52 protein-coding genes (2 of these 52 running past the window's edge) are annotated in these 55,419 nt (G+C 64.6%); 18 read left to right on the top strand and 34 right to left on the bottom strand.

The annotated features are described in order from the left end of the window. Both AC2FNJ_RS05285 and AC2FNJ_RS05280 read right to left on the bottom strand, forming a co-directional pair. Positions 1 to 737, bottom strand: partial view of an ABC transporter substrate-binding protein gene (locus AC2FNJ_RS05285; protein WP_496763023.1) — the 5' portion only. It extends 472 nt beyond the left edge of the window; 737 of the gene's 1,209 nt are visible here — the first part of the coding sequence; it begins with the start codon at positions 735 to 737; its stop codon lies off the left edge, out of view. Positions 738 to 810: 73 nt separating this feature from the next. Then, positions 811 to 1,857 carry an ABC transporter ATP-binding protein gene (locus tag AC2FNJ_RS05280; protein ID WP_496763021.1) on the bottom strand — a complete coding sequence of 349 codons (1,047 nt, stop codon included), beginning with the start codon at positions 1,855 to 1,857 and terminating at the stop codon, positions 811 to 813. A gap of 159 nt (positions 1,858 to 2,016) precedes the next feature. Here AC2FNJ_RS05280 and AC2FNJ_RS05275 point away from each other — a divergent pair, with 159 nt between their 5' ends. The 3 genes from AC2FNJ_RS05275 to AC2FNJ_RS05265 all read left to right on the top strand — a co-directional run bounded on the left by AC2FNJ_RS05275 (position 2,017) and on the right by AC2FNJ_RS05265 (position 6,464). Continuing rightward, positions 2,017 to 3,027, top strand: a complete 1,011-nt coding sequence (locus AC2FNJ_RS05275; RefSeq protein ID WP_496763019.1) for a nuclear transport factor 2 family protein — start codon at positions 2,017 to 2,019, stop codon at positions 3,025 to 3,027. Then, on the top strand, positions 3,024 to 3,902 hold the full coding sequence (locus AC2FNJ_RS05270) for an amidohydrolase family protein (protein WP_496763017.1): 879 nt from the start codon (positions 3,024 to 3,026) through the stop codon (positions 3,900 to 3,902). Before AC2FNJ_RS05275 ends, AC2FNJ_RS05270 begins: the two co-directional genes overlap by 4 nt. Before the next feature lie 63 nt (positions 3,903 to 3,965). Beyond that, on the top strand, positions 3,966 to 6,464 hold the full coding sequence (locus AC2FNJ_RS05265; protein WP_496763016.1) for a KAP family P-loop NTPase fold protein: 2,499 nt from the start codon (positions 3,966 to 3,968) through the stop codon (positions 6,462 to 6,464). 28 nt (positions 6,465 to 6,492) lie between these two features. Here the strand turns inward: AC2FNJ_RS05265 and AC2FNJ_RS05260 are convergent, their stop codons facing one another. Beyond that, entirely contained in the window at positions 6,493 to 8,010 is a 1,518-nt protein-coding gene (locus AC2FNJ_RS05260; protein ID WP_496763013.1) for a malonate--CoA ligase, read from the bottom strand. Positions 8,011 to 8,412: 402 nt separating this feature from the next. On the opposite strand from AC2FNJ_RS05260, the gene AC2FNJ_RS05255 reads away from it, so the two are divergent. Continuing rightward, entirely contained in the window at positions 8,413 to 8,934 is a 522-nt protein-coding gene (locus AC2FNJ_RS05255) for a VPLPA-CTERM sorting domain-containing protein (protein ID WP_496763012.1), read from the top strand. Positions 8,935 to 9,114: 180 nt separating this feature from the next. Here AC2FNJ_RS05255 and AC2FNJ_RS05250 read toward each other — a convergent pair whose 3' ends face one another. The 6 genes from AC2FNJ_RS05250 to AC2FNJ_RS05225 all read right to left on the bottom strand — a co-directional run bounded on the left by AC2FNJ_RS05250 (position 9,115) and on the right by AC2FNJ_RS05225 (position 16,791). Then, positions 9,115 to 10,929: a BCCT family transporter gene (locus AC2FNJ_RS05250; RefSeq protein ID WP_496763011.1), complete on the bottom strand. Its 1,815-nt coding sequence runs from the start codon at positions 10,927 to 10,929 to the stop codon at positions 9,115 to 9,117. A gap of 78 nt (positions 10,930 to 11,007) precedes the next feature. Next, complete coding sequence (locus tag AC2FNJ_RS05245; protein WP_496763010.1) at positions 11,008 to 12,024, bottom strand: Ldh family oxidoreductase; 1,017 nt, start codon at positions 12,022 to 12,024, stop codon at positions 11,008 to 11,010. Positions 12,025 to 12,036: 12 nt separating this feature from the next. Next, entirely contained in the window at positions 12,037 to 12,666 is a 630-nt protein-coding gene (locus tag AC2FNJ_RS05240; RefSeq protein WP_496763009.1) for a DUF3726 domain-containing protein, read from the bottom strand. Next, positions 12,663 to 14,348, bottom strand: coding sequence for a hypothetical protein (locus tag AC2FNJ_RS05235; protein ID WP_496763008.1), 1,686 nt, complete (start codon positions 14,346 to 14,348; stop codon positions 12,663 to 12,665). The genes AC2FNJ_RS05240 and AC2FNJ_RS05235 overlap by 4 nt, the downstream gene beginning before the upstream one ends. Continuing rightward, the gene (locus AC2FNJ_RS05230; RefSeq protein ID WP_496763057.1) at positions 14,345 to 15,322 is read right to left on the bottom strand and encodes a membrane dipeptidase; all 978 of its coding nucleotides are present in this window, start codon (positions 15,320 to 15,322) and stop codon (positions 14,345 to 14,347) included. Before AC2FNJ_RS05230 ends, AC2FNJ_RS05235 begins: the two co-directional genes overlap by 4 nt. Further along, positions 15,322 to 16,791 (bottom strand): aldehyde dehydrogenase family protein, encoded by a 1,470-nt coding sequence (locus AC2FNJ_RS05225; protein WP_496763006.1) that lies wholly within the window; start codon positions 16,789 to 16,791, stop codon positions 15,322 to 15,324. Before AC2FNJ_RS05225 ends, AC2FNJ_RS05230 begins: the two co-directional genes overlap by 1 nt. Before the next feature lie 80 nt (positions 16,792 to 16,871). On the opposite strand from AC2FNJ_RS05225, the gene AC2FNJ_RS05220 reads away from it, so the two are divergent. Next, positions 16,872 to 17,744 (top strand): LysR family transcriptional regulator, encoded by an 873-nt coding sequence (locus AC2FNJ_RS05220; protein WP_496763005.1) that lies wholly within the window; start codon positions 16,872 to 16,874, stop codon positions 17,742 to 17,744. An 18-nt stretch (positions 17,745 to 17,762) separates the two neighbouring features. Here AC2FNJ_RS05220 and AC2FNJ_RS05215 read toward each other — a convergent pair whose 3' ends face one another. From AC2FNJ_RS05215 to AC2FNJ_RS05205, 3 genes are all read right to left on the bottom strand, one after another. After that, a complete protein-coding gene (locus AC2FNJ_RS05215) occupies positions 17,763 to 20,285 on the bottom strand; it encodes a hypothetical protein (RefSeq protein ID WP_496763004.1) in 2,523 nt (840 codons plus the stop codon). Positions 20,286 to 20,583: 298 nt separating this feature from the next. After that, positions 20,584 to 22,317 carry a dihydroxy-acid dehydratase gene (ilvD, locus tag AC2FNJ_RS05210; protein WP_496763003.1) on the bottom strand — a complete coding sequence of 578 codons (1,734 nt, stop codon included), beginning with the start codon at positions 22,315 to 22,317 and terminating at the stop codon, positions 20,584 to 20,586. Positions 22,318 to 22,443: 126 nt separating this feature from the next. Next, positions 22,444 to 22,917, bottom strand: a complete 474-nt coding sequence (locus AC2FNJ_RS05205) for a MarR family winged helix-turn-helix transcriptional regulator (RefSeq protein WP_496763002.1) — start codon at positions 22,915 to 22,917, stop codon at positions 22,444 to 22,446. Positions 22,918 to 23,151: 234 nt separating this feature from the next. Here AC2FNJ_RS05205 and AC2FNJ_RS05200 point away from each other — a divergent pair, with 234 nt between their 5' ends. Further along, the gene (locus tag AC2FNJ_RS05200; RefSeq protein WP_496763000.1) at positions 23,152 to 23,958 is read left to right on the top strand and encodes a sigma-70 family RNA polymerase sigma factor; all 807 of its coding nucleotides are present in this window, start codon (positions 23,152 to 23,154) and stop codon (positions 23,956 to 23,958) included. A 208-nt stretch (positions 23,959 to 24,166) separates the two neighbouring features. Here the strand turns inward: AC2FNJ_RS05200 and AC2FNJ_RS05195 are convergent, their stop codons facing one another. Both AC2FNJ_RS05195 and AC2FNJ_RS05190 read right to left on the bottom strand, forming a co-directional pair. Continuing rightward, on the bottom strand, positions 24,167 to 24,568 hold the full coding sequence (locus AC2FNJ_RS05195; protein WP_496762999.1) for a type II toxin-antitoxin system VapC family toxin: 402 nt from the start codon (positions 24,566 to 24,568) through the stop codon (positions 24,167 to 24,169). Beyond that, a complete protein-coding gene (locus tag AC2FNJ_RS05190) occupies positions 24,569 to 24,811 on the bottom strand; it encodes a type II toxin-antitoxin system Phd/YefM family antitoxin (RefSeq protein WP_496762998.1) in 243 nt (80 codons plus the stop codon). Positions 24,812 to 24,870: 59 nt separating this feature from the next. Between AC2FNJ_RS05190 and AC2FNJ_RS05185 the strand changes: the two genes are divergently transcribed. After that, on the top strand, positions 24,871 to 25,923 hold the full coding sequence (locus tag AC2FNJ_RS05185; RefSeq protein WP_496762996.1) for a tyrosine-type recombinase/integrase: 1,053 nt from the start codon (positions 24,871 to 24,873) through the stop codon (positions 25,921 to 25,923). 61 nt (positions 25,924 to 25,984) lie between these two features. On the opposite strand, the gene AC2FNJ_RS05180 is transcribed toward AC2FNJ_RS05185, so the two are convergent. Next, the gene (locus tag AC2FNJ_RS05180) at positions 25,985 to 27,073 is read right to left on the bottom strand and encodes a ParB/RepB/Spo0J family partition protein (protein ID WP_496762994.1); all 1,089 of its coding nucleotides are present in this window, start codon (positions 27,071 to 27,073) and stop codon (positions 25,985 to 25,987) included. After that, the gene (locus AC2FNJ_RS05175) at positions 27,070 to 28,377 is read right to left on the bottom strand and encodes an AAA family ATPase (RefSeq protein WP_496762993.1); all 1,308 of its coding nucleotides are present in this window, start codon (positions 28,375 to 28,377) and stop codon (positions 27,070 to 27,072) included. Before AC2FNJ_RS05175 ends, AC2FNJ_RS05180 begins: the two co-directional genes overlap by 4 nt. Positions 28,378 to 28,845: 468 nt before the next feature. Here AC2FNJ_RS05175 and AC2FNJ_RS05170 point away from each other — a divergent pair, with 468 nt between their 5' ends. Then, positions 28,846 to 29,532 carry a DnaA N-terminal domain-containing protein gene (locus AC2FNJ_RS05170; protein ID WP_496762991.1) on the top strand — a complete coding sequence of 229 codons (687 nt, stop codon included), beginning with the start codon at positions 28,846 to 28,848 and terminating at the stop codon, positions 29,530 to 29,532. A gap of 175 nt (positions 29,533 to 29,707) precedes the next feature. Here AC2FNJ_RS05170 and AC2FNJ_RS05165 read toward each other — a convergent pair whose 3' ends face one another. Beyond that, entirely contained in the window at positions 29,708 to 30,574 is an 867-nt protein-coding gene (locus AC2FNJ_RS05165) for a MurR/RpiR family transcriptional regulator (protein WP_496762990.1), read from the bottom strand. A 183-nt stretch (positions 30,575 to 30,757) separates the two neighbouring features. Here AC2FNJ_RS05165 and AC2FNJ_RS05160 point away from each other — a divergent pair, with 183 nt between their 5' ends. Genes AC2FNJ_RS05160 through AC2FNJ_RS05145 form a run of 4 tightly spaced genes read left to right on the top strand, consistent with a single transcriptional unit; the run spans position 30,758 to position 34,568 of the window. After that, positions 30,758 to 31,276, top strand: a complete 519-nt coding sequence (locus tag AC2FNJ_RS05160) for a TRAP transporter small permease subunit (protein WP_496762989.1) — start codon at positions 30,758 to 30,760, stop codon at positions 31,274 to 31,276. Further along, entirely contained in the window at positions 31,276 to 32,781 is a 1,506-nt protein-coding gene (locus AC2FNJ_RS05155) for a TRAP transporter large permease (protein ID WP_496762987.1), read from the top strand. The genes AC2FNJ_RS05160 and AC2FNJ_RS05155 overlap by 1 nt, the downstream gene beginning before the upstream one ends. Then, entirely contained in the window at positions 32,771 to 33,505 is a 735-nt protein-coding gene (locus tag AC2FNJ_RS05150) for a DUF4336 domain-containing protein (protein ID WP_496762986.1), read from the top strand. The genes AC2FNJ_RS05155 and AC2FNJ_RS05150 overlap by 11 nt, the downstream gene beginning before the upstream one ends. Before the next feature lie 31 nt (positions 33,506 to 33,536). After that, entirely contained in the window at positions 33,537 to 34,568 is a 1,032-nt protein-coding gene (locus AC2FNJ_RS05145) for a TRAP transporter substrate-binding protein (RefSeq protein WP_496762984.1), read from the top strand. A 45-nt stretch (positions 34,569 to 34,613) separates the two neighbouring features. Here the strand turns inward: AC2FNJ_RS05145 and AC2FNJ_RS05140 are convergent, their stop codons facing one another. From AC2FNJ_RS05140 to ugpB, 6 genes are all read right to left on the bottom strand, one after another. Next, entirely contained in the window at positions 34,614 to 35,498 is an 885-nt protein-coding gene (locus AC2FNJ_RS05140) for an HAD-IIA family hydrolase (RefSeq protein WP_496762982.1), read from the bottom strand. Positions 35,499 to 35,500: 2 nt separating this feature from the next. Continuing rightward, positions 35,501 to 36,472, bottom strand: a complete 972-nt coding sequence (locus AC2FNJ_RS05135) for a glycerophosphodiester phosphodiesterase family protein (RefSeq protein WP_496762980.1) — start codon at positions 36,470 to 36,472, stop codon at positions 35,501 to 35,503. Beyond that, a complete protein-coding gene (locus AC2FNJ_RS05130; RefSeq protein WP_496762978.1) occupies positions 36,469 to 37,518 on the bottom strand; it encodes a sn-glycerol-3-phosphate import ATP-binding protein UgpC in 1,050 nt (349 codons plus the stop codon). Before AC2FNJ_RS05130 ends, AC2FNJ_RS05135 begins: the two co-directional genes overlap by 4 nt. Before the next feature lie 10 nt (positions 37,519 to 37,528). After that, the gene (gene ugpE / locus AC2FNJ_RS05125; protein WP_496762976.1) at positions 37,529 to 38,380 is read right to left on the bottom strand and encodes a sn-glycerol-3-phosphate ABC transporter permease UgpE; all 852 of its coding nucleotides are present in this window, start codon (positions 38,378 to 38,380) and stop codon (positions 37,529 to 37,531) included. After that, complete coding sequence (gene ugpA, locus AC2FNJ_RS05120; protein ID WP_496762974.1) at positions 38,380 to 39,261, bottom strand: sn-glycerol-3-phosphate ABC transporter permease UgpA; 882 nt, start codon at positions 39,259 to 39,261, stop codon at positions 38,380 to 38,382. Before ugpA ends, ugpE begins: the two co-directional genes overlap by 1 nt. A gap of 70 nt (positions 39,262 to 39,331) precedes the next feature. Further along, the gene (gene ugpB, locus AC2FNJ_RS05115) at positions 39,332 to 40,633 is read right to left on the bottom strand and encodes a sn-glycerol-3-phosphate ABC transporter substrate-binding protein UgpB (RefSeq protein WP_496762972.1); all 1,302 of its coding nucleotides are present in this window, start codon (positions 40,631 to 40,633) and stop codon (positions 39,332 to 39,334) included. A 133-nt stretch (positions 40,634 to 40,766) separates the two neighbouring features. On the opposite strand from ugpB, the gene AC2FNJ_RS05110 reads away from it, so the two are divergent. Beyond that, entirely contained in the window at positions 40,767 to 41,666 is a 900-nt protein-coding gene (locus AC2FNJ_RS05110; RefSeq protein WP_496762970.1) for a LysR substrate-binding domain-containing protein, read from the top strand. 23 nt (positions 41,667 to 41,689) lie between these two features. Here the strand turns inward: AC2FNJ_RS05110 and AC2FNJ_RS05105 are convergent, their stop codons facing one another. The 5 genes from AC2FNJ_RS05105 to pobA are packed head-to-tail and all read right to left on the bottom strand — an operon-like array spanning position 41,690 to position 45,491. Continuing rightward, positions 41,690 to 42,520: a 3-oxoadipate:acetyl-CoA acetyltransferase gene (locus AC2FNJ_RS05105; RefSeq protein ID WP_496762969.1), complete on the bottom strand. Its 831-nt coding sequence runs from the start codon at positions 42,518 to 42,520 to the stop codon at positions 41,690 to 41,692. An 11-nt stretch (positions 42,521 to 42,531) separates the two neighbouring features. Then, entirely contained in the window at positions 42,532 to 43,152 is a 621-nt protein-coding gene (gene pcaG, locus AC2FNJ_RS05100) for a protocatechuate 3,4-dioxygenase subunit alpha (protein WP_496762968.1), read from the bottom strand. Beyond that, the gene (gene pcaH, locus AC2FNJ_RS05095) at positions 43,152 to 43,880 is read right to left on the bottom strand and encodes a protocatechuate 3,4-dioxygenase subunit beta (protein WP_496762967.1); all 729 of its coding nucleotides are present in this window, start codon (positions 43,878 to 43,880) and stop codon (positions 43,152 to 43,154) included. Before pcaH ends, pcaG begins: the two co-directional genes overlap by 1 nt. A 41-nt stretch (positions 43,881 to 43,921) precedes the next feature. After that, entirely contained in the window at positions 43,922 to 44,299 is a 378-nt protein-coding gene (gene pcaC / locus AC2FNJ_RS05090; RefSeq protein ID WP_496762965.1) for a 4-carboxymuconolactone decarboxylase, read from the bottom strand. Positions 44,300 to 44,321: 22 nt separating this feature from the next. Continuing rightward, a complete protein-coding gene (gene pobA / locus AC2FNJ_RS05085; protein ID WP_496762963.1) occupies positions 44,322 to 45,491 on the bottom strand; it encodes a 4-hydroxybenzoate 3-monooxygenase in 1,170 nt (389 codons plus the stop codon). A gap of 90 nt (positions 45,492 to 45,581) precedes the next feature. Between pobA and pcaQ the strand changes: the two genes are divergently transcribed. Continuing rightward, positions 45,582 to 46,493, top strand: coding sequence for a pca operon transcription factor PcaQ (pcaQ, locus tag AC2FNJ_RS05080; RefSeq protein ID WP_496762962.1), 912 nt, complete (start codon positions 45,582 to 45,584; stop codon positions 46,491 to 46,493). Positions 46,494 to 46,509: 16 nt separating this feature from the next. Here the strand turns inward: pcaQ and AC2FNJ_RS05075 are convergent, their stop codons facing one another. Both AC2FNJ_RS05075 and AC2FNJ_RS05070 read right to left on the bottom strand, forming a co-directional pair. Next, on the bottom strand, positions 46,510 to 47,385 hold the full coding sequence (locus AC2FNJ_RS05075; RefSeq protein ID WP_496762960.1) for a c-type cytochrome: 876 nt from the start codon (positions 47,383 to 47,385) through the stop codon (positions 46,510 to 46,512). A gap of 6 nt (positions 47,386 to 47,391) precedes the next feature. Beyond that, the gene (locus AC2FNJ_RS05070) at positions 47,392 to 47,850 is read right to left on the bottom strand and encodes a c-type cytochrome (protein ID WP_496762958.1); all 459 of its coding nucleotides are present in this window, start codon (positions 47,848 to 47,850) and stop codon (positions 47,392 to 47,394) included. 368 nt (positions 47,851 to 48,218) lie between these two features. Here AC2FNJ_RS05070 and AC2FNJ_RS05065 point away from each other — a divergent pair, with 368 nt between their 5' ends. After that, complete coding sequence (locus AC2FNJ_RS05065; protein WP_496762956.1) at positions 48,219 to 49,052, top strand: hypothetical protein; 834 nt, start codon at positions 48,219 to 48,221, stop codon at positions 49,050 to 49,052. A 9-nt stretch (positions 49,053 to 49,061) separates the two neighbouring features. Here the strand turns inward: AC2FNJ_RS05065 and AC2FNJ_RS05060 are convergent, their stop codons facing one another. From AC2FNJ_RS05060 to AC2FNJ_RS05045, 4 genes are all read right to left on the bottom strand, one after another. After that, positions 49,062 to 50,108, bottom strand: coding sequence for an AbrB family transcriptional regulator (locus AC2FNJ_RS05060; protein WP_496762954.1), 1,047 nt, complete (start codon positions 50,106 to 50,108; stop codon positions 49,062 to 49,064). 59 nt (positions 50,109 to 50,167) lie between these two features. Beyond that, complete coding sequence (locus tag AC2FNJ_RS05055) at positions 50,168 to 51,685, bottom strand: tripartite tricarboxylate transporter permease (RefSeq protein ID WP_496762952.1); 1,518 nt, start codon at positions 51,683 to 51,685, stop codon at positions 50,168 to 50,170. 1 nt (position 51,686) lies between these two features. Continuing rightward, positions 51,687 to 52,181, bottom strand: coding sequence for a tripartite tricarboxylate transporter TctB family protein (locus AC2FNJ_RS05050; protein WP_496762950.1), 495 nt, complete (start codon positions 52,179 to 52,181; stop codon positions 51,687 to 51,689). Between the two features lie 92 nt (positions 52,182 to 52,273). Continuing rightward, complete coding sequence (locus AC2FNJ_RS05045; RefSeq protein WP_496762948.1) at positions 52,274 to 53,257, bottom strand: tripartite tricarboxylate transporter substrate binding protein; 984 nt, start codon at positions 53,255 to 53,257, stop codon at positions 52,274 to 52,276. Between the two features lie 105 nt (positions 53,258 to 53,362). Here AC2FNJ_RS05045 and AC2FNJ_RS05040 point away from each other — a divergent pair, with 105 nt between their 5' ends. The 3 genes in view from AC2FNJ_RS05040 to AC2FNJ_RS05030 are tightly spaced (each overlapping or abutting the next) and all read left to right on the top strand, a layout consistent with a single transcriptional unit that may run on beyond the window. After that, positions 53,363 to 54,028, top strand: coding sequence for a response regulator transcription factor (locus AC2FNJ_RS05040; RefSeq protein ID WP_496762947.1), 666 nt, complete (start codon positions 53,363 to 53,365; stop codon positions 54,026 to 54,028). Beyond that, positions 54,025 to 55,404 carry a sensor histidine kinase N-terminal domain-containing protein gene (locus AC2FNJ_RS05035; RefSeq protein ID WP_496762946.1) on the top strand — a complete coding sequence of 460 codons (1,380 nt, stop codon included), beginning with the start codon at positions 54,025 to 54,027 and terminating at the stop codon, positions 55,402 to 55,404. The genes AC2FNJ_RS05040 and AC2FNJ_RS05035 overlap by 4 nt, the downstream gene beginning before the upstream one ends. Continuing rightward, positions 55,377 to 55,419, top strand: the start of a protein-coding gene (locus tag AC2FNJ_RS05030; RefSeq protein WP_496762944.1) for an ABC transporter substrate-binding protein. It continues 992 nt past the right edge of the window; 43 of the gene's 1,035 nt are visible here — the first part of the coding sequence; the start codon lies at positions 55,377 to 55,379; its stop codon lies off the right edge, out of view. The genes AC2FNJ_RS05035 and AC2FNJ_RS05030 overlap by 28 nt, the downstream gene beginning before the upstream one ends.

The raw sequence follows: 55,419 nt of genomic DNA, 5'->3' as shown, positions 1-55,419 counted from the left end.
ATCTTGCCCTGCTGGAACTGCTGCTGCACGTAGGTCGAATCGGACACCAGGAACTCCGGGTCCATGTAGGCGGTCATCGCCTTGAGCGTTTCGAGCGCCTTGACGCCCTGCGCGTTGTTGATGCTGGGCATGTTGTCGGCGGTGAAGAACACGCCGCCCTCGCCCAGATACATGTTGACGAATTCCTGGCCGAGATTCCAACCGGTCTTGAAGGTTCCGCCCAGGGGGTATTCGACGACGCCCGCCTCCTTGATCTTTTCCGCCGCGGCCAGCACCTCGTCATAGGTCGTCGGCACCGCGATCCCCAGATCGCTCAGGATGTCGTCGCGATACATCAGGTGCTGCGCGTTGACCATCATCGCGATGGCCATGGTCTTGCCGTCGATCTTGATGAGCTGGTTGGGCGTCAGGGACGCGCCGTGTTTCTCGACCAGATCGTCCAGGGGCCGGATGGTGCCTGCGTTCAACAGCGGCACGATCGTCTGGTTGGAAACCCCGCCGATCTGATAGAGCGAGGGGTTGGCGGCAAAGGCTTCAGGCTGCTTTTCGCGGAATTCCTGATCCAGCGAGGCGGCGAAATTACCGCATTCGGCCATGGCATCCGTCACCGCTTTCCAGGCTTCGAACCCGGCGGAGAGTGATTTCAGCGGCACCGTGTTTTCAAAAGCGCAGCCCGCCCAGGCCGCGCCCGTCGCCAGCGACATCGCGCCTGCCAGCATCAGCGTCTTGAGTTTCATCGTCTTCTCCCTGTTTGGCGGTCCGCCGTGCACGCCCGGACCGGTTGAGGCCCGCCTGGGCCATTGCATTCGATCAGTTCCCGATGCGCTCGCCGTCTTCGGCCGCGAACAGGTGGCAGATCCCGACGGGAACCGAGACCGACACCATGTCGTCGATTTCGGCCCGGAAATTCTTGTCGGCCTTGACGCTGACCAGCGCCCCGCCGATGCGGACCGAAACCATCGTCGCATCGCCCAGAAGCTCCAGCGTGTAGATCGGGGCGGTGATCTGCCCCGCCGCTTCGATGGCGGCATCCTCGGCCCTGAATCCCAGGGTGACGGGACCATCGGGCAGGCCGACGCCCTCGATCCGGGTGTGCTGCGCCACGAAGGCTCCGTTTTCGACCTGCCCCTCGATCAGGTTCATGGCCGGGTTGCCGATGAAGCTGGCGACGAAGGTGTTGGCCGGGCGGTCATAGATTTCGGTCGGGCTTCCGACCTGCTGGACCACGCCGTTCTTCATCACCACGACCCGGTCGGCCAGTGTCATCGCCTCGATCTGGTCATGGGTGACGTAGATCGTGGTGACGGCGAGTTCGTGGCTGAGGTTCTTGATCTGCGCCCGCGTCGAGACCCGCAGCTTGGCGTCGAGATTGGACAGCGGTTCGTCCATCAGGAACACGTTGGGTTCGCGCACGATGGCACGCGCCAGGGCGACGCGCTGACGCTGGCCGCCCGACAGTTCGGCCGGCTTGCGGTGCAGGAAATCGTCCAGCTCGACCATCGCGCTGGCGCGGCGCACCCTCTCGTCATGGGTGGCGGGATCGATGCCGCGCACCTTGAGCGGAAACCGGATGTTTTCGTAGACGTTCATGTTGGGGTACAAGGCATAGCTTTGAAACACCATCGCCACGTCGCGGTCCTTGGGCTCCAGATCGTTGACCACCTTGCCGTCGATCAGGATGTCGCCTTCGGTCACGTCCTCGAGCCCCGCGATCATGCGCATCGTGGTGGTCTTGCCACACCCGGACGGCCCCAGCAGCACGAGGAATTCGCGGTCGGCGATGGTCAGATCGAAATTGTGGACCCCCACGAACGACCCCCACCGTTTCCCGACATTGCGCAGTTGTATTTCCGCCATTCAGCCCTCCCGGCCGGATCCGGTTTTGCATACGTTTGCAAAAACAGTACTCAAGCCGCATCATATTTGGCAAGACATTTTTGCATACGTATGCAATAGATGAGTCGAAGCACCGCAAGAGGCAGGGCCGCATTCTGCGCCGAACATTCGGAAAAGAGCATGACAACAAGGGCCTATCAGAAGGAAAAACAGGTTGTCCGGGACTTCTACCGGGCTTTGGACGGCGCCGAAGACTCGGGGCTGGAAGAGGCACTGGGCGCCTATTGCGCGCCGGATCTGGTGTGGCGCGGGGTCCATCCCTTTGACGAGATTCGTGGCGCCGAACCCGTGGCGCAGGGCTTTTGGCGGCCTCTGCGCCACAGCCTGACACGGCTGCAGAGGCGGCTGGACATCTTCATGGCGGGCCGAAACCTGTTCGACGATCCCGGCGGGGTCTGGGTGTCGTCAACCGGCCATCTGATGGGGCTTTTCGACCGCGCGTGGCTGGGCATTCCGCCCACAGGGCGGGTGGCCTGTCTGCGCTACAGCGCCTTTCACCGGGTCGAGGGCGGCCGGATCGCCGAAACCGCGGTGTTCCTGGACATTCCCCATCTCATGATGCAGGCGGGGCTGAACCCGTTTCCGCCGCAGACCGGAGCGCATCTGGTGCAGCCCGGCCCGATGACCCATGACGGGCTGTTGTTCGACCCGCAGCCGCTCGGAGAAGGCGAACGGACCATGGCCGCCATCAACGCGATGGTGGCCGATCTGGGGCAATGGGGATTGGGGCTGCCGCTGGAAGAAGAGCTTGCGCGCACCTGGCATGACGACATGATCTGGTGGGGGCCGGCCGGGATCGGCGCGACCTATACGATCGAACGCTATGCCCGGCAACATGCCGGACCGTTCCGCGCGGGCTTTGCCAACCGGTCGAAGACCCGGCACCGCTGCCGGATCGCCGAAGGCCATTTTGGCGGGTTCTTCGGCTGGCCGAATTTCACCGCCGAAGCGACCGGCGGCTTCATGGGCATGCCGGCCTCGGGCAAGCCCGGCGAATTCCGGGTCATCGACATCTATCGCCGCTCCGGCGACAAACTGGCCGAAAACTGGGTGTTCATCGACCTGCTGCATTTCTGGAAGGGCCAGGGCGTGGACATCCTGAGCCGGATGCAGGGGATGGCCCGCCCATGATCGATGCGCATCACCATCTCTGGGATCTCGGGGCGGTCGAGTATCCCTGGCTCATGGCCAGGGGGCAACGGCGGTTCTTTGGCGATCCGACCCCGATCCAGCGCAACTATCTGCTGCCGGAGTTCCGCAAGGATGCCGCGCCAGAGGTCATCCGGGCCTCGGTGCACATTCAGGTCGGCGCCGCGGATGCGATGGCCGAGGCGCGATGGGTGCAGGAGGTGGCGGAGAATGCCCCCGACTGGCCGATGGTGCAGGTCGTGCATTGCGATCTGACGGCTCCGGGGCTGGCCGGCCGGCTGGACGCGATTCGGGCGTTGCCGACCGTGCGCGGCGTGCGCCAGATCGTCGGCCGCGCCCCCGAGGAGGACGCCGCTTCGGGCACCAACCTGCTGCTGGACGACCCGCGGTTCGTCGAAGGGCTGCGGGAGCTTGGCCGGCGCGGCCTGTCCTTCGACCTGCAACTGGTGCCGGAGCTGATGGCGAAGACGGCCGCGGTGCTGGCGGATGCGCCGGACACGCCGGTCGCCCTGTGCCATGCCGGCAGCCCGCATGACCGCTCGCACCGGGGCCTGACCGAGTGGGCACGGTTGTTGCGGCATCTTTCGGAGTTGCCGCATGTCCGCTGCAAGCTCTCGGGTCTCGGCATGTTCGAACCGGACTGGACGGCGCAGACGATCCGCCCGATCGTCGAGACCTGTCTCGAACGGTTCGGGCCGGAGCGGTGCATGTTCGGCTCGAACTTTCCCGTGGACAGCCTCCATTCCGACTATGGCGCCGTCATCGGCGCATATCGCGCGATTGTCCCGGCGGAGATGCACCAGCAGGTGTTCGAAACCACGGCGGCGCGGTTCTACGGCTTGCCGGGTGCAGCCTGACCGGCCTTGATCGGCGGGCAGAGTTGGCCGACCATGCGGAAACCGGAAACCGCGACCTGAGCCATGGCTGAACACCCCAAGACGCCGCCCCGACCGAAATCCGCCGCATCCAAGGACGGACGGGAGGATACGGGCATCGGTGCGGCGCAGTCCGAGGCACCGGGCAGCAAGGCTGGCCCGGAGGACTTTCCGGAACCGCCAAAGCCCCGGGCCGCGCCGATCATGACCAAACTGGAAGACGGCGAGTTCGTCGAACTGGGCCCCGGAGAGGCCGAGGAGGCGGCGCAGCGGCTGTCGGAGCAGGTCAGGCAACGGCCCCCCAATACGAAGGTCGATACCCGATCGCCGGACGACGGTCCCGAGCCTGCGGTTCCCCTGAAGGTCGGTCGCCACCTGTCTGCAACCGACGCCGATCTGTTGATCCTGTCTTCACGGCGGGGCCGGTACGACGGGAGTCTGGTTCCGCGGATCGAGAGGGAAGTGCAACGCCTGCTGCGGGCGTCAACCCGGCTTGCCGAGCAAGATGGGCTGATCTTCAGCCGGGCCGAGGACAGGCTCATCGTCGAAATGGCGTTTGTTGACAGCGACAGCCCCAGCCTGGACGATCTACAAACCGCGCTGGCCGAGTCCGAGCACAGCGACGGCACGGCGTGGAAGGAAGCCGCCCCGGACCTGGCCAGGGCTCTGAAGGACAAACCGCTCGTCATCTGGACCGAACTGATCGGGGCGACGGCGCCTGAAATCGGAGTGGACGGCGCGGCCCGGCTGATCAAGGAGGGTCTGATCGACGACATCGCGCAATCGACCGATCCCGTCCAGACCGTTCATCTCTGCCTGCCCCGGCACCTGACGCCGCAGGACGAAGGATTCATCACCGATCTCTTCGGCACCGAAATCCAACCCGATCCGGACGGGTTGACCGACGATCCGCCCGATTTTCATCCCGACCGCCCCGTCGGGTCATCGGAGGAGGACGATCTGGGCCGGGCGGCGGTGGCCGAGACCATCGTCAAGAACGTCACCCATGTCTGGGCCGACCACAAGGAGCATTCGCGCCCCTTCGCGGTGCATCTGTCCGGCCGCTGGGGGTCGGGCAAGTCCTCGATCCTCAACTTCCTGCGCGAACAGCTCGAGGCCGACACCACCCACAGCCCGGTGCGGTCCGGCCTGATCCATGCGGCAAGGCCCAAGGGCTGGGTGGTGGTCGATTACAACGCCTGGCAGATGCAGGACGCCGGACCCGCCTGGTGGACGCTGCGCAACGCGGTGGTCGAGGCGGGCCGGCACGCGCTTGGCGGCGAAGGGTTGGGCTTTGCCCTGCGCGACCGGCTGTGGAAGTTCGGCCAGGTCATGCGGCCGTGGCTCGTGGTTCTCTTCGTGCTGCTCGGCCTGATGTCGGCGTGGTTTCTCACCGGTTCCGGCGATCTTTCGACCGAGGTTCTGGAGACCCGGACGGTCGCCACGGAAACCCGCGCGGACGGAACCACCGTCACCACCACGCAGACCACCAAAGACCCGCTCAAGAGCCCCGACACCCTGTTGGGCGCGACGACGCCCTGGGCGTTTCTTGCGGGGCTTGCCTCGTTGCTGGGCGCGCTTGGTGCGCTGATCACCTTCCTAGGCGGTTTCATGCGCAGTTCGACCCAGACCGCCGAGGCCATTCAGACCCTGCAATCGGACCCGACCGCGGCGCTGAAGAAACGCTTTGCCCAGATCATCGACGAGATCGGGCGGCCGGTCGCCATCTTCATCGACGATCTCGACCGCTGCGAGGCCGCGTTTGTGGTCGAGGTTTTGCAGGCGTTGCAGACCATCTATGCCGACGTGCCGGTTCTGTACGTCGTTGCGGCCGACCGGGACTGGATCGTTTCGGCCTACAACCAGACCTATGACGGGTTCAAACCGGAGATCTCGAAACCCGGATCGCCCTTGGGCTATCTGTTCCTCAAGAAGATCTTTCAGCTTTCGGTCAATGTCCCGGATCTGGCCAGACCCGACATCGACACCCTGACGCGGGTTCTGCTGAACCGCCGCGAGGACGAAGCCAGCGAAGAGGAAAAGGCGGATCAGCGCGCCGCGTTCACCTCGCGGATCGCGCAAGCCCAGGGCGATCTGGACGCGCTTGGCCGGCTTGCACCGGAGATCCGCCAATCGGCCGTGGCCCGCGAGGTTGCGCCGGAATTGCTGGGCGCGGTGATTTCCTCGAAGGGGCAAAAGGCCATCCGCCACGCGCTGCTGGACTATGTGCAGTATTTCGACGGCAATCCCCGCGCGGTCAAACGGCTGATCAACGCACTGACCTTCCGGCAGGGGTACATCCTGATGGCGGGACAGCAGATCGACTTTGACGTGATCGCCCGCTGGACCATCCTGGACCTGCGCTTTCCCTACACGGCCGCCGCGCTGTCGCGGGAACCGGACAAGGTGAACGCGGCCAAGCGGGACATCGGAACCGCTGCTGACCCCGGCCCCGACGCGGAATACTTCCACGACGACGCGATCGACGAGATTCTGGGCGACCTGACCGAGGACGATGTGGCCACGGTCAGCCAGTTCGGATAGGCCCGCGGCACGTACGGTGCGGAGCGCCTCATGCAGGCAGAAAGGTTTCGCGGAACCGCTCGCGCAGCAGGTTCTTCTGGACCTTGCCCATGGTGTTGCGGGGCAGTTCCTCCAGCAGGATCAGTTCCCTGGGATGCTTGAACCGGGCAAGGCCCGCCTGCACCGCCGCCATCACCGCGTCGAGATCGGGGGTGGCCCCCGGCTCGGGCACGATCAGCGCCAGCACGGTTTCACCGAAATCCGGATGCGGCACGCCGATCACCGCGCTTTCGAGAACGCCGGGCTGGGCGTCCAGCACCAGCTCGATTTCCCGCGGATAGATGTTGTAGCCGCCGGAGATGATCAGATCCTTGTTGCGGCCGACGATGTGCACGTACCCGTCCGCGTCGATCCGGCCCAGATCGCCGGTGATGAAGAACCCGTCGTCGCGCAGTTCGGCGGCGGTCTTTTCCGGCATCTGCCAGTATCCCTTGAACACGTTCGGCCCGCGCACCTCGATCTGCCCGATCTCGCCCTGCGGCAGGGTGTCTCCGGTTTCCGGGTCCGTGATCCTGAGTTCGACCCCCGGAAGCGGAAAGCCGACCGTTCCGGCCCGGCGCTCGCCGTCATAGGGGTTCGAGGTGTTCATGTTGGTTTCGGTCATGCCGTAGCGTTCCAGGATGCGATGGCCGGTGCGGGCCTCGAACTGCGCATGGGTCTCGGGCAGGAGCGGCGCGCTGCCGGATACGAACAGACGCATATGCGCCACAAGATCACGGGTCAGGCGGGAATCCGAGAGAAGCCGGGTATAGAAGGTCGGCACGCCCATCATCGTGGTGGCGCGGGGCAGCTGCCAGAGGATCTCGTCAAGATCGAACCCGGGCAGGAAGATCATGCTGCCGCCGGTGGCCAGAACCACGTTGGTCGCCACGAACAGGCCATGCGTGTGAAAGATCGGCAGGGCGTGCAGCAGGACATCCTCGGCGCTGAACCGCCAGATGTCGGCCAGTGTCCGGGCGTTCGACAGCAGATTGCCCTGAGTCAGCATCGCGCCCTTGGAGCGCCCGGTGGTGCCCGAGGTGTAGAGAAACGCCGCCAGATCGTCGGCGCTCCGCCGGACCGGCGCAAAGGCCGGTAGCATCCCCAGCGCGCGCCGCATCAGGCTGCCGGAGCCGTCAGCGTTCAGCGTGGCGAGCCGGGCGCCATGCGCCTCGGCGACGGGTTGCAGCGCGGCCTCGCTCGCCGCATCGCAGACCACCAGCTTCGCGCCGCTGTTTTCGATGAAATAGGTCAGCTCTTCGACCGTGTAGGCGGTATTGAGGGGCAGAAAGATCAACCCGGCCTGCACGCAGGCGGCGTAAAGCGCCAGCGCCTCGGGGGATTTCTGCACCTGGACCGCCACCCGATCGCCGATGTCCAGCCCCAGCCCGTCCAGCGCATTGGCGATCCGCGCCGCCATGTCCAGAAACTCCGCATGCGTGATCACCCGGCCGTCCGGCAGATGCAGAAACGGCGTCGTCCGTCCGGCGTGCTGCCCGAACAGCTGATCATAGAGCGGGTTCGTCATCGGCCTGCCTCCTGTGGTTGCGCCATCCCTGCTGCTGTCCAAACAGACCGGATTTCCGCACAAGCTGCAACGGTGCGGGACGCCGCAAGGCGCACTTGGCGCCGTCGATCACGCCCGAACCGGTCTCGGCGTGAGACAGCGGGCCGCTTGGCAGGCCTTGCAAGCCGGGGCGCGAACCGCCGAAAATCCCTTTCACGTTTGCGTGAAACTGGCTGCCGTTGCCGCCGATCGCGCAGATTCGGGGCCGTTTCGCGCCCTTCCGGACCCCTTGGCGCGCTGGACACGCGCGAAAAGCGCCCTAGAACCCTTTGAAGGGCAGCGACAATCGCAATTCGTTTCGCGCAAAGGTTGACCGAAACCCGTTATTCGCGTTCAATTGGAAGTAGAGATTTGGAGAGTGTCATGAAGAGTTTGGCCTTGGTTGCAGCCGCGTTGTCCTTTGGATTTCTTTCGGCATCACCCTCATCGGCGGCCATGGTCTATCCCTGGACCGGGCTGTGTCCCGCGACCTGCATCGAAGACAATGCAACCGGGACATTGACGCTTACCGACGATTACGTGGTCGGCGACCGGATCACGTCGGACAATTTCGTGAGTTTCCAGATCGCGGAGCCCGGCGACACCCTTTCCTTCTCCTACACCTTCACGAACCCGGCCTTCGTGACCGGCAATCTGGGAAGCGGACGGCTGTTGATCGCCGAACGCGCAGGTGGGTCGTATTTCGGACAATCCGCGCTGGGGCTTTGGTTCTTCTCCTACGGCCCGGACCGGGAGGACTATACCTTCCTCGGTTATGGCGGCGCATTCGGCGACGCGGCTCCGGCACCCGTACCGCTGCCGGCTTCGGTTCTGCTGTTGCTTGCGGGGCTTGTCGGCCTGACCTTCGTCGCGCGCCGCCAGCGTGTCGCGGTTCAGGACGCATAGGCGAAACCGCCACCCTTTTTCCGGTCATTGCAGCAAAACGCACCTGCCTTGAACAGGGCGTTCTACCTTGCGCCGCAGGATGAAGCCCGCGCAGACCGAACCCTGAATCGACACTTGTCACTTAACTGTTGGGAAAGAAGGTTGGGCAGCCCCGCATCGGGGCTGCCCGTGGGCGGCGCCTTATTCCGCCGCCTCCAGAATCCGCTGACGCCGGCCGTCCCGATACAGTGCCTTGGCCAGCGCGATGCACATCAGGCCCATCACCATGGTAAAGGGCAAGGCGCCGATGATCATGGCGTTGCGCAGCGCGTCCATCGGATTGTTCTCGCCTGCGGCCAGGATCAGCGCGCCGATCACAGCGGTCAGGATCAGGCCCCAGATGATCTTGTGCTTGTTGCCGATCTTCTGATCGCCGCCCGACATGATCGTGTTCATCACCAGAATGCCCGAGTCCGCCGAGGTGACGAGGAAGGTCATGATCAGCACCACGCACATGATGGTGATGCCCGACAGCAGGCCACCGGTGATCATCTCCTGCAGGGTCACGAACAGCTTGGCGGTGTTCGAGGCACCGATGATGGTCCCTTCGGCCACGCCGGTCAGCTCCAGGTCGATGGCGGTTCCGCCGAGGATGGTCATCCAGGCGAAACAGACCAGCGCCGGGGCGAAGACGCAGCCGATGATGAACTCGCGCACCGACCGGCCCTTGGAGATCCGCGCCAGGAACAGGCCCACGAAGGGCGAGAACGCGATCCACCAGGCCCAGTAGAACGTGGTCCAGCCGGCCTGCCATCCGAATTGCCGTCCCGGCTCACCGGCGGCATAGGCTGCGGCCAGAACCTCGTCGGGCAGCGCGGCGGCATCGCCTTCCAGGCCCGACTTGAAGCCGTCGAAAGACCCCCAGGCGTTGGTCGCGCCGCTGTAGAGGGCATCCGCGAACGGGGCCGCTTCGCCGGGCAGCGCCGCGGCGAACTGGCCTTCGGATTGCGGGCTGAACGCGCCGAAGCTGAGGGAAATGAAGTGCAGGATGTAATCCACCAGCGCGGTGGCATAGGTCGTCATCGCAAACAGGAACGAACCGAATACGACAAAGGTCAGCAGCAGGATGATCGACAGCACCAGGTTGAGGTTCGACAGGTACTTGACCCCGCGGCCCACGCCCGAAACGGCCGAGATGATCGACAGCCCCATGATCACAAGCAGACCGGCAATCAACCCGACCGCGTTGGGCGCAGGGGCCTCACCGGTCATGTCCATCATCCATTCCATGCCGGTGATGGCGTACATCCCGTCGATGAACTGCGACACGCCGTAGCCGATGGTCACGGAGACGCCGAGGATGGTGGCGACCACGCCCAGCACGTCCACGACGTGACCCAGAAACCCGTTCATCAGGCGCCCGAACAGCGGCGTCAGCGCGGTGCGGATGGTCAGCGGCATGTCGCGGGTATAGGCGTAGTAGGCCAGCGACAGGCCGGTCACCACATAGATCGACCAGGCGTGAAAGCCGTAATGCAGGAACGTATAGCGATACCCGGATTTCAGCGCCTCTTCGGTGTTGCCTTCGACCGCGCCGGCCAGAACGACGGGGTTCGACCCCCACAATCCCAGCGGTTCGGCGGTGGCGAACACCATCAGCCCGACGCCCAGACCGGCGCCGAACATCATCGAGAACCACGAGAAATCCGAAAATTCCGGTTTCTCGCCCTCAGGCCCCATGATCCGCCTGCCGGTGCGCGGCAGCAGCGCCACCACGAACAGGAAGAAGGCGAACAGCCCGACGATGATGATGTAGAACGTGTTGAAGTCTTCGAGCAGCCGCCAGTTCAGGCTGCCCAGGGTTCCGTTCGCGTTCGCGGGCCAGACGAGCGCCCAGATGACCAGCGCCACCATGATGCCCTTGCTCAATAGCGCGATCTCAAGACTGTGGCCTTCGTAGAAGCCGCTTGCGGCCTTTCGTATCTCCAAGTCTGTAAAGGGTTGCTTGATTGACATGTGTTTCCTCCCTGTTCGCACGTGTCGGTATTTTCCGGGGGGTCTCGTTTGCGCGCGGCGTCCCGGTTCCCGCGCCGCTCAGCTTCCTTTCAAGATGGCGTCGATCTTGGCGAGCGTCGCCGTGTTCACGGCCACCCCGTCCTTGCGGGCCATGAGGCGTTTCGCGCGCCGGCCGTCTCCCGGCAAATGTGCGCCGTCTTGGAAGCGGATCGCTTCGACAAGATCGACAAGACGGGTCGAAAAAACGTCACCTGCGGTGGCAAAAGGGTCGATCGCGATGAAGAACTGCCCTGTCTTGGGCGGCCCTCCGGCTGTTCCGGAGAAGGGCGAGGCGTGCACACCGAGGGTCGCGCCGGTCAGCGCGGCGGCCATGATCTCGGTCAGAAGCGCGATGCCCACCCCCTTGTATCCCCCCGACGGCGCCATCGATCCCTTGAGGCCCACATTCGGGTCGGTGGTCGGGTTTCCCTCGGGGTCGAGCGCCCAGCCGACCGGAATCGGCCTGCCTTCGCGGGCGTGTTTCATCACCTCGCTTTTGGCGATGGTGCTGGCGCTCTGGTCGATCAGCAGCGCCGGCTGGCCGTCCGGGCCGGGCGCCGCGATGGAAAACGGGTTGGTGCCGACCACCGGCCGGGCGCCGCCCGACGGTGCGATCGAGGCCGGCGCGTTGGTGAAGCCCAGCCCGACCAGCCCGGCCTGCGCCAGCCGATAGGTGTGATAGCCCAGCACCCCGCAATTGTAGCTGTTGCGGATGGCCAGCGCCGCCACCCCCTGTTCGCGGGCGGCGGGGATCAGCGCCTCGAACCCCAGGTCGATGGCCGGATGCGCAAAGCCCGTCGCCGCATCGACGCAGATCACGGCCGGGCGGGGCCTGGTGAGGATCGGCCGGGCCTGCCCGTCCACCTTGCCGCACTGAACATGCTCGCAATAGATCGGGATATAGGCGAGGCCGTGGCTGGCGACGCCATCCGCTTCGGTCGCGGCCGTGGCGACGGCGAGAGGCCGGGCGTTGTCCTCGGCGGTTCCGACAGCGACAAGGGCGCGCAGCGACAGGTCTTCGATCTCGGCCAGGGACAAGGTCCGGGTTTGTGTCATCGCGGTGCCTCCTCAGTCATTGTCGGACACGCCCGCGCCCGCGCCCCGCAGGCGCGAATGCTCGGTCGCCGGGGCATAGGTTCGGTGGGCCAACCGGTTCAGTGCGGCCCAGGCCGCCGGATCGGGATCAGCGCGGGTCCGGTGCGGGCGGGGGGCGCGGAGCGTGCCGCCGCGGCGGATCGTGATCCGCTCGGCCAGATCGGGAAACGCGCCCGCAAGCTCGAGGTCCGCGCCATCGGTCACGGCAGTTGCGCCCTGCGCCTCCACCGTCACGCAGCCGGCCAGGCGGCGCGCGGCCTGCGCGGCGAGGGGCACGAGGATCAGCGGAACCGCGACCCGTCGCAGTTGGATCGGCCCTGCTGCAATCAGATGGGCGGCGTCTGACAGCGATGCGCCGGCGGTCAGCGGGCACAGCTCCGCCCTGCCCTGCCAGTCATCGCCGAGCGACAGCGGCACGTGATCGGCCAAGGCGCCGGCATGGTCCCGTTCCAGCAGCTGAGCCAGCGCCGCCGCGCCGTCCAGCCCCTGCGCGCACAGCCATCGCGTGGCCTTGGCCGCCTCTTCGGCCAGGCCCCAGGCATATCCCGCCCCGCGCGCCGCGCGCTTGGCGGTGGCTTCGATCTCGTTCAGCGACACGCTCATCCCGCCGCCTCCGGATAGACCCAGAGATCGGCGGTCGCGGGTGTCAGGTCTTCGGGATAGGGCGCGCCGGCATACATGCAGATGCGCACCCAGCGATCCGAGCGCGGGTCGAAATGGGTGGCGCCGAAAAAGGACAGCTTGGCGCGCAGCATGTCGATGGGCAGGACCGAGGCACTGATCGTGTTGTCACGGATCTCGCCATAGGGTGCCAGGCGGTTCATCTGGGCGCGGCGGATGGTGTGGCGGTGTTCGGGGTGCGCCAGCAGGAACTCGGCGACCGGCAGATCATCGTCGCAGGCCATGAGCGCGGAATAGGCCGCGGCGGCGTCGCGGGCGGGGGCCAGCGGCTGTTCGTAATCGGCAATCGGCTCTTCGAAGCGTTCGCCCATGCGCGGCTCCAACTTTTCTTCCGACACGTACCAGGCGCGGGCGCAGTTTGCGGGATCGGTCCAGTCCAGATCCAGCGCCCAGCCGAAATCCCGCCGGATCAGCGCGCGCAGCCCGCCCACGGGCATTTCGCCGTCGATGACGAAGGCGGCCGAGTTGCCGTCGGCCATGCAGCCCGACAGGCCATCGACCAATTCGCCATAGGGCTCGAGGATCAGCGAGGCGAGCAGTTCCTGCCCCTCTTCGCTGAGTGCGGTTTCCGACCAGACCATCAGCCGGTCCCACGGGCGGTCCTGGCGCAGGGCATCGCCGGCCACGGCCTCCTGCAGCGCCCGGATATCCTGTTGCAGTTGGGCCAGTTTCTCGATCTGGATCGGATGCGCCGAACGCCAACGGATCACCGACAGCGCGCTCTGCCGCAGAACCCGCAGGAAGAGGCCGATCTCGGCCTCCGAGGCGGCACGACAGGCGCGGACACGGGCGATGGCCTCTTCCCGCGCCATGATCCAGTTGTTGAACAGGATCGGGTGGTTGACGATGAAGGGCGCCATGCCCAGGCCCGTGGAGTTGCCGATCCCGAGTTGCCGGGCCACGGCCGGATCGAGGCGCGCGGCGCGGTCGCCGCCCTGGATCCGTGCCATGTGCTCCACCAGATCGCGCACGAAGGTGCGGGTCAGATAGACCGACAGCATCTCGGCCTGGAACGGAGCCTGCAATTCGTCGCGGTCGGCGATCGTCTCGCGGTCGGCCGCGCCAAACTTGCCAGATCCGTAGACGGCGGTCGTGCGCATCAGATAGCCGACCTGTTCGATCTGTTCGGGATCGGGCTGCCGCCCCGCCGCCAGGCGATCCACCACATGCGACCACAGCCGCACCGACCGGTTGGCCCGCGACAGCGACAGCTCGCGCTCGCTGATGCGCCCGGCCTCCTGCAGCGGGACGTTGCGCGACAGCCGGTCAAGATCGGCGGCGGTCGGAATGCCGTCGAACAGGGCAAAAGTGGCGTCCCATGCCTCGGCGATCACCCGGTCCGACCGCAACTCGTCCGGCAGGTCATGGGCGAAGGCCACCAGCGAATAGGCCCGCCGGGGGCCTTGCGCGACATAGACCGCCCGGCCGACGCCGGCCGCGTCGATGTCGAAGACCGGGCGCGAGAACCGCCAGCCTTCGCGCGCCATGCGGCGCGTCAGGATCCGCATGAAACTCAGGCGGCACTGGTGCAACGATCCGAGCCGCTTCAGCCGCATCACGGTCGCCGGATCGCGGCGGGCGATATGCGTGCCGGGCCGGTTCATCGCGGCGGCGGCCCGAAATTCTCGGCAAAGAACCGGTACCAGTTCCCGCCCATGATCCCCGCGACCTCGTCCTCGGACAGCCCGACATCGCGCAGTCCGGCTTCGATCTTGCCGAAGTCGCGGTTGTCGCGGAACCAGGCCGGCATCGGCGGAAAGCCCGGACAGCTGGCCGAGCCTTCGCCATAGTCGATCTCCTTGCTCCAGCGTCCGACCCGCATCCATTCGACCACGCTGTCGGGCTGATCCTGGCACAGGTCGGTGCCCAGCCCGAAATGCGCCGCGCCAAAGCGTTCGACCGTGCGGGCGATCATCTCGCAGAAGCTCTGCAAGGTGCAGGCGGATTTGTCCTTCAGGTGATGCGGATAGACGGAGAATCCCAGCATCCCGCCATTCTCGGTCACGGCGCGGATCACGTCCTCGCGCTTGTTGCGCAGCGCCGGCGCCCAGTCATGGGGGTTGGCATGGGTGATCGCGATGGGCCGTTCCGAGATCTCGGCCGCCTCGATGGTCGAACGATCGGCCGAATGGCTCATGTCCACCACGAGACCCACGCGGTTCATCTCCCGGATGACCTGTTTGCCCATGCGGGTGATGCCAGTGTCCTCGCTCTCGTAACAGCCGGTGGCGAGCAGGGACTGGTTGTTGTAGCTCAGCTGCATGAACCGCGCGCCCAAGGTGTGCACGATCTCGACCAGGCCGATGTCGTCTTCGATGGGGGACGGATTCTGGAAGCCGAAGAAGATTGCGGTCCGGCCGGTCTCTCGCGCCGTGTCGATGTCGCTGGCGCACAGGCCCTTCATGATCAGGTCGGGATAGTGCTCGAACCAGCGATTCCATCGTTCGAGGTTCAGAACCGTTTCGCGGAAGTTTTCGTGATAGGCCACGGTGACATGCACCGCATCGACGCCGCCCTGGCGCAACTGCCGGAAGATCTTTTCCGACCAGTTGGCGTATTGCAGCCCGTCGATCCGCATCACCCGGGAGCTCCGGCGCTGACATAGGCGGTCTTGACCGTGGTGTAGAACTCTGCCGCCGCACGGCCCTGCTCGCGCGGGCCATAGGAGCTGTCGCCGCGGCCGCCGAAAGGCACGTGATAGTCGGTGCCCGCGGTGGGCAGGTTGACGGTCACGACCCCGGTGCGCACGTTGCGCCGGAAATGCGTGGCGCGGGCGAGGCTTTGCGTGACGATCCCCGAGGTGAGGCCGAAATGGGTGTCGTTGACCGTGGCCAGGGCCTCGTCATAACTGCCAACCTTGATGACCGAAGTCAGCGGCGCGAACATCTCCTCGCGGTTGATGCGCATGGCGTTGGTGGTGTTCACGAACACGCCCGGCGACATGTAATGGCCTTCGTGCGGCATCTCCAGCCGCTCTCCGCCGCAGGCGAGTTCTGCACCCTCGGATCTGCCCAATTCCACATAGGCCAGGTTCTCTTGCAGTTGCTGTTCGCTGACGACCGGACCCATCTGGGTGCGCTCCTCCAGCGCGTGCCCCACCTTCATCGCCCGGGCGCCGGCCACCAGTTTTTCAACAAATTCGTCATGTACCGCAGAATGAACCACCAACCGCGACGAGGCCGTGCATTTCTGACCGGTACCGCCAAAGGCCCCGCCAAGCGCCAGCGTCACGGCCAGATCGAGATCGGCGTCATCCATCACCGCCAAGGCGTTCTTGGAGCCCATTTCCATCTGTACCTTGGTCAGGTTCTGGATGGCGGCGGCGGCGATCCCCTTGCCCACCGGAACCGAACCGGTGAAGGAAACGGCGTTGACCGCAGGGCTTTCCACCAGTCGTTGCCCGATCGACCGGCCCGAACCCATGACCAGGCTGAACAGCCCCTTGGGGATGTCCTGCGCCGCGATGATCTCGGTCAGCGCCACTGCCGAGGCGGGGGTGAGGTTGGCCGGCTTCCACACCACCGCGTTGCCATAGCACAGCGCCGGCGCGATCTTCCACGCGGCGGTGGCCATCGGGAAGTTCCACGGGCTGATCACCGCGACCACGCCCACGGGTTCGCGCCGCACGTCGATCTCGATCCCGTCGCGCACGCTGTCGGCATTCTCGCCGATTTGGCGCAGGCATTCGGCCGCGTAGTAGGTAAAGAATTGACCGGCGCGATAGACCTCGCCGCGGCCTTCGGCCAGAGGTTTGCCCTCTTCGCGGCTCAGCAATGTGCCCAGTTCGTCGGCCCGCGCCATCAGCGCAGTGCCGATATTCATCAGCACCGCCTGCCTGCGCTCAAGCCCGTAGCGCGCCCATTCCGCCTGCGCCGCGCGCGCGCGGTCCAGCGTGGCCTCCAGCTGATCCGGGCTGGCCTGCGCAAACAGGCCGACAAGATCGCTCAGATCCGAGGGGTTTCGGTTTTCGATTTCGCTTTCGCCCGCCTGCCATTCGCCGGCGATGAGATTCAGCTTGGTCACGCAGGAAGCCCCAAATCCAGTCATTCGATTTGAAACAGGATGGACTTCGGCCACTGCATCAGTCAAACTCAAACATCTTAAATTGACTTCAGTAAAATTGAAGTATGGCGATCAAGATCGAAATGCTGCGCTGCTTCTGCACAGTTGCCCGGACCGGCAACCTGGCCGAGGCCGCGGATCGGCTGGGACGCACGCAATCGGCCGTGTCGATGACGCTGAGGCAGCTTGAGGATCACCTCGGGAAGAAGCTGTTCGAAGGCGAACGGAAAAACAGGCTGACGCCGTTGGGGCAACAGGTGTTCGACCTGGCGCTCCAGCAGGTGCGCCGGTTCGACCAGGCGGTGCGCAGCATCGAAATGGCCGCCGAAGCCAGTCACGGGCTGATCCGGATCGTCTCGGTCCCGTCGGTGGCGGCGCTCGTCTTTCCGCCGGTGCTGGAGCACATGACCCGCACCTATCCCGGCCTGCGGGTCGAGCTGCGCGACACCGACACGCAACAGGTTCTCGATGCGCTGGCCGAGGGCAAAGCCGATATCGGGATCGCCTCGGGGCACCACCCCCTGAACGGCGTCACCACGGTGCCGCTGTTCGAGGACCGGTTTGGCCTGGTCTGCGCCGCCGATCACCCGCTGGCCCTGCGCGCGACGCCGCCGCGCATCGCCGATGTGGCCACTGCCGCCTTTGTCCGCAACGCGCTGTGCGATCTGATCCGCACGCCCCGGTTCCACGACGCCATCGCAACCGCCGATGTCACCATCCACAACACGCATTCGCTGATCACCATGGTCCGCACCGGCGACTGGGTGACGGTCCTGCCCGAAACCGTCGCCCGGTTCATCCCTGAATCGACGGTTTTCCGCCCGCTGGCGGATCTGTCCGACAAACGGCAGGTCTGTCTTTACACGCGGGAGCGGACGCGCTTTTCGGAACTGACCCGGGATTGCAGCGCGTTCATCCGATCATTGAGGCTGGTATAGCGGCCTTCCGAGCCTGCGTCATTCCGGCAGACCCGCCTGCCTTAGATCCTGTTCGAGCATCGTGAAATAGTCGGGATACAGCCCCCGCCAGCACTCGCGGAAACGGGTCACGGTGATGTCGGGCGCGATGTCCAGCAGTTCCTGTACCGCGTCCTGCGCCTCGGCCGCATGACCCTTTCGCGAAAGGATCGCCGCCAGGATCAGCAGGCCCAGGTGGCCGACGTACCGGTTTTCATAGGCCGACCGGACCAGTGCTTCGCTTTCGTCGAGGTCTCCGAGAACATACAGGCTGAGCGCCTTGCTGACCTTCTTGATGTCGAGGTAGGGCCCCTTGGGACTGAGCCGAATGGAAGCGTCGATGATGGGGATGGCGTTCTCGGCGCGGCCGCTCCAGAACTGCGCGGCCGCCAGGCAGAGATGCGCCACGGTCGAGCTGGGATTCAGGGCTGCCGCCAGTTCCGACTGGCTGATCGCGCGGTTCAGCTTGCCTTGCAGCATGTAGACCCGGCTCAACGCGACCTTGGCCAGGCTGCTCCGGTCATTCAGCGATACCGCGATCCTGGCATGTTCAAGGGCTCGGCTCAGAACCGGGTCGCTGTCATCGGTCTCGCAATAGGTGATCCGGCGGCAGTCGAAAAGCGAGAGCAGCGCGTGGGCCTCGGCAAACTGAGGCGCTTCCTTCACCAGGGTACTCAGAAGGTCGCGAGCGGACTGCGTGTGCGCGTCCGAGATCTTGTGGTAGTGCCACATCGCGTGCTGGAACTTGTGCCAGATGCCCAGATCCTCGTCCGGAAACCGCGCGCGTTCGCGTTCGACCACCCTCAGCTTGGCATCGACATTGGTGGCGATCGCCTGGGCGATTTCCTCCTGCAGATCGAAGATGTCGGTCGCGTCGCGGTCGTAACGTTCCGCCCAGATGTGATGGCTCGTCCGCGCATCGATCAACTGGACCGAGATGCGCACCCGCGACCCTGCCTGCCGCACGCTGCCTTCGACCAGGTAATCCACACCCAGTTCGCGCCCGATCTGCTGAATGCCCGTGGCCTGGCCTTTGTAGGCAAAGGACGAGCCGCGCGAGATCACCATGAGCCAATCGACACTCGACAGATAGAGGATCAGTTCCTGCGCGAATCCGTCCGAGAAATACTCCTGACCCGGATCGCCGCTCATGTTGTCGAAGGCGAGCACCGCGATGGCCGGTCGGCCCTCGGTCAGTTCCTGGCGCGGGTCCGAGGTGCCGCGCCCCGCCGGTATCGACTCCGCGCGCGGGCCAGCGACCGCCGCGCCGCCGAAACCGTCCCGGGGTTCGTCGATTTCGAACAGCGGTCCATGCTTGGGCCACTGGCTGCCGGTCAGCTTCATGAAATCCTTCAGGTTCGCCGCCGCATAGAGAAACGCCATGCGGCGGGCCTTGTCGGAATTCGGCTTGTTGACAAAATTCAGCCCCACCGCCACGCGCGCCAGCATGGACTGGACTTCCATGTAAGCCAGCCGGTCCGACTGGTTGCGGTCCACCCAGAGCATCTGGTTGCCGCGCAGCGCCTCGATCACCTGAATCAGGCCCAGATCGTCGCCGCGCAGCGCCGCGTCCGTGCGCGACTGGCTGAAGGTGGACAGGTGCCCGAGAATCGCGTTCCAGTTGCCCGCATCGACCTTCTCGCGCATCAGCAGCAGGTGGCTCAGTTCGAAATAGGCATGATCGTAGAACAGGAACTGGCGGTCCTGATACAAGGCCAGATCGATCAGATAGTAGCTCAGACTGCCGGCTTCGGTCCCGCTGACCAGCACGTTGTAGCCATGCAGATCGCCGTGCACATTGCCCAGGACCGCCCGCAGCTTGTGGGCGGTGGCAAAATCCGACCCGGAATGCGTCAGAAACAGCGGATTGGGATACCAGCGTCCCTCGAAGACAAAGCTCTGTTCCTTAGCGGCGAGCCCGCATTGCCCCTGTACGAAGTCCGCGATCCGTCCCTGGCGGGGATCCAGCCGATAGCCAAGCCAGCCGTCCAGAAGATCCCGGACCGACACCAGACCCGGCGACAGCGTGCAGGCGGCGTTCCAGTCTTCCAGCAACCCCGTGGAGACCAGCTTGGCCGCCTCCAACTGGCTGGCATGCGAGCATTCGGCCCAGGGTTTTGCGTATTCCAGACCCCGCCCCGCGATCGACGACAGGATCGCCATCCGTTCGCCTTCGGTGCAGGTCTTCAGAATTCTCGGCAGGTGGCGTTTCGCGAAATCCGGCGCCGCCGAAAAGGCGGTTTCGTGCCGTTCCGCCTCCGACGGTTCGTTCCACGCAGGATCGGGCGCACGGTCGAATTTCAGGATCGCCTGGCCACTGAAATCGTCGCTGTGGATATCCGCGGCAAAGACCGCCGCCCCCGACTTGCCGCTCAGCTTGTGGTGCAGATGGATGTCGTCGCCATGCCCCCATTGCCCTTCGAGCACCGGTCGAAGGTCCTGGTACCCATCTGGCCATGGCAACCCGGAAAGGGCGCCTTGCGCGGGATCGACCATCCCCGAACCAACAGCGTCTGTCACCATCACTCCCTTCCTGTCCCGTCAATCCCAGCGATTTGCGGACAGTTCAGTCTTTGCCAGTGTACCGGGACGCGACCGCAACGCATACCCATATCCCTTCGATCCAATTGGCCATTCAGGCAAGCGGATAGCTGTTACTGGTTCAGGTTTCCGGAACCGTCTCTCTGTCCGTTTCGCCAGTTCGTTGAACTGGCTGCCTAAACCGGTAGCCCGGCGTGATCCCTTCGGTCGGCAAGAAACTTCGCGACAAAACCTATCGAGGCGATGCCGAAACTGCTGCCGGACCCCGCCGTGCAATTGCTCAGAGCGACATGTAGTCGTGTTTCTCTTCCGCCGCGCCTGGATGGGTGACGGCGCCGCGATAGGTGTCGCCCACCAGTTGCGCGTATTTCCACAAGGCGCCGCTGGCATAGATCGTTTCGCGCGGGCCCGCCCATTTCGCCTTTCGCGCGGCGAGTTCGGCATCACTCAGATCCACGCTGAGTTCACCCTTGACCGCATCGATGGTGATCATGTCCCCGTCCTGCAGCAGCGCGATCGGGCCGCCCTTGGAGGCTTCCGGCCCGACATGCCCGACGCAGAAGCCTCGGGTCGCGCCGGAAAACCGTCCATCCGTGATCAGTGCGACCTTCTTTCCCATGTCCTGGCCGGAGAGAGCGGCCGTGGTGGCCAGCATCTCGCGCATTCCGGGACCGCCGGCCGGACCCTCGTTGCGGATCACGATGACCTCTCCTTCCTTGTAGGATCGGGACTGCACCGCTTCGAACGCGTCCTGTTCACACTCGAAGACCCGAGCGGGGCCGGTAAAGACGATCTCGTCCTCGGCCATGCCAGCGATTTTCACGATGGCGCCTTCGGGAGCGAGATTCCCTTTGAGACCCACGACACCACCCGTTTTGGACAAGGGTTTCGCAATCGGGTGGATGACGCGGCCATCCGCTTCGAGAGCGATCTTGTCGAGTTCTTCTCCGATGGAACAACCCGTCACCGTCAGGCAATCCTCGTGGATCAGGCCGGCCTTGCGCAATTCCTTCATGACGACATAGATCCCACCGACCTCGTACATGTCTTTCGCCAGAAACCGCCCGCCCGGCTTGAGATCGACAAAATAGGGCGTGTCGCGAAAGATCTCGCAGACATCGTCGAGAAAGAACTCGATACCGGCCTCATGCGCCATAGCCGGAAGGTGCAGCCCCGCATTGGTCGAACCGCCCGTGCAGGCCACAACGCGCGCCGCGTTTTCCAGCGATTTCCGGGTCACGATATCGCGTGCCCGGATGTTCTTCTCGATCAGGTTCATGGCCGCAACACCGGAAGCTTCGGCATATTGATCCCGGCTTTCATAGGGCGCCGGGGCACCCGCCGAATTCGGCAGGGCGAGACCGATCGCTTCGGACACACATGCCATCGTGTTCGCCGTGAACTGGCCGCCACAGGCGCCAGCCGAGGGGCAGGCAACGCGCTCGAGCTTTTGCAGAGCACAACCGGACATGTTTCCGGCCTGATGCCGGCCCACCGCTTCAAAGACATCCTGGATCGTGACGTCGTGGCCGTCCAGCCGGCCGGGCAGGATCGATCCGCCATACAGAAAGACGGATGGCACGTTGAGGCGGATCATTGCCATCATCATGCCGGGCAGCGACTTGTCGCAGCCCGCAAGGCCCACCAGCGCGTCATAGCAATGGCCGCGCATGGTCAGTTCGACGGAATCCGCAATCGCCTCGCGCGATGCCAGGGACGAGCGCATCCCTTCGTGCCCCATCGCAATCCCATCCGTCACCGTGATCGTGGTGAACTCGCGCGGCGTTCCGCACGCGGACTTTACCCCCATCTTGACCGCCTGTGCCTGACGGCTCAGCGCGATGTTGCACGGAGCGGCCTCGTTCCAGCAGGTTGCAACACCAACGAAAGGCTGGTGGATTTCCTCTTCGGTCAGCCCCATCGCGTAATAGAACGACCGGTGCGGAGCCCGGGCGGGGCCCTCCGTCGTATGCCGGCTGGGAAGATTGGGTTTGTGGATGGTCTCTTTGGTCATGCTGGCTCCGGGTTGTGAATGTCCCAAACGATTATCGGCGTAGGGATCTCTGCGTTGTTTCTGTCCACGGGGGGCCGACGGGGAGTCTGGTTTCCGGCTTCCCTGCCCTTTTGCGCCGCCCCATACTCAGCCATGGCCTTTGTAGCTTGCACAAAGCTGTTCGGTCTCTTCGGCCAAAAGTTCCGCGGCCATGCACGCACAATAGCCTTTGTCGCCCGCAGGCGTAAAATGCGTACAGTCGCGGCAGGTTCCGAAAGTGGGCGCCCCGCGAAGGTCCGAAAGCGACGAGGACAGCCGGGACAGTATCGAAAGAAATTCCTGTTGTTCGTTGGCGCCGAGACCTTCCAGCACACCGATCAAATCCCGCAGTGGGTCATTTTCCAACGCGGCGCGACCGGTTTCCGAAAGATCAAAATAGACGCTGCGTCTGTCCACGGACGACTTGTTTCGAACGATCAGCCCCCGGGCCTCCAACGATTTGATGACCTGCGACGCCGTTCCCCGCGTCGTGGCATGAAAGCTCGCGAAGGCCGACGGAGTTCGAGTGCTGCGGTTGGACCGCGACAAGAACCTCAGACAGGTCCATTGCGCCGCGGTCATCTCGGAGCCTGCGTCGTCGGTTCGGCAAGCTCGCCCAAGATGGATTAGCAACTCCGCGATGCGGTCTGTGGGAGCAGGTTCGGGTGACATGCGCGGAAAGTATCGAACCGAAATTACTTTGACAAGGAAACTGCATCTAGTTTAGTTTCGATTCGAAATCACCAAGGCCCTGCGGAAATGAACAGACCCGTACGAAACTGGGGCTCCAGAAGCCGTGGCAAGCCGAAAGGCGATATGCTGACGCCGAAAGAAGAACGGCGCCTCATCCGGGCGTGGCAGCAACATGGCGATCATGATGCGCGCGAGAAACTGATCACGGCCTTTGCACCGTTGGCTGCGGCGATGGCAAAACGATCTGCGCCCGGTGATCAGGAAATGGAACGCGACCTGCTGCAACAGGCCAATATCGGCCTCATGAAAGCAGCCGACCGCTTTGATCCCGGTCGCGGGTTTCGCTTCGCGACCTACGCTGCCTGGTGGGTGCGCGCCGAGATCCAGGATTTCAAACTCGCCAACAGATCCGTCGTGCGGCGTCCCAACTCCCCGGAAATCCGCAAGGTGGCCTTCAATCTTGCGCGCGCCGAGTCGCGGGTCTCCGCGCTGCAAGATCTCACGAAACCCGAGGCCGACGCCCGCGTGGCCAAGTTGCTGTCGGTCAGCATTCCTCGGTTGAACGAGGTGCGCATGCAGATCTCCGGTGCAGATGCATCGCTCAATGCATCGGTTTTCGACGACGAGGGGGAGGACCGGCTGTTCGCGCTGGTTGATCCATCCAGCACCGGACTCCCGGAAGGTGTGTCCGATCTGGATACGAAAAAGCTCCGCGGCGTATTGGTCGACGCGCTTCTGGACCTGCCTGACCGGGAACGCGCGATCATTCTGGCCACCCAACTCGCCGATCCCCCCTGCACGCTTGCGGTGCTGAGCGACCGCTACGGCGTTTCCAAGGAACGCGTGCGACAACTGCGGGAACGCGGATTCGAGAGATTGCGAGACTCGTTGCGACAACGGAACCTGGCGTTCGACAGTTTCGCGCCTTAAAACCGTTGGCTTTCGCACCACATAATGCTAATATTTTTTGCGTTTTGCGCACTACATAAGAAATCCTGTTTCCCGTCGATTACTACCGATAATGTTCCATTATCACTTTCGTTGACTTCCGCCACCTCAAACCACAAGATAGGTCACGAAACCGAAACTGGCCGGCCGGAGGCCCCTGCCCTTGCCCCGCATTCAGGATCTCACGTGTTCAGAACGGGTTTTCGATCGCAACGCCCGTGGGCACGAAATCGCTTTCATTGCCGGTGACGACCGTCGCCCCGTGGCGCAGGGCCGTCGCGGCGATCATCAGGTCGGCGCCGGAATGCCCCAACTCGGCGCTCAGTCGGCCCCAGAGCCGCGCTTCTTCCGCGCCAAAGCTCAGGATCCGGTCGGCAAAGACCAGCGACGTGCGGTCCAGCCAAAGGCGCAGATCGCGCGCAAAGCGCGGGTCACGCCGTTGCTGCAACCGGATTCCGCGTTCGATCTCACCCAGGGTGATCGCGCTGAGAAACAGGGTGTGTTCGGGTTTGGTCCGCAGCCATGCCGCCACCTGCGGCGCCCGGTCCGGCCGGCGGATGGCCGAGATCACGTTCGTGTCGATGATGTACATTCAGAACTCGACATCCCGCGGCTGTGCCTCGGCCCGGTCCACGTCACCGCCCGGAAAGGCCAGCAGGTGGTCGGCAAAACTCTCCCGCGCCTCGACCGCACCTTGCAGCAGCCGCTGATAGTCATCCGCCGACAGCACGACCACGGCCGGCTTGCCACGGCGCGTGACCTCCTGTGGCGTTCCCGCCAGCGCCGCGTCCACCACGGCCGAGAACTTGTTCTTGGCGTCCTGAAGGGTCCACATGGTTTTGTCCTTCCACTCTCATCTAGCTATATAGCTAGCCAGCGGGTTACAATCAAGACATGAGCCGCGAACCCCACCTCCCCGTACCGCCGCCCGCCCTTTCCCCGGCCGATCAGGAGGCTCTTACCGATCTCTATGTGCGCGGCACGCCCGAGAACACTCTGCGCGCCTATGAACGCGATCTGCTCTACCTCACCGCCTGGAAGCGTGCGCGGTTCGATGCCGACCTGGCCTGGCCCGAATCCGAAGAGGTGGCCGTCGCCTTTCTGCTGGATCATGCACGCGACCTGGTGGACGTTCCCGAAACCGACCGTGCGGTAGAGGCGGCTTCGACCCTGATCGCCCTGGGACTCCGGAAGACACTCGCCTGCCCCGCCCCCGCCACGCTCGACCGGCGCGTCGCCTCGTGGCGCGCCTTTCACCGGATGAAGAACCTGGACAGCCCCTTCGACGCACCCTTCGTCAAACAGGCCCGCGCCAAGGCGCGCCGCGCCGCCGCGCGGCCACCGGCCCCGAAATCCGCGCACCCGATCACGCGCAACATTCTCGAAGCCATGCTGGATACCTGCCATGGCTCGCGCCGCGACTGCCGAGACCGGGCGATCCTGATGCTGGGCTGGGCTTCGGGCGGGCGCCGCCGGTCCGAAATCTCCGGCCTGATGCGCGAGGACGTGTCGCTTAAGGAATTCGAAAAGCGCGGCATCGCGTGGCTGACCCTGGTCGAGACCAAGACAACCGCCAAGGGCGAAACCCCGCGGCTGGTGCTCAAGGGCCGCGCGGCCCAGGCGCTGGTGCATTGGATCGAGGTCGGCAAGATCGAAAGCGGCCCCCTCTTCCGTCCCATTTCCAAGGCCGACCGGGTGCTTAAGCGCCGCCTTACGGCCGATGCGATCTATCAGATCGTCAAGCGCCGGCTCAGACTGGCCGGGCTGCCGGACGGATTCGCCAGCCCGCACGGGCTGCGCTCGGGCTTTCTGACTCAGGCCGCGCTCGACGGTGCGCCGATTCAGGCGGCGATGCGCCTGTCCCTGCACCGGTCGCTGGCGCAGGCGCAGCGTTACTATGACGATGTGGAAATCACCGACAATCCGGCCACCGACCTGCTGGGATGAAAAAGGCGCCGGTGTGGCCCGGCGCCTCTTGTCCTGCAATCTTACCCGTGGGTAAGACCGGCTAGTCCCGCTGAAGCTTGTCGATCAGATCCGCGACCGCCTGTTCCAGATCGCCGCGATCCACCCGCGTGAAGTCCAGGTCGTACCGCAACTCGATCCGTCCGTTCGACGCGGCACATTTGGCGATCCCGTTGCGGCCGGTGACCTGAAACGTCGTCTTGGCCCGCCGCGTCTTGGCCGGTCGCTCCGGCACGGGCCTGGCCGGCCGCCCTGCCCCGTCTTCCAGGAACCCGCGCAGGATCTCGGTTTCGCGCGCGCCGTCGCGCTCCGGCTCTGCCATCAGCGCCGTGCTGACCCGCCGGATCAGCCCCGGATCCGCGTCCAATCTGCGTTTGAGCTCCACGCCCACATTGCGTGGAATGTCGTTGGGATGGGCCAGAACCTTGTCCAGCATCGCCAACAGGCTGGCAAAGGCGCGGATGTAGCTGCGCTTGGTATAGCTGGCGGATTTGAACAAGACCGCCACCGCCTTGTCCACATCCGGGCATTCGTTGGCCGGGTCCAGGGCATAGGCTCGCGCCAGCGCCCCCATTTCGGCAAAGGAGATGTCCTTGCGGATCAGGTTCTCATCGACCATGCGGCGATAGCTGTCGTTCAGCCCGGCCTCCGCGACGATGCCTGCCGGTATGGCGGAAAAGGCGGCATCGCCGGTTTCCTCATGCAGCGCCCGATAGGCCGAAAGCCGGCGCATGCCTTGGATCAGCTCGTACCGGCCATCCGCACGGCGCTCGACGCGGATCGGGTTTGACAGGCCGATCTCCTGGATCGAGGCCTTGAGCTCTTCCAGCTCCGGGTCGGGACCGGGCTTGCGGTCGCGCGTCAGCTTTTCGGCCACGATGTCGTCGAGTGCAATGCGCTCGACGATCAGGCCCTCCTTGCGCAGCCGCACCAGCTCATGCGCCAGCCGGTCATTTTCCGCCCGGATCGTCTCCTCTGTCGATTGCCGGTCGCGCAGCGCCTCGGCGTTCTCCGCGATCGCGGCCGCCATGGGCCCGCGGCGCTTGTCCAGCACATGATCGGGAACCTTGCCGACCGGGATGTCCTCGATGGCGGGCATGTCGATTTCGAACATGCGGCGTTTGCGGCTCATGACTCATCCTCCAGCTTGTCCCAGGCCGAGAGCATGACCCCCCGGAATTCACGATACGCGTTGTCAAAGGTCGACCGCGCGCGCCGCCATGTCTCGCGAGTCATGTCGCGATAGTCCATCTCGTAGACCGAGCTCAGAAAGCGGCCGGATTGCTCGACCGCACGGGTCATCTCGACCGGGTGATCGGCGACGTGTTCGCCGAACACCTTCTTGAACGCCTCGAACATCGCCTGATGCAAGGCGTTGCCCGGTTCGTACCGGGTGAGGACAAAGCGCATCTCGCAGAAGGTCTTGGGCAGGCCGATCTTACCCGTGGGTAAGGTCTTGTCGAAACCATAGGCCAGATCCTCGAGCGCCTCCGCCAACTGGCCGATGAACGAGGTGGTCGAATCGTACTCCCAATATCCCGGCCCGGACGGGATATAGAGCATGTCGGCGGCAAAGACCGCGTTCATCGACTGATACCCGATCGCGGGCGGGCAGTCGAAAAGGATCAGATCATAGGCATCGTCGGGGATTTGATCGAGATACCGCGACACCGCCGCGAAGAAGGACCATTCCGGATTCAGATGCCGGTACTGGGCCGAGGCGAACTCGACAAAGGCCGCATTGGCGCAGGAGGGGATCGCATCGATGGTGGACCACGAGGTCTTCTTGATGAAATCCGCCACCCGCAGATCGCCAAGCCCCATGTCGGTGATCGACGGCGGCAACTCGCGGCGGGGCAGGGCGGTGCCGGACTCGGCCGCGGCAGGACGGCTGTTCATCCGTTCGGTCTCGCGGATCAGGTCGCGGGCCATGATGCCCCAGACCGTGAAGTCCTCGGCCACATCCGTCAGGCCCATGGAATGGCTCAGCGTCGCCTGCGGGTCGAAATCGACCACCAGCACACGGTAGCCATCCAGCGCCGCCGCATGCGCCAGGTGCAGCGCCACGGTGGACTTGCCGGCACCGCCCTTGAAATTCGCCACCGCGGCGCGGACCGCCCGCTTGCCGGCGGGACGCGGGGGCATCAGCGACCGCCCCTTGACCTTCAACCGCCGGCGCAGTTCGTTCACCTCTTCCAGCGAGAACCACCGCTGGCGACCGTCCGGCTCCACTTCGCCGCCGGGCAGGGTCGGATCGGCGGCCAGCTTGCCGCGAAAGGTGGACTGATTGACCTGGAAGATCAGCTCGCTCACCTCCCAGCTGGAGAACCGGCGCAGAGTCTTCTCCAGCTCCGGACTGAAGGTCTGCTGCCGGATCCAGCCCTGCAGCTTGAGCGACTGATTGCGCAATGCGTTCAAGGTTTCGTGCGTGTACATGCCTCGGGTCTCGTTGGTATTGGACGCTATTTTCCTGTGCTTCGACATTTACGCTTGATTTGCGTTTTTGGCAAAAGAAAATATCATGACGATGTCAGCTTACCCACGGGTAAGAATACAAGGCGTTTCCGGGGTCAGCCGATTCGCGGGCCTGGGCCGACGGCCGGATCGATTCGGGAATGGCACCACACCAGATTTGGGGGGACACACTCACAGCCCCCGCCGGATTTGGGGGGACATCAGCGCCAGATAGGGGGACATCCTGACTGTCCCCCTTCACCATAAAGTTCACCGAATCTTTTTCTTTTGGGCTGAAATCCGGTCGCCTTTCGGCCCGCCTCGACCTTTCCCTTGACAGAATCGCCGCTTTGGACGCTAATCATGCCAATCCCCGGAAAAGCGTTGGAAAACGGCGCAGACCGGCCGGGCAACGACCCGATCGAGGCAGACAGAGCGGTGAGGACGAGGATGCAGATTGCAAAGCCGGTCGGGCGCAACGCGCCGACCCTGAAATATGACATGCTCTCTGCCTTGGGCGTCTTCGCGCTGTCCGGCGACAAGCACCGCCAGCGACTCGTCCTGCGCCTCCTTGCCCTGATCACCACCCGCTACAACTGGCGCAACAACGAACTCTCCATCGGACGCGCGGAAATCGCCCGTCTCTGGTCGGTCGAGGAACGCACCGTCAAGCGCGAGATGGCCCGGCTGCGGACGATGGGCTGGATCGTGGTGAAACGGCCCGGAGCACGGGGCCGGGTGACGGTCTACGAGTTGGATCTCAAACAGATGATGCTGGACACTGTCGATGTCTGGCCCCTGATCGGGCCGGATTTCGAGGCGCGGATGGGGCAGGGGCCCGCGCCGGACCCGGCCGGCAACGTCGTGCCGTTCCAGACCAGGAGCCTGCCGCCCGCGCCGGACGGGGATGATGTATGGGGCCAGGTCCAGGCGGCGCTGCATGGGCGTGATCCCGAACTCTGGGCCAGCTGGTTTCAGCATCTCCGCGAACTGGACAGGGCAGGGGGCGTTGCCACGCTGCTGGCGCCCTCGCGGTTCATGGCCGACTACATCGCTCAGAAGTGGACCGGTCGCCTGCTGGCCGCCTATGGCCGGGCCGATCCTTCGGTCAGGTCGGTGCGCATCGAAAGCCCCTGACGGCATTTGATGGATTGGCAATCGTTTGTTGAGGGACGCTGTCCCTCAAACTCCCTGGGGTATTTGAAACCAGAAAGAAGCCCGCCTCGAGTCCGGCTTCTTTCTGGTCCGAAATACCCCGGGGTGAATTGCCCGAAGGGCAAGAGGGGCAGCGCCCCTGAAGACCGGGCCACCGCTATCCGCGAAACAGGCGCGTCGAAGACAGCATCCCCTCAAGCTCTTCGATTCGCGCCTTGCTGTCATCCCAGCGGGCGTCCTGAACCTGGGCGATCAGCGCCTCGGAGATCAGCTGAAGCGCGATGGTCGAGTCCCAGCTCGACGGCGCCTCGACCAGCCCGTGAAAGGTGTGATCCGCGCAACGCCCGATCGGGGAGCCCCATTGGTCGGTGAACAGGATGACGGTGGCGCCGCGCTCGGCGGCGATCTGGGCGAGTTTTTCCAGGTGCGACTCGTAGCGGCGGATGTCGAAGACGACCAGCACCGAGGTTCGGTCCATGTCCAGCAGGTATTGAGGCCAGACATTGGCGGAATTGGCCAGCATCGTCACGTTCGGCCGGATGATCTGCATGTGGTTGAACAGGTAATCCGCGTTGGAGCGGGTGATGCGGCCGCCGACCACGTAAAGCGGGCGGGCGGTGTCGGCCAGCAGCCGCGCCACCGCGTCGAACATCTGCGTGTCGATCCGGTCAAGCGTGTGGCGCATGTTGGTCCAGACCGCCTGGGCGAAGCGGGTGAGGGGATGCTCGGCGGCGTCGTCCACCACCCAGGCGTCGCGTTTCGAGATGGGTTTCTTGATCTGGGCGGCGACCTCGTCGCGCAGCGCCTCCTGCAGGGCCGGAAACCCGTCGAAGCCCAGCTTGCGCGCCATGCGGATGACGGTGGGGGTCGAGACCCGCGCCGCCGCGGCCAGCCTGGTGATCGATTGCAGGCCGGCGACCGGATAGTCCTGCAGCAGGACCGAAGCGAGCTGACGTTCGGACCGCGTCAGGCCGTCCATCCCGTCCTGCAGCATCTGTTTGACAAGCTTGGTCGTTGGAGTCACGGGCGCCTACGGTTCTAGCTTTTTCTACAGAGTATGGATTGATGTAATCATGTCTACAGAAAGTTTGTTGACAAGCGGGGGTCCGCGGCACCCAATATGAAACAAGGGCGCGAGTCAGGCGGGCCGCGCGGACCAACGAACCGACCCCGCGCGAGGGCCGGTCAGAACGACAGGGAAACGGGCATGAACCTGATGCGGAGATACATCTCGGTCATCGACCGGATGAACCGCTGGATCGGCCGGGTGGTGATGTACGGCATCTTCGTGATGATGGGCATCCTGCTGTGGTCGTCGATTTCCAAGACCTTCTTTCTGCCGTCGCTGTGGACGCTGGAAGTCGCGCAATTCGCGATGGTGGCCTACTATATTCTGGGCGGGCCGTATTCGATCCAGATGGGGTCGAACGTGCGGATGGACCTGCTTTACGGCGAGTGGTCCAGCCGCCGGCGGGCGTGGACCGATGCCTTTACGGTGTTCTTTCTGATCTTCTATCTGGGCGTTCTGATCTATGGCGGCTGGGATTCGCTGAGCTATTCGCTGCAATATGGCGAACGCAGCCCGACCGCGTGGCGGCCTTATCTGTGGCCGATCAAGGTGATCATGCTGGTGGGTCTGTTCCTGATGCTGCTGCAGGCGGTGTCGGAACTGTGCAAGGACATTCTGCGGATTCGCGGGGATGACATCCCGCGGGAGGCGATCTGATGTCCCATGACCTGATCGCCATCGTGATGTTCTCCACGATGATGTTGATGCTGCTGACCGGGCAGCGCGTTTTCGGTGCGATCGGGTTCGTGGCGGTGGTGGCGGCGCTGCTGCTGTGGGGTGATCGGGGCGGATACGACATCGGTTTTGCCGCCGCGATGAAGCTGATGAAGTGGTATCCGCTGCTGACGCTGCCGATGTTCATCTTCATGGGCTATGTGCTGTCCGAGTCCAAGATCGCCGACGACCTCTACCGGATGTTTCACGTCTGGATGGGCGGCCTCAACGGCGGATTGGCCGTAGGCACCATCGGGCTGATGGTGCTGATCTCGGCAATGAACGGGCTGAGCGTCGCCGGAATGGCCATCGGAGCCACCATCGCGCTGCCCGAGTTGCTGCGGCGCGGCTACGACAAGCGGATGGTGACGGGTGTCATTCAGGCCGGATCGTCGCTGGGCATCCTCGTGCCGCCTTCGGTGGTGCTGGTGCTTTACGCCATGATCGCGCGGCAGCCGGTGGGGCAGCTGTGGCTGGCCGGCGTGATCCCGGGGTTGATGATGGCGGCGATGTTCATCCTCTACATCGCGCTGCGCTGCAAGCTGAATCCGGCGCTTGGTCGTGCGATGGAGCGGGAGAGCCTGGCGGAATACGAGAAGGTCTCGGATCATCCCCTGAGGCTGAACTATGTTGTCTTGCTGGGGCTGGTTCTGTTGCCGGCGCTGCTGGCCTTTGGGGTTCTGACCGCGAAGGCCGCGCTTGGCGTCGGCGCGGTGGTCGGGGCGCTGTCCTTTCTGCTGCGGCGCAACCCGGCCTTCTACAAGGACGTGTTCCTTAAGGAAAAGCACCGGCTGCTGTTCGCGGGTGTCCTGCCGCTGGCGATCTTTGCGGCGATGATGGTTCCCTTCGTGAACGGCTGGACCTCGCTGGTGGAAAGCTCGGCCATCGGGGCGATGACCGCGTTCATCGCGGCGGTTCTCAAGGGACGGATGACGCGCGCGGTGTTCGAGACCTCGGTGCGGTCCACCCTGGGCATCTCCTGCATGTTCATGTGGATCATCCTGGCCGCTCTGGCCTTTGGCGCGGTGTTCGACGGGCTGGGCGCCGTGCGCGCCATCGAGAACCTGTTCACCGAGCGCCTGGGGCTGAACCCGTGGATGATCCTGATCCTGATGCAGCTGAGCTTCATCCTGATGGGGACGTTTCTGGACGACACCGCGATGCTGGTGATCGTGGCGCCGCTCTACGTGCCGCTGGTCGATGCGCTGGGTTTCGATCTGATCTGGTATGGTGTGCTGTATACGATCACCACGCAGATTGCCTATATGACACCGCCCTTCGGCTACAACCTGTTCCTGATGCGGGCCATGGCCCCGCCCGAAATCACGCTGCGCGACATCTACAGCTCGATCCTGCCCTTCGTGCTGGTCATGGCGCTGGCGCTGGCGATCATCATGAGCTTTCCGCAGATCGCCCTGTGGCTGCCGGAGTATGTCTATGGCAACTGACGCACTTCTCCAGCCGCTGGGCCCGGACATCTGGTTGGCGGACGGGCCCGAGATCGGGTTCTACGGCATCCCGTTTCCGACCCGGATGACCGTGGTGCGCCTGAAGAACGGCGACCTGTTCCTGCATTCCCCGGTTCAGCATTCCGCAGCATTGGAGTCGGAATTGCGCGCTTTGGGGAGAATCCGTCATCTGGTTTCGCCGAACTGGATCCATTATGCCTATATCCAGGGCTGGGCGGATGCGGTGGACGGCACCATCGCCTGGGCGTCGCCCGGCGTGCGCGCGCGCGCGACCAAGAAGGGCGTGCAGGTGCGGTTCGACCGCGACCTGCAGGAGGCGCCCGATGCCGCTTGGGCCGGCGAGATCGATCAGATCATCGTGCAGGGCAGCCCGGTGCATCGCGAGGTCGTGTTCTTTCACCGGGCCTCGCAGGTTCTGATCCTGACCGACCTGATCGAGAACATGCGCAGCGAACGGATGCCGTTCTGGCTGCGCCCGCTGGCCCGGTTGGGCGGGATCGTGGCGCCCGACGGGCGGATGCCGCTGGATATGTGGCTGTCCTTTGCGGGCCGGCGCCAGCAGTTGGCGCGGGCGCTGGGACGGATGCTCGACTGGCAGCCAAAGACCGTCGTGCTGGCGCATGGCGACATCCTGCGTGAGAATGTACCGCAAAGGCTCCGCGAAGGGTTCCGGAACCTCGCCCCGATCGGGCGGGGACAGTGAAGAAGACCAACAGAGAGAGGGAGAACGACCAATGACGACAAGACGCAAGTTTCTGAAGGGCGCGGCGGCGGCCCCGGCGGCGACGCTGGCGGCCCCGGCGCTGGCGCAATCGACGATCACATGGCGGATGCAGACCTATGCGGGTCCGGCGCTGGCCGAGCATGTGGTGGTGCCCGCCATCGACATGTTCAACAAGATGGCCGGGGACCGGATGCAGATCGAACTGTTCTTTGCCGATCAGCTGGTGCCGACGGGCGAACTGTTCCGCGCGATGCAGCGCGGCACCATCGACGCGGTGCAGTCGGATGACGACTCGATGGCCTCGCCGACCGAAGTGACGGTGTTCGGAGGCTATTTCCCCTTCGCCTCGCGCTACAGCCTGGACGTGCCGGTGCTGTTCAACCAGTACGGTCTGAACGAGATCTGGGATGCGGAGTACTCCAAGGTCGGCGTCAAGCACATCAGCGCAGGCGCCTGGGATCCCTGCCATTTCGCCACCAAGGATCCGATCAACTCGCTGAAGGATCTGGAAGGCAAGCGCGTCTTCACCTTCCCGACCGCGGGCCGGTTCCTGAGCCAGTTCGGCGTGGTGCCGGTGACGCTGCCATGGGAGGATATCGAGGTCGCGGTGCAGACGGGTGAGCTGGACGGCATCGCCTGGTCGGGCATCACCGAGGACTACACGGTGGGCTGGGCCGACGTGACCAACTATTTCCTGACCAACAACATCTCGGGAGCGTGGATCGGGCATTTCTTCGCCAACAACGACCGCTGGAACGAGCTGCCCGAAGACCTGCAGCTGCTGTTCCGCGTCTGCTGCGAGCAGTCGCACTACTACCGCCAGTGGTGGTATTGGGGCGGCGAGGCGGCGCTGCGGGTGAACGGCACCAAGATGCAGCTGACTTCGATCCCGGACGAAGAATGGGCGCAGGTCGAAGCCGCCGCCGTCGCCTTCTGGGACGAGATCGCCGCCGAGTCCGAGACCAAGGCCAAGGTGGTCGAGATCTTCAAGCAGTACAATGCCGACATGCTGAAGGCCGGCCGGCCCTATCGCTACGGCTGATCGGCGTGCCCCCGATCCCGTGCGGGTTCGGGGGTTTTTCGGGTCTCAGATACGCGGCAGCTGCCAGTCGGCGTGGATGCCGCAGGCTTGACTGAACCGGCGGGCGTCTGCGCCCGCGAACAGGCCGTCCTGGGTGACAAGCACGGTCTTCCAGCCCTGCGCGGCGGCGCCCAGGATATCGGTGTGGGGCGAGTCCCCGCACATCACGATCCGATCGGGGCGGATGCCGGGCAAGGTGCGGGCGACATGGGCGTAGACATCCGGATAGGGCTTGCCGAAGAACCGGGTGTCGGCATGGCCCAGATCGACCAGCCGATGCCCGAAATATCCGGGCTCCAGCGTCAGGCGGTCGCCGCGCGGAGCCACCAGATCGGCATTTGCGATGACCAGCGGGCGCGGGTGCGCCTGCAAGGCGCGTTCCAGCAGAGACTGACGGGCCTCGCTCCAGTCGGCGGTGGACAGAAACACGAACCCCTCCGCCCGGTCATAGGCGGCGCGCCGGTCCCCGAGGCGCAGGGCAGGGGCCGGGAAATCCGCCAGAGGGTCGTCTTCGGCGGCGATGACGCCCCAGAGGCGCGCGTCGAGATGGGCAAAGATGGCATCGCGGCTGGTCACGATCTCATCGTCCCGCAGGTCGAACCCCAAAGCCCGGAACTTGCGGACGCTGTGGGCCTTGTCATGGCTGGCGGCGTTGGACAGGACACGGATGGCGTGCCCCTGCCGCCGCAGCTGGTCCAGGCGCTGCGCCGCGCCGGGGATCGGCGTTTCGCCGAGGTTGAGCACGCCGAAGGCGTCAAACACAAAGGCGTCGGCCCGGTCCCCGAGATCGAGCAGCGAGGCAATCGCGACGGTCGGGCCGTGCGCCCGGTTCTCGGGCAGGCGCGGGCGGAGGGATTCGTAGCGGTCCAGAACGGCCTGAACGGTCTGCATGGTCAGGCAGGACCGGCGGGCAACGGCGTTTCATTCCAGCGATAGCCGCGCGCCAGCAGGCAGCGTTGCACCCGTCCCGGATAGTCGGTGACGATGCCATCCACGCGCAGGTCGATCATGCGTTCGATATCGTCGCGGTCGTTCACGGTCCAGACCGCGACGCACAGCCCGAGTTCGCGGGCGCGGGCAAGGGACGCGGCGGTGATGTCGGGATAGCGCGGGCACCAGAACTGACCGCCCGACCGGTGCACCAGGTCGGGGAGCGCCGCGCCCGCCCCGGCGATGTCCGGGTCGATCTTGCGGGCCGCATCCTCGCCGGTATCGTCCTGGGTTTCGGGCATCTGGGACAGGTACGAGGTGGGCATCTCGGGCGCCTGCCGGCGGCATTCGTCCAGCAGCCCCCAGTCGAAGCTGTGCAGGATGGTCCGGTCGCTCATCTCGGCGCGGCGCACATCCGTGACGATGGCCGCAACCACCTCCTGCCGCGCGCCGGCGTTGCCGAGCTCCGGGTCCGACTTGATTTCGAGCATCAGGTGCACGTCCCGGTTTTCGGGCTGGCTGGCCAGAGCCAGCAGATCGGCCAAGCGCGGAATGCGCTGGCCGAACAGGAAGGCCTGATCCGGGAACCGCTGGCCATAGGCGCTGCGCCCGTCCAGCCCACCCACGTCATAGCGGGACAGCTCGGCATAGCTGAGGGCGGAAATCCGTGCGCCGTCGCGCGCCAGCCAGTTGCCCGCCGCATCGCGGGTAAGAGCGGCGGTCAGATGGTGGTTGTGGTGAATGACCGGGAGTCCGTCGCGGGTGATCGCCACGTCAAACTCCAGCAGCCGCACCCCGGTGGACAGCGCGAATTCGAACCCGGCCAGCGTGTTTTCGGGCAGGATGCCGCGCGCGCCCCGGTGCCCGATGACCCGGATGGTCCGCGCATCGCCGGAGAAGGCCCGGATCTGCGGGAAATCCGCCACGACGCTCACAACCGCTTCTCGGTTTCGGGGTCGAAAAGATGCACCAGCCCCGGATCGACCGAGAATCGGCGCGTCGTTCCCGCCTCGCCCGGCGCGTGGCCCGGAACACTGGCGACGATTTCCTGACTGCTGCCCTGAAGGCGGCCGTGCAACAGGGTGTTGGCCCCGAGCTGTTCCAGCAGATCGACCTCGATCGCGATCGGGCCTTCCGCATCCGGAATCAGATGCTCGGGCCGCACGCCGAGGATCGCGGCGCCCGTGTGCGGGTGGCCGGTGTCGAGCGTCTGCCCGTTGGGCAGGGTGGCCCGGCCGGCTTCGGTCTGCACAGGAATGAAATTCATCGCCGGGCTGCCGATGAACCCCGCGACAAAGACCGACGCGGGCCGGTCGTAAAGTTCGATGGGCGTTCCGAACTGTTCGACATAACCGCCGTTGAGAACCATGAGCCGGTCGCCCAGCGTCATCGCCTCGACCTGATCGTGGGTCACATAGATCGAGGTGACGCCCAGGCGCTGTTGCAGCTTGCGGATCTCCAGCCGCATCTGCACCCGCAGCTTGGCGTCGAGGTTCGACAGCGGCTCGTCGAACAGGAACACCTGCGGGTCGCGCACGATGGCGCGGCCCATGGCAACGCGCTGGCGCTGCCCACCCGAAAGCTGGCGCGGCTTGCGGTCGAGATAGGGGCGGATTTCAAGGATGTCGGCAACTTCTTCGACGCGGCGGTCGATCTCGGCCCGCGGCAGTCTGCGGATTCTGAGGCCGTAGGAAATGTTGTCGCGCACGGACATATGCGGATAGAGCGCATAGTTCTGGAATACCATGGCGATGTCGCGCTGCGCCGGTTCCAGCTCGTTCACGCGTCGGTCGCCGATGCGGATTTCGCCCGAGGTGACGGTTTCCAGCCCCGCGATCATCCGCAACAGCGTGGACTTGCCGCAGCCCGAAGGGCCGACGATCACGATCAGCTCTCCATCGGCGATCTCGCCGTCGATATGATGCAGCACCTGGGTGGGGCCGTAGGATTTGGTGAGATCCCGGAGGTGGATTTCTGCCATGTCGGGCGCCTTACTTGTCGGTTTCCGTCAAGCCCTGAACAAAGAGCTTTTGCATTGCGATGACGACGAAGATCGGCGGTACCATCGCCAGCATCGCCGTCATCATGATGATGTTCCATTGCGGGGTCTGCTCGGCGGCTTCGAGCATCTGCTTGATCGACATCACGATGGTGGTCATCGAGGTGTCGGTGGTGATCAGGAGCGGCCAGAGATACTGGTTCCAGCCATAGATGAACAGGATCACGAACAGCGCCGCGATGTTGGTGCGCGACATCGGCAGCAGGATGTCCCAGAAGAACCGCATCGGCCCGGCCCCGTCCACCCGGGCGCTTTCCAACAGCTCGTCCGGCACCGTCAGAAACACCTGCCGGAACATGAAGGTGGCGGTGGCCGAGGCGATCAGCGGGATCGACAGGCCCCAGTAGCTGTTGAGCATCCCAAGATTGGCCACGACCTCGAAGGTGGGCAGGATGCGCACCTCGACCGGCAGCATCAGGGTGATGAAGATCAGCCAGAAACTGAGCATCCGGAACGGGAACTTGAAATAGACGATGGCAAAGGCCGACAGGAGCGAGATCGCGATCTTGCCGATCGCGATCATCAGCGCCATGGCGAGGCTGTTGAGCAGCATCAGCCAGACCGGGGCGATTTCGGTGCCGCGCAGACCGGCGCCGAACAGCGTCTGTTTCAGGTTTTCCCACAGGTAGCCGCCTGGCAGGAGGGGCAGGGGAGCCTGGCTCATGCGCAGCTCGTCATGGGTGGCGGCGACAAAGGTGATCCAGACCGGCAGCGCGATGGCTGCAACGCCCAGGATCAGCACCAGATGGGTGAGGATGTCGGTCAGCGGGCGGTTCTCGATCATCAGTATTCCACCTTTCGCTCGACATAGCGGAACTGGATCACCGTCATGGCGATGACGAGGATCATCAGGATGACCGACTGCGCCGCCGACCCGCCGAGGTCGAGGCCGACGAACCCGTCATTGTACACCTTGTAGACCAGGATCGTCGTGGCCGAGCCCGGCCCGCCCTGGGTCACCGCATGGATGATCCCGAAAGTGTCGAAGAAGGCATAGACCATGTTGATCACCAGTAGAAAGAAGGTGGTCGGCGAGATCAGCGGAAAGACGATGGTCCAGAACCGGCGGGCAGGACCGGCGCCGTCGATGGCCGCGGCCTCGATCACGCTGTTGGGGATCGACTGCATCGCGGCGAGGTAGAACAGAAAGTTGTAGGCGACCTGTTTCCAGGCTGCAGCGAGAATGACCAGCAGCATGGCCTGCCCGCCGTTCAGATAGTGGTTCCACTCGATGCCGAGGAATTCCAGGAAATAGGGAAAGATGCCGAGCGTGGGGTTGAACATGAACACCCACAGCGCGCCGGCCAGCACCGGGGCGACCGCATAGGGCCAGATCAGCATTGTGCGGTAGAAGAGCGCGCCGCGCAGAACCCGCTGCGCGAAGCCCGCGAGCAGCAGCGCAAAGACCATCGACAGTGCCGCCACGGCGAACGAGAAATAGGCCGTCCGCCAGAAGGTCGCGACATAGCTCGGGTCGGTCCACAGAATCTCGTAATTCTCCAGCCAGACGAATTCGGTGCCGAGGCCAAAGGCGTCCTCGATCAGGAACGACTGGTACAGCGCCTGGCTGGCGGGCCAGATGAAGAAGACGAAGGTGATGATGAGCTGCGGCGCCACCAGCAGATAGGGCAGGGGCGAGGTCGGGAAATGCACGCGTTTCAGCATGACGGGCTCCGGACTGCATCAGGCCCCGCGGCTGCAAGGAACCGCGGGGCCGTGGGTCGTTGCGTCGGGATCAGTTGATCGAACGCTCGAACTTGCGCAACAGGTCGTTGCCGCGCTCGACCGCCGCGTTCAGCGCCTCGGTCGCGGTCTTGTTGCCGGCCCAGATCTCTTCCATCTCTTCGTTGATCACGTCGCGGACCTGAACGAAGTTGCCGAACCGCAGGCCACGGCTGTTCGGGGTCGGCGTGTTCAGGCTGAGCTGCTTGATGGCGGTGTCGGTGCCGGGGTTCTCGTCATAGAACCCTTGCTCCTTGGACAGCTCGTAGGCGGCGGTGGTGATCGGAACATAGCCGGTTTCCTGGTGCCACCATGCCTGCACCTCGGGGGAGGAGAGATAGGTCATGAACTTGGCCACGCCCTTGTACTCCTCGTCTTCGCGGCCGCTCAGCACCCACAGGGTCGCGCCGCCGATGATCGAGTTCTGCGGAGCATCGGCAATCGTGGTGTCCAGCGGCAGCATCGTCTGGCCGAATTCGAACTCGGCCTGCGACTTCATCGAGCCGTAATAGGCCGAGGAGTTCAGCCACATGCCGCATTCGCCATTGGTGAACATCGGCAGGCTGTCGCCGCGCCGGCCGCCATAGACGAACAGGTTGCCGTCGGACATGGCCGCAACGTCATCGAGGCGGGCGGCCACCTTGTCGTTGTTGAAGGTGAATTCGGTGCCGAAGCCGCCAAAGCCGTTCTCTTCGGTGCCGAGCGGCAGGTTGTGCCAGGCCGAGAAATTCTCGATCATCACCCAGGACTGCCAGCCAAACGAGAAGCCGCATTTCATGCCGTTGTCCACCAGCTTCTGCGCGGCGTCCCTGACTTCGGCCCAGGTGGTCGGAACCGCGGCGCCGGCGGCGTCCAGCGCGTCCTTGTTGTACCACAGAACCGGGGTCGAGCTGTTGAAGGGCATCGACAGCAGCTCGCCTTCGGGGGTTTCGTAGTAGGAAACGACCGCGGGCAGGAAGGCGTCGCCGTCAAACGGCTCGCCCATGTCGTTCATGAGCTGCTCGACCGGATAGATCGCGCCCTTGGCGGCCATCATCGTGGCGGTGCCGACCTCGAACACCTGCACGATGGCGGGATGCTCCTTGGCGCGGAAGGCCGCGATCGCGGCGGTCATGGTTTCGGTATAGTTGCCCTTGTAGACGGGCACGATCTTGTAATCGCCCTGCGTGGCGTTGAAATCCTCGGCGATCTTGTTGACCCGCTCGCCATTGGTGCCGCCCATGGCGTGCCACCATTGAATCTCGGTCTGGGCGAATGCGGCCGTGGCCATGGTCGCCACGATCGATGATGCAAGAAATGTGGATTTGACAGACATCTGTTACCTCCCGGTGCGTTGGTGCGAGTCAGAAAATGAGCAACTGCGAAAATAATGCAAGCAAAAGTTTTTTGACAAAGAACATAACAAAATATTATGGAACTGAGAAAACCGGGCAGATGCGGGCAATGGGATGAAGTTCAAACTGCGGCAACTCGAGGCGTTTCAGGCCGTCGCGCAAACCGGGTCGATGACGCGGGCGGCGGAACTGCTGGATATTTCACAGCCCGCGGTCAGCCGTTTGTTGTCGGATTTTTCCAAGACCGTCGCAGTGGAGCTGTTCGTGCGCGAGGGCGGGCGGCTGGTGCCGACAAGCGAGGCGCGATACCTGCTGTCCGAGGTCGGGCGCATCTTCGACAGCCTGCGCCATCTGGAGGATCTGAACCGCGACCTGTCCGAACGTACCGCCGGCCACATTCGGATCGCCTGCCTGCCCGGCTTTGCCACCAACCATCTGCCCAAGGTTCTGGCCGCGTTTCTCGAAGAGCGGCCGGGTGTGACGGTGACGCTCGAGCCGGACCGGCCCGAGCGCATTCTGGAGTGGATCGTGGGCGAGCAATACGATTGCGGGATCACCGACGGCTTTACCGGGCATCCCACCGTGGAAAGCGAAGACATCAACATCCGAACCGTCTGTGTCCTGCCGAAAGACCACCCGCTGACCCGGCTGGCGGTGATCAGTCCGCTGGATCTGCAGGACGAAAAGATCATCCACACCCGGCGCGACAGCGCCTTTTTCGGGCATCTGACCAAGGCGTTCTCGGATTACGGCGCGCTGATCAATTCCTGGATCGAAGTGCGGCAGTTCACCACCGCCTGCATGATCGTCGGGCAGGGGCAGGGGGTGTCGGTGGTCAGCGCGCTGGACGCCGAGCCGTTCCGGGGTCAGGGGCTGGAGATCCGCGAGTTCGAACCGCGCATCCCGCACCGCCTGTCGATCCTGAAGCCGATCGCGGGCACGCGATCGCTGCTGGCGCTGGACTTTCTCGACGAGTTCGTTGAAAGCCTGCAGCCCTTCGTCGATCCGGGCTGAGGTCGTCCGATGCCTCGTGCCGGTCAGTGCGGCCGCAGCCCGAGGATCTCCCGCGCCTGCTGCCAGGTCGCAACGGGGCGTTCGTATTTCTCGCAGAGCTCCGCGGCGCGGCGTACGAGCGCGGCGTTGGAAGGCGCCAGCGTGTCCCGATCCAGCCGCACGTTGTCTTCCAGCCCGGTGCGGGTGTGTCCACCGGCGGCGATGGCCCATTCGTTGACGGCGATCTGGTTGGCGCCGATGCCCGCGGCGCACCATTCGGCCTCGGGCGCACGGGTCTTCATGATCTGCACGTAGAAATCGAACACGTCGCGGTCCGCCGGCATGGCGTTCTTGACCCCCATGACGAACTGGACATACAGCCTGCCGTACAATGCTCCCTGTCCGTGCAGGCGGATGGCCTGCAGGATGTGGCTGAGGTCGAACGCCTCGATTTCCGGGGTGATCTCGTATCGGCGCATTTCGCCGGCCAGCCAGTCCACCAGCTCGGGCGGGTTCTCGTAGACGCGGGTCGGGAAGTTGTTCGAACCCACCGAGAGCGAGGCCATGTCCGGCCTCAGCGGCAGCATCCCGCCGCGCGCCTGCCCCGCGCCCGACCGGCCGCCGGTCGAGAACTGGACGATCATGCCGGGGCAGTGCCTTTCCAGCCCTTCCTTGAGCCGGGCGAATTTCTCGGGGTCGCTGGTGGGGGTCTGGTCGTCGTTGCGGACGTGGCAATGGGCGATCGAAGCGCCGGCCTCGAACGCCTCATGCGTGCTTTCGATCTGTTCCGCGACCGAGATCGGAACCGCCGGGTTGTTTTCCTTGGTGGGCACCGATCCCGTGATGGCGACGCAGATGATGCAGGGTCTGGACATGGTGGCCTCGGTCAGATGTCGAAGAACACGGTCTCATTATCACCCTGAAGCCGGATGTCGAAGCGGTAGACGACCTGCCCCTCGCGCTCGCCGCGCTGCGCGATTAGGGTCTGCCGACGGTTCTCCCATTCGATCAGGTTGATCACCGGATCGGCGGCGTTGGCGTCGGCCTCGTCGCTGAAATAGAGGCGCGTGTTCAGGCCCACATTGATGCCGCGCGCCACGATCCAGAGATTGATATGCGGGGCCATGAGGGTGCCGGAGCGGCCGGGAACCGGACCCGGCTTGATCGTGTCGAACCCCCATTCGCCGGTCTCGAAATCGGTGATGACGCGGCCCCAGCCGCGAAACCCGTCCTCGACCTGACCGGCGTTTTCGGGATGGGCGTAGACACCCCGGGCATTGGCCTGCCACGCCTCGAGCATCACGTCCTTGACCGGGCTGCCGGTGCCGTCGATCACGAGGCCCTCGACGCGGATCCGTTCACCTGCCGCATTGGGGCCGGCGATGTCCCATCCAAGCTCCTGAACGTAAATGTCAAATCCCGCCGCTCCGGGGGCGAGCCCGATATGGACGTAAGGTCCGGCGGTCTGGGACGGGGTTTCCTTGAGGTAGTTCAGTTCCTGCGGCATCAGTTCCCCTCCAGACGGTTTTCGAACAGGGTCGAGCGGCGCCCGCGCAGCACCACGTCGAACTTGTACGCGATGGTGTCGAGCGGAATCGTGGCGTTCAGGTCCAGCGGCGCCACCAGCCGGTCGCGCGCCTCTGGATCGGGGATCGTGTTGACGATGGGGCACTTGCCGATCAGCGGGTCGCCCTCGAAATAGCACTGGGTGATGAGCCGCTGCGCAAAAGCGGTGCCGAAGACCGACATATGGATATGGGCGGGCCGCCAGTTGTTGACCCAGTTGCGCCACGGATAGGCGCCGGGCTTGACGGTGCGGAAGTAGTAATAGCCGTTCTCGTCGGTCAGGGTCCGTCCGCAGCCGCCGAAGTTCGGGTCGATCGGGGCGAGATAGGTGTCCTTCTTGTGCCGGTACCGTCCGCCGGCATTGGCCTGCCAGATCTCGACCAGCGTGTTCGGCACCGGGCGCGCGTTTTCGTCCAGGACGCGGCCGTGCAGGATGATCCGCTCGCCGATGGGGCTTTCGCCGGGCCGGGCATAATTCGACAGCAGATCCTTGTCGATCGGGTCGATGTCGTCATGGCCAAAGACCGGCCCGGTGATCTCGCTCAGCGAGTTCTGCAGGCTGATCAGCGACAGCCGGGGCGACCGCGCCACGGATGTCTTGTAGTCGGGCGAACAGGCGGGCGGGTGCCATTCACGGTCACGTTGGTAGAATTCGCCGGGTTCCAGCATGTCGGCATTCTCCTGTCTTGGCGGGTCGCGGGTGTTCCGGGTCAGCCCCGGTCCATTTCGGCATAGGTTTCCTTGGCCAGTTTCAGCGCCTGGTTGGCGCGCGGCACACCGGCATAGATGGCGACATGCTGAAACGCCTCCAGAACGTCGCGCCTGCTGGCGCCGGTGCGGGCGGTGGCGCGGATATGCATGGGGATTTCCTCGAAATTCCCCAGCGCCGCCAGCAACGCCAGGGTCAGCATCGAGCGTTCGCGGTCGCTGATCCCGTCGCTGGCCCAGACAGTGCCCCAGGCCCCTTCGACGATCAGGGACTGGAACGGCGCGTCGAGGTCGGTCTTGGCGGCCTCGGCACGGTCCACATGGGCATCGCCCAGCACCCTGCGGCGGACCTGCATTCCCCGTTCGAAACGGTCGGACATGGATTTCTCCCTCGGTTGCGGTCTAGTAGGGCAGACCGACATAGTTCTGGGCAAGCACAGATTGCGCCTCGCGGTTCTCGCGCAGGAATTCCAGATCGGCCCGCTGCATCTTGAGGTCGAATTCGGACTGATGCGGGAAGCGGTGCAGCAGGTTGGTCATCCACCAACTGAACCGCTCGGCCTTCCAGATCCGCGCCAGCGCCCTTTCGGAATAGCGGTCGATGCCCTCGGTCTCGCCGGTCTCGTAGAACTGGACCAGCGCGTGATAGAGATAGTGGATGTCGCTGGCCGCCGTGTTCAGCCCCTTGGCCCCGGTGGGCGGCACGATATGGGCCGCATCGCCGCACAGGAACAACCGGCCCCAGCGCATCGGCTCGGTCACGAACGAGCGCAGCGGCGCGATGGACTTTTCGATGGAAGGCCCGGTCACCAGCTGGTCGGCAACGTCGGCGGGAATGCGGCGCTTGAACTCGGTCCAGAACGCCGTGTCGGTCCAGTCCTCGGGGCTGTCGCTGAGCGAACACTGGATGTAGTAGCGGCTCAGATTGGCGTTGCGCATGGAACAGAGGGCAAAGCCGCGGTCGGAACTGGCATAGATCAGTTCGTCGTTGACCGGCGGGGTTTCGGACAGGACACCGAGCCAGCCGAACGGGTAGAGCTTTTCGTATTCCCGGCGGATGGTCAGCGGGATGGTCTGGCGGCTGACGCCGTGGAAACCGTCACAGCCCGCGACGTAATCGCAGTCGATCCGATGCCCGGTCCCATCGACATCGTAGGTCACGTATGGGGCATCGCCGTCGGCGTCGTGGATTTCAACGTGATCGGCGTTGAAGACGACGTTGCCGCCCATCGCCTCGCGGGCATCGTAGAGGTCGCGGGTCACTTCGGTCTGGCCGTAGACGACGACATGGCTGCCGGTCAGTTCCTCGAAGTCGATGGCGAACCGCTCGTCGCCATAGGAGATCTCGATGCCCTTGTGGATGAAGCATTCATCCTCCATCCGCTTGGCCACACCCGCCTCGTGCATCAGCCTGACGAACCCGACCTCGAGAACGCCGGCCCGGATGCGGCCGAGCACATAGTCGCGGGTCTTGCGTTCGAGAACGACCGTGTCGATGCCCTTGCGGTGCAGCAACTGGCTGAGGAGCAGGCCCGAAGGGCCGCCGCCGATGATGGCCACCTGTGTTCGCATGATGGATCCTCCCAAACGCATTCTGGATGGTTGAAATGGAGAAGTAAAATGAGATAATCGGTACTATAATTACCAAAAACGATAACCAAGATGATCGACCGTCGTATCAAACTCCGCCAGATCCAGTGTTTCGTGGAAATCGCGCGGGAACGGAGCCTCAAGCGGGCGGCGGAAAAGCTGTTCCTGACCCAACCGGCGATCTCCAAGACCCTCAAGGAACTCGAAGAGATCACCGGTGCGACCCTCATGACGCGCAGCCGGTCCGGGGTCTCGTTGACCCGCGAGGGCCAGGTCTTTCTGCATTTCGCGCAGATGTCGCTGGCCAGCCTTCAGCAAGGGTTCGACGGGGTCGAGCGGGAAGGGCGGCGCAAACGCGAGCGGCTGACGGTCGGGGCCCTGCCCAGCGTGGCGGCCTGGCTGATGCCGAAGGTGGTGCACGAGCTATCGCGACTGGCGCCCGAAGCCATTCTGCGGATCGTGGATGGGCCGCACGGCTATCTGATGGACCGGCTGCGGCTGGGCGAACTGGATCTGGTCATCGGGCGGCTCGGCCCGCCGGAGACGATGCAGGGCATTTCGTTCATGCAGCTCTACAACGAGCAGGTGGTGTTCGTCGTGCGCCCGGATCATCCGATCCTTGCCGAGCCGGATCTTCGCCGCATCGTCGCATGGCCGGTGATCTATCCGCCCGAAGGGGCAGCGATCCGGCCGCTGGTCGAGCGGTTCCTGATCGCAAACGGCATCGGCGAGATTCCGAACCGTCTGGAAACCGTGTCGGGGGCCTTCGGTCGGGTGTTCGTGCGCCAGTCCGACGCGATCTGGATCATTTCCAACGGTGTCGTTGCCAACGAACTTTCCGATGGCCGGCTGGTCCGGCTGCCGTTTGATACGGCCATCACCCAGGGGCCGGTGGGTTTGATGACGCGGCCCGAGGCGGCGGCGACGCCGCTGCGGGACGTATTCGGGATCGCGGTGCGCAACGTGCTGGAAGCAAAGGATTGACGACGGCCCGGGGCGGTTATTTCAGCGATTTCAGATAGGCCGCCACCGCCGCGCGATCCTCGGGCGTGAGCTGGGCGAAGTTCCGGATCACGGCAACCATGTGCCCTCCGGCGCTGTCGAAATCCGGGGTGAACCCGGTTTCGAGGTAATAGGCGATGTCGCGCGCGCTCCAGTTCAGCTTGTCGGGCGTCAGACCCGGAATCGAGCCGTCGCCGGTCGGATTGGGCGCGCCGGTCAGCCAGGCGCCGGTGTCCAGCCCGCCAAACGCATCGCGCGGCGTGTGGCATTCGCCGCAATGACCCAACGCCTCGACCAGAACGCGGCCGCGTTCGACCTCGGGCGAGGGGGCGTCGGCCACGACCCAGTCGGGTGAATGGTTGAGCATCTTCCACAGGCCCAGTCCCCGGCGGACCGAGAAGGGGAATGACACCTCGTGCGGCGCGCTCGGGATGTCGGATTGGGGCAGGGTGCGCATATAGGCCCAGAGATCGGCGATCTGCCGGTCGGTCATCCGGGCATAGGACGTGTAGGGAAAGGCCGGGTAATAGTGACGGCCATCGGGCGCGGTGCCATGGCGCAGCGCATTGGCGAGATCGCCAAGCGTCCAGCCCCCGATGCCCGCCTCGGGATGCATCGAGATGTTCGGGGCGATGAACGTGCCGAAATCCGACGGAAACCTCTGCCCGCCGGAAAGCGTCAGCGCATCGTCCGAACCCGGTGCCTGATGGCACGACGCGCATCCGGCAGCGAGAAAGACCATGCGCCCCGCCTCGGCGTCCCCCTCGATAACAGCGAAAGTATCGGGAGAGACGCGCGCAGGCCGGGTGAGCCACAGAAACAGTGCCGCTGCGACAACGGCCATCAGGGCCAGAAAGATCAGACCCCGACGCATTCAGGGTCAGTTCTGCGGGACGCGGAAATCGTCGTGGCAGCCCTTGCACGAACCGCCCATGTCGCCCATGGCCGCGCCGATTTCCGCCGCGCCCTGTCCGGCCGCTTCCTGCATCTTGGCCGCCGCGGGGGCCAGCGCGCCCCATTTCTCCTGGAACTTGGCGAAATCCGCCCAGATTTCCGGTTTGGCGTCCGAGTTTTCGAGCGAGTCCGAATCCGAACCTTCGGGCCACATCGGCATCTGGTTCAGGCTGGCGACCGCCACCAGGTTGCCGGCTGCGGCCTGGGCCAGGTCGGCGTTGTACTCGATGTCGCCCTTGGCCATGCCGCCGAGAACGCCGAGGTTCAGGGCCAGAAGCCGCATTTCGCCCTGGCGTGCCTTGACCGGGGCCGTGAAATCCTGCGCCTGTGCGATACTGGCGCCGAGAATGACCGTAAGTGCTAATGTGGAAATGGTTTTCTTCATGGGTCGTTCACCTTTCGGGTCTCGAAACTCTGTCAATGATAGAGCATGTTTCCCGATTCTCGGAAACAACTCTTTGCACCGGGCCGGAGCAGAGGTCCGAATCGGGTATCCGTTTTCGGGGATGGTGTTGCGCTGCGCCGACCCGGCCGGATCAGCCTGCGCCAATCCCGGCTGCGGCCATACGGACCAAAGTCTGATGAACTCGCCGGAGCTTGCCGCCGACGGTCGGGCATGGCTGCCGAAAAGGTCCGAAACGCGCCCCGTTCGCGGATTCGCCTGACGATGGTCCGATTGCGCCCGGCCTTGCCTGTGCTGGATTGGGCGGGACGGCGGCGATGATCGCCGGTCGAGGCACACAGGAGATTGTGATGGAACAGGTATCGAAACTCGCCCTCACCCTAGCGCTGGGAGTGGCCCTTGGGGCCGGTCCGGTCACGATTTCGACCGGGGCAAACGGGTTCGTGACGCTCGTGCTGCCCGTGGCTCATGCAAAGGACGGCGACAGCGGAGGCAACAGCGGCCCCGGCGGCGGCGATGACGGGGATGGTGACGATGGCGACAACAGCGGCTCCGGCGGCGGCGATGACGGGGATGGCGACGACGGCGACAACAGCGGTCCCGGCGGCGGCGATGACGGGGATGGCGATGACGGCGACAACAGCGGCCGCGGCGGCGATGACGATGGCGACCGAGGCGACAACAGCGGCCGTGGCCGCGACGGCGATGACGATCGCGACCGGGCGGATCGGGCCAGGGACCGCGACGATGACGATGACGAGGACGGGCGGCGCGGCGGCCGGGGCCGGGGGCGCGGCGCCGATGATGATCCCAACCATGACGCCCACGAAGTGACCTTTGCCGACGGATCGCGGATCGAGATCGAAAACGGCCGCTTCGAACGCAAGGACGCCACCGGGCGCACGGTCGAGGAACGTCCCGCCACGGCGGCCGACCGGGCGATGCTGGCCACCGCGCGCGGCCTGCCGACGGCGCCGAGAAACAGCTCGGGCCGCCCGCGCGGCGGAGGAACCGTGGCCGAATTCGAGATCGAAGGCCGGAACATCGAGGTCACCTATGTGGACGGCTGGAAGGAGGAAATCCAGAACGGCCGCTACGAGATGAAGGACGCCAACAACAACACCGTCGTCGAACGCGCCGCCACCCAACGGGACGCGGACCGGCTGTTCGGCGCGTTTCGCTAAGGCGCGGGGCTATTTCCCGGACCGGGGGCCGGGCTTTCCGGCCCCCAGGCGCAGAACCAGCGGCGCGCAGACGACGACCAGCGCGACGCGCAGGATATGGTGCAGGACGACATAGCCCAGATCCGCCCCGGCGATGATGGCAAGGACAACCATCTCGCCCTGGCCGCCGGGCAGGAAGGCCAGAAAGGCATCCAGCGGGTCGGCAATCCGCGCGGCGCTGATCGACAGGATGAAGGCCGCGCTGACCGCGGCCAGAAGCAGGCCGTTGACCAATCCCGCAAACACGATCCGCCGAAGCTCGGCCCAGGTGACTCCGGTGTATTTCGATCCGACGGCCATGCCGATGAAGAACTGGCAGGCCCAGATCAGCTCTGCCGGCGGGCGGCCATCGATGACTCCGGTCAGCGTCAGGATGGCGGCGAGGATCAGCGGGCCGATGATCGAGGCGCCGAAAATCCCGAGCCGGTGGGCGATGCCCCAGCCCGCGAGACCGGCAAACACCATCCAGGCAATCTGCGACAGCGGCACATCCGCGGCGGGGCGTCCGGGGCGGGCCAGCAGATCGACATGCCAGATCCATTCCAGGATGAACGGGGCGAGGCTGACGATCAGCAGGATGCGCGTTGCGTGTACCAGCGACAGTACCCGAAGGTTTCCGCCCGCCACCTCCCCGAACACCAGCAAGTCCTGCAACCCGCCGGGCATGGCGCAATAGTAGCTGGTGATCCGGTCAAAGCCGAAGACCCGGCGCATCAGCGGAAACGACAGCAAGGCCGCCGCGGCGATGAAGAGCGGCACGAAGGACAGCGACAGCGCAAGGTCCGGAATCTTGGCGATGGTCTGGGGCGTGATCGAGGCGCCGGCGGCCACTCCGAGGATCGTGCGAAAGGCGGTGCCGAGCACGCCCATCCCCTCCATCGATGCGCCGCCGAGCGCAAAGGCCAGGCACAGAAACATCGGCCCCAGCAGAAAGGGCAGGGGCAGATCCAGCACGAGGAACACCGCGACTCCGGCCGCTGCGATTGCGGCGGTCTGCAGGCGGCGGCGCGTCTTCATGGGGGTTTCAGCCCGTGCAGCGCGGACATGCGGAAGGCTCCGGCCTCCCGCGTGTCGTTTCAGTCCGCATCCGCTGCCCCCTCGGCGCGCAGGCGGGCGCGGCGCGCGCGGTAGCTGGGCAGCACGACGAGGATCACCGCCAGCGCCAGCAGGCCCAGCGTCATCGGACGTTCAAGGACAAAGCTGATCCCGTCATACAGCTGCATGGAGCGGGCAAAGTTGTCTTCCAGCATCCGGCCCAGGATGAACCCGATCAGAAGCGGCGCCAGCGGATAGTCGGCGAACCGCAGGACCGTGGCGCAGATGCCCAGACCCACCAGGATCAGCAGTTCCGTCGCGTTGTTCTGCCCGATATAGGCCCCCATCAGCGTGAAAAAGAGGATGAACGGGATCAGATAGTTGCGCGGCACCGCCAGAACCTTGGCGATATAGGGGATCAGTGGCAGGTTCAGGATCAGCAGGATCAGGTTGCCCAGATACATCGAAATGATGACCGCCCAGAAGATCTGCGGCTGGTCCACCATCAGGCGCGGGCCGGGCGACACGTTGAGCGCGATGAGCGCCCCCAGCAGGATCGCCGTCGTGCCCGATCCCGGAATGCCGAGCGTCAGCAGCGGGACGAACGACCCGGTACAGGCCGCGTTGTTGGCGCTTTCCGGCGCGGCCAGACCCTTGACCGACCCCTTGCCGAACTGCTCCTGCTCTTCCTTGGGCGCGATGTTGCGTTCCACCGCATATCCGAGGAACGAGGCGATCGTGGCCCCGGCGCCGGGCAGGACGCCGATCAGAAAGCCCTGGATCGACTGCCGCCCGATGACCGGCGCGATGGCCTTGGCCTCTTGCCGGGTGATGCGCAGATCGGTGATCTTGCCGCCGCTGTCGCCCGATTGCGACCGCGACGGGTCGAGCACCAGATAGATCGCCTCGGGAAGGGCGAACATGGCCATCGCCAGGGTGATGAAGCCGAAACCGGATTGCAGGTCCATGATGCCCATGGTGAACCGCGGCATGTTGAACAGCGCGCCTTCGCCCACGGTGGCCATGATAAGCCCGAGCAGGGTCATCAGCAGCGCCTTGCCGACCTGGCCCGAACCGGCGAATGCGGCGATGGCGGACAGGCCGACCACCATCAGCGCGAAATATTCTGCCGAGTGGAACAGCAGCGCAACCGTGGCCAGTGCCGGCGCAAAGATCATCAACAGGATGGCGCCGATCGTCCCGCCCGAAAACGAGGCGATGGCGGCAACGGTCAAGGCCTTGCCCGCCTTGCCCTGACGCGCCAGCGGATAGCCGTCGAAACTGGTCGCGACGGTCGAGGCGACGCCGGGGGCATTGATCAGGATGGACGAGGTCGATCCGCCGAAGATCGCGCCATAATAGACGCCCGCCAGCAGGATCAGCGCAGCCGAAGGATCCCCGATCGAGATCGCGACCGGAATCATGATCGCGATGATCGACATCGGGCCGAGCCCCGGCAGCATCCCGATGAAGGTGCCGATCAGGCAGCCGCCGATGACCATGAGCAGGTTGGTGAGGGAAAAGGCCGTTCCCAGGCCGATCATGATGCCTTCGAGCATGTCAGCCTCCGTTCATCAGAAATGCGGGCCAGGGGCTGAGGTAGATGCCCAGCACCTGTTGCACCAGATACCAGACCACCCCGGCGGCCAGGATCGCGATGGGGATCAGAATGTGCAGCTTGCGCTCTCCCAGGACGACACCGCTGAGGACCAGGAAACCCACCGTCGCCACAAGGAACCCGGCGGGCCGCAGCAGCAGGGCATAAGCCACCATCAGCGCCAGCAGCATCAGCGCCTGACCCAGGTTGTAGTCCGTGAGCCGCCGATAGTTGATGTCCATCGGCTTGGGATCGTCCGCGCCCTTCTCGAACCCCAGCAGCACGAACAGCGACACCAGAATCGCCAGGACCGAGAGGATCTTGGGGAAGGTGCTGGGCCAGATCGGATTGCGCTGCATGAAGGGCGGCAGGGCCGCGTCCATGGTGAAAAAGGCGGCATAGCCATAGGCGAGACAGATCATGAGGATGATCAGGGCAAGCCATCGGTCGAGTGCCATTGCCTCCTCCTTCCTGGTTGATTGAGTGTCGTTCGGGCCGGGCCCGCGCGGCCCGGCCATGCAGCGCCGCCCGGCGGGCGGCGCAACCGGCTTCAGAGGAAGCCGAGCTTTTTCATCAGGTCGCCGATGGCCTGTTCCTGGTTCTCAAGAAAGGTGCGGAAATCATCGCCCGAATTGTGGATGTTGACCCATCCGTTGCGGGCGCGCACCTCTTCCCATTCCGGCGTCTCGTACATCTTGGCCAGAACCGCCTGATAGGCCGCCAGCTGTTCTTCCGGCAGGCCGGGCGCGGCAAAGAACCCGCGCCAGTTGATGAAGGTCGTGTCGATTCCCTGTTCTTTCATCGTGGGCGCGTCGGGATAGCTGTCCACGCGCTCGTCCGAGGTCACGCCGATGATCTTGACCTCGCCGGCATTGGCCAGATCGATGGCTTCGGAGAACCCGGTCGAAAGCGCGGCGATCTCGCCGGACAAGAGGGCCGCCATCGCCTTGCCGCCCGCGTCATAGGGAATGTATTTGACCGCAGTCGGGTCTTCGCCCGCGGCTTCCATCACCATGGCGGCAACCAGATGATCCATGCCGCCAGGTACCGAGCCGCCGCCGACTGCGGTTCCGCCGGGATCGGCCTTGTACGCCTCCAGAAGGTCGGCCATCGAATTGATCGGGCTGTCCTTGCCCACGACGATGGCGGCATAGTCGCCGATGGTTCCCGCAACCAGCGTCAGGTCGCGGAAGTTCTGCGGAAAGACTCCGGTCAGCGAACGGATCACGATCGGGGTGGAGTTCACCATGAGGGTGCCATGCTGGCTTGCGGCGTTCTCGATCAGATAGCCGATCGCCTTGCCGCCGCCGCCGCCCGACATGTTTTCGTAGGATGCCTTGCCCACCAGCCCCGCGGCGGTCAGCGCCTCGCCGGTGCCGCGCGCGGTGCCGTCCCAGCCGCCGCCGGCGCCGCCGGGGATCAGAAAGTGGATGCTGTCCACCATCGGGTCTTCCGCGAATGCGGGTGCCCCGAACGTCAAAGCCGCCGCCGCGGCCGCCATCGCCGCCCGGCGGGTCAGGGTCCAAGTCTTCATTCTGTCCTCCCATTTGACAAATCGCGGTCTGGCCGCTCATGACTGAAAGGAACACGGCAAGCTGACACAAACCTGTCACGCGCCGCCAGAAAAGGACCGTCGCATATGCGCTTTCTGCTGGTCGAGGATAACGAAAGCCTGGCAAAGGCCGTGCTGGACCGTTTGCGGATCGGCGGCCATGTGGTGGATCACGCCCCCGATGCCGCCACGGCCCAGGCGTTTTCCGACACCACCGACTATGACCTGATCCTGCTGGACATCATGCTGCCGGACGGGGACGGGCGCGCCTTTCTCAAGGCGCACCGCACCCGGCAAAAGGAAACGCCCGTCATCGTCCTGACCGCGCGCTCCGAAGTGTCGGACCGGGTCGGGATGCTGGATCTGGGGGCGGACGACTATCTGACCAAGCCGTTCGACTTCTCCGAACTCGAAGCCCGGTGCCGCGCGGTGCTGCGCCGGCGCGGCGGCGGCAGCTCGAACGCGCGCCGGTTCGGCGATCTGCTGTTCGATCCGATGGCGGGCACGGTTAGGCTGGGCGACAGGGTCGTGTCGCTCCGCAACAAGGAACTGCGGCTGCTCGAAGTGTTTCTGAACGCGCCCAATCAGATCTTTTCGAAACCGCAACTGGTGGACCGGCTGTTTTCCTATGACGAGGACGTGTCGGAGAACGCCATCGAGGTCTATGTGGCCCGCCTGCGCAAACACCTGACCGGCTCCGAGGTGCAGATCACCACGGTGCGCGGTCTCGGATACCGGTTGTCGTTGGAATGAGCGGGTCGGTCAATCTCAGCGGCTCGATCCGCAAACGGTTGCTGTTGCAGCTGGTCGGCAGCGCGGCGCTGCTGGCGGCGTTGCTTTTCGTCGTGGTGCTGGGTTTTGTGCGCAAGGTGGCCGAGGAAAATCACGACAGGGTCTTGCTGGCCTCGGCGACCTCGATCCTCGATTCGGTGTCGGTGCAGTCGGGGCAGATGACCGCCGACATCCCTTATGCGGCCCTGTCCATGCTGGGAAACGTGAGCGACGACCGGGTCTTTTACAGGATCGCCAGCGATCGGGGCGTTTTGACCGGCTATGGCGACCTGCCGGCGGCGGCACCGCCGGCGACCGGGGAACCGGTGTTCGAGACCACCGAGTACAAGGGCGAAACCGTGCGCGCGGTGACGACTGCGCGCCGTCTGTCGGTCGAAGGCGCGCCGGTGATCGTCCAGGTGACGGTGGCGCAGACCCGATCCGGTCAGGCGGAATTGCTGGCGCGGCTGTCCCGGTCGGCGATGTATCTGGGGGCCGGGTTCTTCATACTGGCCTCCGGCATCGCCTTCTGGTCGGCGCAGTCCAGCATCACGCCGCTGCGCTCGCTGACCGAGGCGATCTCGCGCCGCGGTCCCAAGGATCTGCGTCCGGTCTCGCGGCCGGTTCCATCGGAAATGGCGCCGCTGGTGTCGTCGCTGAACAGCTTCATCAACCGGTTGCAGACCTCGCTGACGCGCTCCGAGGATTTCATCGCCGAGGCCGCCCACCGGGTGCGGACGCCTCTGGCCACGGTCAGAACCCAGGCCGAAGTCACCCTGATGCGGGTCAGGAAGGAAGAGAACCGCGCCAGCCTGCGCGAGATGATCCGCGCCATCGACGAAAGCTCGCGCGCCGCAGGGCAGCTGCTGGATCACGCGATGGTGTCGTTTCGCACCGAAAGCCTGGAGCGGGAAGCGGTCGATCTGACGGTGTTGACCGAAGAGCTCGTCGAACGGCTGCGGCCGGTGGCCGACCTCAAGGACATCACCTTGCATTTTCAGGGCTTGTCCGCGGCCACGATACAGGGCGACCCGATCCTGATCCAGAATGCCGTGCGCAACCTTCTGGACAATGCCATCAAATACTCGGCGCCGGAAAGCCAAGTCTGGGTCCGGCTCGCCATGCGCGACGGCGCGATCCGTGTCGAAATCGAGGATGAGGCCGGCGGCTTCCAGGGCGAGGATTTGGACGCCCTGACGCGCCGGTTCGTCCGCGGCGCCAATGCCAGGAACACGATCGGGTCCGGGCTTGGCCTGACCATCGCGCGCGAAGTGGCCGAGGCGCATGGCGGCGAATTGATTGTCAGCAACAGCAAGACGGGGGCGGGCGCGTGCGTGACGCTGTGTTTACCTTTGTGATGACCCTGGCCGTCC

The organism is Ruegeria sp. BHSB196 (genome assembly GCF_059613135.1).
Note: the sequence above shows the minus strand (reverse complement) of the source record. Positions and strands in the feature narration are given on the sequence as shown.

Excerpts from the sequence above, each read along its gene's own strand:
- AC2FNJ_RS05280 (WP_496763021.1), bottom strand. The coding sequence starts at position 1,857 with ATGGCGGAAATACAACTGCGCAATGTCGGGAAACGGTGGGGGTCGTTC.
- AC2FNJ_RS05275 (WP_496763019.1), top strand. The coding sequence starts at position 2,017 with ATGACAACAAGGGCCTATCAGAAGGAAAAACAGGTTGTCCGGGACTTC.
- AC2FNJ_RS05270 (WP_496763017.1), top strand. The coding sequence starts at position 3,024 with ATGATCGATGCGCATCACCATCTCTGGGATCTCGGGGCGGTCGAGTAT.
- AC2FNJ_RS05265 (WP_496763016.1), top strand. The coding sequence starts at position 3,966 with ATGGCTGAACACCCCAAGACGCCGCCCCGACCGAAATCCGCCGCATCC.
- AC2FNJ_RS05260 (WP_496763013.1), bottom strand. The coding sequence starts at position 8,010 with ATGACGAACCCGCTCTATGATCAGCTGTTCGGGCAGCACGCCGGACGG.
- AC2FNJ_RS05255 (WP_496763012.1), top strand. The coding sequence starts at position 8,413 with ATGAAGAGTTTGGCCTTGGTTGCAGCCGCGTTGTCCTTTGGATTTCTT.
- AC2FNJ_RS05250 (WP_496763011.1), bottom strand. The coding sequence starts at position 10,929 with ATGTCAATCAAGCAACCCTTTACAGACTTGGAGATACGAAAGGCCGCA.
- AC2FNJ_RS05245 (WP_496763010.1), bottom strand. The coding sequence starts at position 12,024 with ATGACACAAACCCGGACCTTGTCCCTGGCCGAGATCGAAGACCTGTCG.
- AC2FNJ_RS05240 (WP_496763009.1), bottom strand. The coding sequence starts at position 12,666 with ATGAGCGTGTCGCTGAACGAGATCGAAGCCACCGCCAAGCGCGCGGCG.
- AC2FNJ_RS05235 (WP_496763008.1), bottom strand. The coding sequence starts at position 14,348 with ATGAACCGGCCCGGCACGCATATCGCCCGCCGCGATCCGGCGACCGTG.
- AC2FNJ_RS05230 (WP_496763057.1), bottom strand. The coding sequence starts at position 15,322 with ATGCGGATCGACGGGCTGCAATACGCCAACTGGTCGGAAAAGATCTTC.
- AC2FNJ_RS05225 (WP_496763006.1), bottom strand. The coding sequence starts at position 16,791 with ATGACTGGATTTGGGGCTTCCTGCGTGACCAAGCTGAATCTCATCGCC.
- AC2FNJ_RS05220 (WP_496763005.1), top strand. The coding sequence starts at position 16,872 with ATGGCGATCAAGATCGAAATGCTGCGCTGCTTCTGCACAGTTGCCCGG.
- AC2FNJ_RS05215 (WP_496763004.1), bottom strand. The coding sequence starts at position 20,285 with ATGGTGACAGACGCTGTTGGTTCGGGGATGGTCGATCCCGCGCAAGGC.
- ilvD (WP_496763003.1), bottom strand. The coding sequence starts at position 22,317 with ATGACCAAAGAGACCATCCACAAACCCAATCTTCCCAGCCGGCATACG.
- AC2FNJ_RS05205 (WP_496763002.1), bottom strand. The coding sequence starts at position 22,917 with ATGACCGCGGCGCAATGGACCTGTCTGAGGTTCTTGTCGCGGTCCAAC.
- AC2FNJ_RS05200 (WP_496763000.1), top strand. The coding sequence starts at position 23,152 with ATGCTGACGCCGAAAGAAGAACGGCGCCTCATCCGGGCGTGGCAGCAA.
- AC2FNJ_RS05195 (WP_496762999.1), bottom strand. The coding sequence starts at position 24,568 with ATGTACATCATCGACACGAACGTGATCTCGGCCATCCGCCGGCCGGAC.
- AC2FNJ_RS05190 (WP_496762998.1), bottom strand. The coding sequence starts at position 24,811 with ATGTGGACCCTTCAGGACGCCAAGAACAAGTTCTCGGCCGTGGTGGAC.
- AC2FNJ_RS05185 (WP_496762996.1), top strand. The coding sequence starts at position 24,871 with ATGAGCCGCGAACCCCACCTCCCCGTACCGCCGCCCGCCCTTTCCCCG.
- AC2FNJ_RS05180 (WP_496762994.1), bottom strand. The coding sequence starts at position 27,073 with ATGAGCCGCAAACGCCGCATGTTCGAAATCGACATGCCCGCCATCGAG.
- AC2FNJ_RS05175 (WP_496762993.1), bottom strand. The coding sequence starts at position 28,377 with ATGTACACGCACGAAACCTTGAACGCATTGCGCAATCAGTCGCTCAAG.
- AC2FNJ_RS05170 (WP_496762991.1), top strand. The coding sequence starts at position 28,846 with ATGCAGATTGCAAAGCCGGTCGGGCGCAACGCGCCGACCCTGAAATAT.
- AC2FNJ_RS05160 (WP_496762989.1), top strand. The coding sequence starts at position 30,758 with ATGAACCTGATGCGGAGATACATCTCGGTCATCGACCGGATGAACCGC.
- AC2FNJ_RS05155 (WP_496762987.1), top strand. The coding sequence starts at position 31,276 with ATGTCCCATGACCTGATCGCCATCGTGATGTTCTCCACGATGATGTTG.
- AC2FNJ_RS05150 (WP_496762986.1), top strand. The coding sequence starts at position 32,771 with ATGGCAACTGACGCACTTCTCCAGCCGCTGGGCCCGGACATCTGGTTG.
- AC2FNJ_RS05145 (WP_496762984.1), top strand. The coding sequence starts at position 33,537 with ATGACGACAAGACGCAAGTTTCTGAAGGGCGCGGCGGCGGCCCCGGCG.
- AC2FNJ_RS05140 (WP_496762982.1), bottom strand. The coding sequence starts at position 35,498 with ATGCAGACCGTTCAGGCCGTTCTGGACCGCTACGAATCCCTCCGCCCG.
- AC2FNJ_RS05130 (WP_496762978.1), bottom strand. The coding sequence starts at position 37,518 with ATGGCAGAAATCCACCTCCGGGATCTCACCAAATCCTACGGCCCCACC.
- ugpE (WP_496762976.1), bottom strand. The coding sequence starts at position 38,380 with ATGATCGAGAACCGCCCGCTGACCGACATCCTCACCCATCTGGTGCTG.
- ugpA (WP_496762974.1), bottom strand. The coding sequence starts at position 39,261 with ATGCTGAAACGCGTGCATTTCCCGACCTCGCCCCTGCCCTATCTGCTG.
- ugpB (WP_496762972.1), bottom strand. The coding sequence starts at position 40,633 with ATGTCTGTCAAATCCACATTTCTTGCATCATCGATCGTGGCGACCATG.
- AC2FNJ_RS05110 (WP_496762970.1), top strand. The coding sequence starts at position 40,767 with ATGAAGTTCAAACTGCGGCAACTCGAGGCGTTTCAGGCCGTCGCGCAA.
- AC2FNJ_RS05105 (WP_496762969.1), bottom strand. The coding sequence starts at position 42,520 with ATGTCCAGACCCTGCATCATCTGCGTCGCCATCACGGGATCGGTGCCC.
- pcaG (WP_496762968.1), bottom strand. The coding sequence starts at position 43,152 with ATGCCGCAGGAACTGAACTACCTCAAGGAAACCCCGTCCCAGACCGCC.
- pcaH (WP_496762967.1), bottom strand. The coding sequence starts at position 43,880 with ATGCTGGAACCCGGCGAATTCTACCAACGTGACCGTGAATGGCACCCG.
- pcaC (WP_496762965.1), bottom strand. The coding sequence starts at position 44,299 with ATGTCCGACCGTTTCGAACGGGGAATGCAGGTCCGCCGCAGGGTGCTG.
- pobA (WP_496762963.1), bottom strand. The coding sequence starts at position 45,491 with ATGCGAACACAGGTGGCCATCATCGGCGGCGGCCCTTCGGGCCTGCTC.
- pcaQ (WP_496762962.1), top strand. The coding sequence starts at position 45,582 with ATGATCGACCGTCGTATCAAACTCCGCCAGATCCAGTGTTTCGTGGAA.
- AC2FNJ_RS05075 (WP_496762960.1), bottom strand. The coding sequence starts at position 47,385 with ATGCGTCGGGGTCTGATCTTTCTGGCCCTGATGGCCGTTGTCGCAGCG.
- AC2FNJ_RS05070 (WP_496762958.1), bottom strand. The coding sequence starts at position 47,850 with ATGAAGAAAACCATTTCCACATTAGCACTTACGGTCATTCTCGGCGCC.
- AC2FNJ_RS05065 (WP_496762956.1), top strand. The coding sequence starts at position 48,219 with ATGGAACAGGTATCGAAACTCGCCCTCACCCTAGCGCTGGGAGTGGCC.
- AC2FNJ_RS05060 (WP_496762954.1), bottom strand. The coding sequence starts at position 50,108 with ATGAAGACGCGCCGCCGCCTGCAGACCGCCGCAATCGCAGCGGCCGGA.
- AC2FNJ_RS05055 (WP_496762952.1), bottom strand. The coding sequence starts at position 51,685 with ATGCTCGAAGGCATCATGATCGGCCTGGGAACGGCCTTTTCCCTCACC.
- AC2FNJ_RS05050 (WP_496762950.1), bottom strand. The coding sequence starts at position 52,181 with ATGGCACTCGACCGATGGCTTGCCCTGATCATCCTCATGATCTGTCTC.
- AC2FNJ_RS05045 (WP_496762948.1), bottom strand. The coding sequence starts at position 53,257 with ATGAAGACTTGGACCCTGACCCGCCGGGCGGCGATGGCGGCCGCGGCG.
- AC2FNJ_RS05040 (WP_496762947.1), top strand. The coding sequence starts at position 53,363 with ATGCGCTTTCTGCTGGTCGAGGATAACGAAAGCCTGGCAAAGGCCGTG.
- AC2FNJ_RS05035 (WP_496762946.1), top strand. The coding sequence starts at position 54,025 with ATGAGCGGGTCGGTCAATCTCAGCGGCTCGATCCGCAAACGGTTGCTG.